General features: G+C 64.3%; 58 protein-coding genes and 1 pseudogene (2 of these 59 cut by a window edge). 27 read left to right on the top strand and 32 right to left on the bottom strand.

What is annotated here, in order from left to right; all coding sequences use genetic code 11:
- On the bottom strand, positions 1–678 hold the 5' portion of the coding sequence (locus AC07SZ_RS21325) for a LysR substrate-binding domain-containing protein (protein WP_172372314.1). The gene continues 177 nt to the left of window position 1, outside the view; 678 of the gene's 855 nt are visible here — the first part of the coding sequence; the start codon lies at positions 676–678; its stop codon lies beyond the left edge, outside the window.
- A 97-nt stretch (positions 679–775) separates the two neighbouring features.
- On the opposite strand from AC07SZ_RS21325, the gene AC07SZ_RS21320 reads away from it, so the two are divergent.
- Complete coding sequence (locus AC07SZ_RS21320; protein ID WP_494915703.1) at positions 776–1,672, top strand: DMT family transporter; 897 nt, start codon at positions 776–778, stop codon at positions 1,670–1,672.
- Between the two features lie 21 nt (positions 1,673–1,693).
- Here AC07SZ_RS21320 and AC07SZ_RS21315 read toward each other — a convergent pair whose 3' ends face one another.
- On the bottom strand, positions 1,694–2,305 hold the full coding sequence (locus tag AC07SZ_RS21315; protein ID WP_494915702.1) for a thymidine kinase: 612 nt from the start codon (positions 2,303–2,305) through the stop codon (positions 1,694–1,696).
- Positions 2,306–2,592: 287 nt separating this feature from the next.
- Between AC07SZ_RS21315 and AC07SZ_RS21310 the strand changes: the two genes are divergently transcribed.
- The 3 genes from AC07SZ_RS21310 to choV all read left to right on the top strand — a co-directional run bounded on the left by AC07SZ_RS21310 (position 2,593) and on the right by choV (position 5,692).
- Positions 2,593–3,528 carry a choline ABC transporter substrate-binding protein gene (locus tag AC07SZ_RS21310; RefSeq protein WP_494915701.1) on the top strand — a complete coding sequence of 312 codons (936 nt, stop codon included), beginning with the start codon at positions 2,593–2,595 and terminating at the stop codon, positions 3,526–3,528.
- Between the two features lie 131 nt (positions 3,529–3,659).
- Entirely contained in the window at positions 3,660–4,514 is an 855-nt protein-coding gene (gene choW, locus AC07SZ_RS21305; RefSeq protein ID WP_056578045.1) for a choline ABC transporter permease subunit, read from the top strand.
- The gene (gene choV, locus AC07SZ_RS21300) at positions 4,511–5,692 is read left to right on the top strand and encodes a choline ABC transporter ATP-binding protein (RefSeq protein ID WP_056578043.1); all 1,182 of its coding nucleotides are present in this window, start codon (positions 4,511–4,513) and stop codon (positions 5,690–5,692) included. Before choW ends, choV begins: the two co-directional genes overlap by 4 nt.
- A 37-nt stretch (positions 5,693–5,729) precedes the next feature.
- Here choV and AC07SZ_RS21295 read toward each other — a convergent pair whose 3' ends face one another.
- Both AC07SZ_RS21295 and AC07SZ_RS21290 read right to left on the bottom strand, forming a co-directional pair.
- Positions 5,730–7,139 (bottom strand): ATP-binding protein, encoded by a 1,410-nt coding sequence (locus AC07SZ_RS21295; protein ID WP_056578041.1) that lies wholly within the window; start codon positions 7,137–7,139, stop codon positions 5,730–5,732.
- Positions 7,136–7,852 carry a response regulator gene (locus AC07SZ_RS21290; protein ID WP_056578039.1) on the bottom strand — a complete coding sequence of 239 codons (717 nt, stop codon included), beginning with the start codon at positions 7,850–7,852 and terminating at the stop codon, positions 7,136–7,138. Before AC07SZ_RS21290 ends, AC07SZ_RS21295 begins: the two co-directional genes overlap by 4 nt.
- 270 nt (positions 7,853–8,122) lie before the next feature.
- On the opposite strand from AC07SZ_RS21290, the gene AC07SZ_RS21285 reads away from it, so the two are divergent.
- The 4 genes from AC07SZ_RS21285 (at position 8,123) to clpS (ending at position 9,629) form a co-directional block, all read left to right on the top strand.
- Positions 8,123–8,422, top strand: a complete 300-nt coding sequence (locus AC07SZ_RS21285; protein ID WP_056578037.1) for a hypothetical protein — start codon at positions 8,123–8,125, stop codon at positions 8,420–8,422.
- A gap of 37 nt (positions 8,423–8,459) precedes the next feature.
- Positions 8,460–8,711, top strand: coding sequence for a hypothetical protein (locus AC07SZ_RS21280; RefSeq protein WP_056578035.1), 252 nt, complete (start codon positions 8,460–8,462; stop codon positions 8,709–8,711).
- A gap of 158 nt (positions 8,712–8,869) precedes the next feature.
- Positions 8,870–9,184: a hypothetical protein gene (locus AC07SZ_RS21275; RefSeq protein ID WP_056578033.1), complete on the top strand. Its 315-nt coding sequence runs from the start codon at positions 8,870–8,872 to the stop codon at positions 9,182–9,184.
- Positions 9,185–9,323: 139 nt separating this feature from the next.
- A complete protein-coding gene (gene clpS / locus AC07SZ_RS21270) occupies positions 9,324–9,629 on the top strand; it encodes an ATP-dependent Clp protease adapter ClpS (RefSeq protein WP_056578031.1) in 306 nt (101 codons plus the stop codon).
- A 175-nt stretch (positions 9,630–9,804) separates the two neighbouring features.
- Here clpS and AC07SZ_RS21265 read toward each other — a convergent pair whose 3' ends face one another.
- From AC07SZ_RS21265 to AC07SZ_RS21250, 4 genes are read right to left on the bottom strand one after another with little or no spacing between them, the layout of a single operon-like run.
- Positions 9,805–11,883: a hypothetical protein gene (locus AC07SZ_RS21265; RefSeq protein WP_172372317.1), complete on the bottom strand. Its 2,079-nt coding sequence runs from the start codon at positions 11,881–11,883 to the stop codon at positions 9,805–9,807.
- A gap of 3 nt (positions 11,884–11,886) precedes the next feature.
- Positions 11,887–14,709 (bottom strand): DUF4159 domain-containing protein, encoded by a 2,823-nt coding sequence (locus AC07SZ_RS21260; protein ID WP_494915700.1) that lies wholly within the window; start codon positions 14,707–14,709, stop codon positions 11,887–11,889.
- Complete coding sequence (locus tag AC07SZ_RS21255) at positions 14,706–15,647, bottom strand: DUF58 domain-containing protein (protein ID WP_494915699.1); 942 nt, start codon at positions 15,645–15,647, stop codon at positions 14,706–14,708. Before AC07SZ_RS21255 ends, AC07SZ_RS21260 begins: the two co-directional genes overlap by 4 nt.
- Complete coding sequence (locus tag AC07SZ_RS21250; RefSeq protein ID WP_494915698.1) at positions 15,647–16,651, bottom strand: AAA family ATPase; 1,005 nt, start codon at positions 16,649–16,651, stop codon at positions 15,647–15,649. The genes AC07SZ_RS21255 and AC07SZ_RS21250 overlap by 1 nt, the downstream gene beginning before the upstream one ends.
- Before the next feature lie 142 nt (positions 16,652–16,793).
- Between AC07SZ_RS21250 and AC07SZ_RS21245 the strand changes: the two genes are divergently transcribed.
- The 3 genes from AC07SZ_RS21245 to AC07SZ_RS21235 are packed head-to-tail and all read left to right on the top strand — an operon-like array spanning position 16,794 to position 19,317.
- Positions 16,794–17,423 carry a DUF1285 domain-containing protein gene (locus AC07SZ_RS21245; RefSeq protein ID WP_494915780.1) on the top strand — a complete coding sequence of 210 codons (630 nt, stop codon included), beginning with the start codon at positions 16,794–16,796 and terminating at the stop codon, positions 17,421–17,423.
- On the top strand, positions 17,423–18,055 hold the full coding sequence (locus AC07SZ_RS21240) for a CoA pyrophosphatase (protein WP_056578361.1): 633 nt from the start codon (positions 17,423–17,425) through the stop codon (positions 18,053–18,055). Before AC07SZ_RS21245 ends, AC07SZ_RS21240 begins: the two co-directional genes overlap by 1 nt.
- The gene (locus AC07SZ_RS21235) at positions 18,052–19,317 is read left to right on the top strand and encodes a CCA tRNA nucleotidyltransferase (protein ID WP_494915697.1); all 1,266 of its coding nucleotides are present in this window, start codon (positions 18,052–18,054) and stop codon (positions 19,315–19,317) included. Before AC07SZ_RS21240 ends, AC07SZ_RS21235 begins: the two co-directional genes overlap by 4 nt.
- 160 nt (positions 19,318–19,477) lie before the next feature.
- Here AC07SZ_RS21235 and AC07SZ_RS21230 read toward each other — a convergent pair whose 3' ends face one another.
- The gene (locus AC07SZ_RS21230; RefSeq protein WP_056578017.1) at positions 19,478–19,663 is read right to left on the bottom strand and encodes a DUF1059 domain-containing protein; all 186 of its coding nucleotides are present in this window, start codon (positions 19,661–19,663) and stop codon (positions 19,478–19,480) included.
- Between the two features lie 160 nt (positions 19,664–19,823).
- Positions 19,824–20,738, bottom strand: a complete 915-nt coding sequence (gene hemF, locus AC07SZ_RS21225) for an oxygen-dependent coproporphyrinogen oxidase (RefSeq protein ID WP_494915696.1) — start codon at positions 20,736–20,738, stop codon at positions 19,824–19,826.
- A gap of 209 nt (positions 20,739–20,947) precedes the next feature.
- Here hemF and AC07SZ_RS21220 point away from each other — a divergent pair, with 209 nt between their 5' ends.
- Positions 20,948–21,205, top strand: coding sequence for a hypothetical protein (locus AC07SZ_RS21220; RefSeq protein ID WP_027030665.1), 258 nt, complete (start codon positions 20,948–20,950; stop codon positions 21,203–21,205).
- Here AC07SZ_RS21220 and soxR read toward each other — a convergent pair.
- A complete protein-coding gene (gene soxR / locus AC07SZ_RS21215; protein ID WP_494915695.1) occupies positions 21,202–21,648 on the bottom strand; it encodes a redox-sensitive transcriptional activator SoxR in 447 nt (148 codons plus the stop codon). The genes AC07SZ_RS21220 and soxR overlap by 4 nt on opposite strands.
- Before the next feature lie 159 nt (positions 21,649–21,807).
- Positions 21,808–22,266, bottom strand: coding sequence for a tRNA (cytidine(34)-2'-O)-methyltransferase (locus tag AC07SZ_RS21210; protein ID WP_056578010.1), 459 nt, complete (start codon positions 22,264–22,266; stop codon positions 21,808–21,810).
- 446 nt (positions 22,267–22,712) lie between these two features.
- Here AC07SZ_RS21210 and AC07SZ_RS21205 point away from each other — a divergent pair, with 446 nt between their 5' ends.
- From AC07SZ_RS21205 to AC07SZ_RS21185, 5 genes are read left to right on the top strand one after another with little or no spacing between them, the layout of a single operon-like run.
- Positions 22,713–23,108: a hypothetical protein gene (locus AC07SZ_RS21205; RefSeq protein ID WP_494915694.1), complete on the top strand. Its 396-nt coding sequence runs from the start codon at positions 22,713–22,715 to the stop codon at positions 23,106–23,108.
- 29 nt (positions 23,109–23,137) lie between these two features.
- Entirely contained in the window at positions 23,138–25,024 is a 1,887-nt protein-coding gene (locus AC07SZ_RS21200; RefSeq protein ID WP_056578006.1) for an ABC transporter ATP-binding protein, read from the top strand.
- Positions 25,021–26,904 carry an ABC transporter ATP-binding protein gene (locus AC07SZ_RS21195; protein ID WP_172372320.1) on the top strand — a complete coding sequence of 628 codons (1,884 nt, stop codon included), beginning with the start codon at positions 25,021–25,023 and terminating at the stop codon, positions 26,902–26,904. The genes AC07SZ_RS21200 and AC07SZ_RS21195 overlap by 4 nt, the downstream gene beginning before the upstream one ends.
- 4 nt (positions 26,905–26,908) lie before the next feature.
- Positions 26,909–27,388, top strand: a complete 480-nt coding sequence (locus AC07SZ_RS21190; protein WP_494915693.1) for a GNAT family N-acetyltransferase — start codon at positions 26,909–26,911, stop codon at positions 27,386–27,388.
- Between the two features lies 1 nt (position 27,389).
- Positions 27,390–27,701, top strand: coding sequence for a DUF6665 family protein (locus tag AC07SZ_RS21185; protein ID WP_494915692.1), 312 nt, complete (start codon positions 27,390–27,392; stop codon positions 27,699–27,701).
- Positions 27,702–27,761: 60 nt separating this feature from the next.
- On the opposite strand, the gene AC07SZ_RS21180 is transcribed toward AC07SZ_RS21185, so the two are convergent.
- A complete protein-coding gene (locus AC07SZ_RS21180) occupies positions 27,762–28,106 on the bottom strand; it encodes a cupin domain-containing protein (protein ID WP_494915690.1) in 345 nt (114 codons plus the stop codon).
- Positions 28,107–28,421: 315 nt separating this feature from the next.
- Here AC07SZ_RS21180 and petA point away from each other — a divergent pair, with 315 nt between their 5' ends.
- The 4 genes from petA to AC07SZ_RS21160 all read left to right on the top strand — a co-directional run bounded on the left by petA (position 28,422) and on the right by AC07SZ_RS21160 (position 31,828).
- Positions 28,422–28,982 carry a ubiquinol-cytochrome c reductase iron-sulfur subunit gene (gene petA / locus AC07SZ_RS21175; protein WP_010911121.1) on the top strand — a complete coding sequence of 187 codons (561 nt, stop codon included), beginning with the start codon at positions 28,422–28,424 and terminating at the stop codon, positions 28,980–28,982.
- A gap of 16 nt (positions 28,983–28,998) precedes the next feature.
- Entirely contained in the window at positions 28,999–30,300 is a 1,302-nt protein-coding gene (locus tag AC07SZ_RS21170; RefSeq protein WP_056577996.1) for a cytochrome b, read from the top strand.
- A 27-nt stretch (positions 30,301–30,327) separates the two neighbouring features.
- On the top strand, positions 30,328–31,185 hold the full coding sequence (locus tag AC07SZ_RS21165) for a cytochrome c1 (RefSeq protein ID WP_056577994.1): 858 nt from the start codon (positions 30,328–30,330) through the stop codon (positions 31,183–31,185).
- Positions 31,186–31,282: 97 nt separating this feature from the next.
- Complete coding sequence (locus tag AC07SZ_RS21160; RefSeq protein ID WP_056577992.1) at positions 31,283–31,828, top strand: adenine phosphoribosyltransferase; 546 nt, start codon at positions 31,283–31,285, stop codon at positions 31,826–31,828.
- Positions 31,829–31,987: 159 nt separating this feature from the next.
- Here AC07SZ_RS21160 and AC07SZ_RS21155 read toward each other — a convergent pair whose 3' ends face one another.
- The 5 genes and pseudogenes from AC07SZ_RS21155 to AC07SZ_RS21135 all read right to left on the bottom strand — a co-directional run bounded on the left by AC07SZ_RS21155 (position 31,988) and on the right by AC07SZ_RS21135 (position 36,355).
- Positions 31,988–32,449, bottom strand: coding sequence for a MaoC family dehydratase (locus AC07SZ_RS21155; RefSeq protein ID WP_172372327.1), 462 nt, complete (start codon positions 32,447–32,449; stop codon positions 31,988–31,990).
- Entirely contained in the window at positions 32,446–32,916 is a 471-nt protein-coding gene (locus tag AC07SZ_RS21150) for a MaoC family dehydratase (RefSeq protein WP_172372330.1), read from the bottom strand. The genes AC07SZ_RS21155 and AC07SZ_RS21150 overlap by 4 nt, the downstream gene beginning before the upstream one ends.
- Positions 32,917–33,039: 123 nt before the next feature.
- A pseudogene (corA, locus tag AC07SZ_RS21145) lies at positions 33,040–34,013 on the bottom strand (magnesium/cobalt transporter CorA).
- Between the two features lie 152 nt (positions 34,014–34,165).
- Positions 34,166–34,954, bottom strand: coding sequence for an APH(3')-II family aminoglycoside O-phosphotransferase (locus AC07SZ_RS21140; RefSeq protein ID WP_056577984.1), 789 nt, complete (start codon positions 34,952–34,954; stop codon positions 34,166–34,168).
- Between the two features lie 63 nt (positions 34,955–35,017).
- Positions 35,018–36,355, bottom strand: coding sequence for a uracil-xanthine permease family protein (locus tag AC07SZ_RS21135; RefSeq protein ID WP_494915689.1), 1,338 nt, complete (start codon positions 36,353–36,355; stop codon positions 35,018–35,020).
- Positions 36,356–36,489: 134 nt separating this feature from the next.
- On the opposite strand from AC07SZ_RS21135, the gene guaD reads away from it, so the two are divergent.
- Entirely contained in the window at positions 36,490–37,854 is a 1,365-nt protein-coding gene (gene guaD, locus AC07SZ_RS21130) for a guanine deaminase (RefSeq protein ID WP_494915688.1), read from the top strand.
- A 154-nt stretch (positions 37,855–38,008) separates the two neighbouring features.
- Here guaD and yddG read toward each other — a convergent pair whose 3' ends face one another.
- The 5 genes from yddG to AC07SZ_RS21105 all read right to left on the bottom strand — a co-directional run bounded on the left by yddG (position 38,009) and on the right by AC07SZ_RS21105 (position 42,254).
- Positions 38,009–38,911: an aromatic amino acid exporter YddG gene (gene yddG, locus AC07SZ_RS21125; RefSeq protein ID WP_056577978.1), complete on the bottom strand. Its 903-nt coding sequence runs from the start codon at positions 38,909–38,911 to the stop codon at positions 38,009–38,011.
- Positions 38,912–39,005: 94 nt separating this feature from the next.
- The gene (ychF, locus tag AC07SZ_RS21120; RefSeq protein WP_172348948.1) at positions 39,006–40,109 is read right to left on the bottom strand and encodes a redox-regulated ATPase YchF; all 1,104 of its coding nucleotides are present in this window, start codon (positions 40,107–40,109) and stop codon (positions 39,006–39,008) included.
- A 94-nt stretch (positions 40,110–40,203) separates the two neighbouring features.
- The gene (pth, locus tag AC07SZ_RS21115) at positions 40,204–40,926 is read right to left on the bottom strand and encodes an aminoacyl-tRNA hydrolase (protein WP_494915687.1); all 723 of its coding nucleotides are present in this window, start codon (positions 40,924–40,926) and stop codon (positions 40,204–40,206) included.
- Between the two features lie 23 nt (positions 40,927–40,949).
- Positions 40,950–41,588 carry a 50S ribosomal protein L25/general stress protein Ctc gene (locus tag AC07SZ_RS21110; RefSeq protein ID WP_056577972.1) on the bottom strand — a complete coding sequence of 213 codons (639 nt, stop codon included), beginning with the start codon at positions 41,586–41,588 and terminating at the stop codon, positions 40,950–40,952.
- Positions 41,589–41,825: 237 nt separating this feature from the next.
- A complete protein-coding gene (locus AC07SZ_RS21105) occupies positions 41,826–42,254 on the bottom strand; it encodes a MarR family winged helix-turn-helix transcriptional regulator (protein WP_056578359.1) in 429 nt (142 codons plus the stop codon).
- Between the two features lie 150 nt (positions 42,255–42,404).
- Between AC07SZ_RS21105 and AC07SZ_RS21100 the strand changes: the two genes are divergently transcribed.
- Positions 42,405–43,262, top strand: a complete 858-nt coding sequence (locus AC07SZ_RS21100) for an alpha/beta fold hydrolase (RefSeq protein WP_056577970.1) — start codon at positions 42,405–42,407, stop codon at positions 43,260–43,262.
- A 72-nt stretch (positions 43,263–43,334) separates the two neighbouring features.
- Here the strand turns inward: AC07SZ_RS21100 and AC07SZ_RS21095 are convergent, their stop codons facing one another.
- The gene (locus AC07SZ_RS21095) at positions 43,335–44,576 is read right to left on the bottom strand and encodes an MFS transporter (protein ID WP_056578357.1); all 1,242 of its coding nucleotides are present in this window, start codon (positions 44,574–44,576) and stop codon (positions 43,335–43,337) included.
- A 150-nt stretch (positions 44,577–44,726) separates the two neighbouring features.
- On the opposite strand from AC07SZ_RS21095, the gene AC07SZ_RS21090 reads away from it, so the two are divergent.
- Positions 44,727–45,611: an AraC family transcriptional regulator gene (locus tag AC07SZ_RS21090; protein ID WP_056577968.1), complete on the top strand. Its 885-nt coding sequence runs from the start codon at positions 44,727–44,729 to the stop codon at positions 45,609–45,611.
- Positions 45,612–45,837: 226 nt separating this feature from the next.
- Here the strand turns inward: AC07SZ_RS21090 and AC07SZ_RS21085 are convergent, their stop codons facing one another.
- The 7 genes from AC07SZ_RS21085 to AC07SZ_RS21055 form a co-directional block, all read right to left on the bottom strand.
- Positions 45,838–46,773, bottom strand: a complete 936-nt coding sequence (locus AC07SZ_RS21085; RefSeq protein WP_019860650.1) for a ribose-phosphate pyrophosphokinase — start codon at positions 46,771–46,773, stop codon at positions 45,838–45,840.
- 168 nt (positions 46,774–46,941) lie between these two features.
- Positions 46,942–47,583 (bottom strand): hypothetical protein, encoded by a 642-nt coding sequence (locus AC07SZ_RS21080; protein ID WP_056578956.1) that lies wholly within the window; start codon positions 47,581–47,583, stop codon positions 46,942–46,944.
- A 43-nt stretch (positions 47,584–47,626) separates the two neighbouring features.
- Complete coding sequence (locus AC07SZ_RS21075; protein WP_494915686.1) at positions 47,627–48,778, bottom strand: M24 family metallopeptidase; 1,152 nt, start codon at positions 48,776–48,778, stop codon at positions 47,627–47,629.
- Positions 48,778–49,572, bottom strand: a complete 795-nt coding sequence (pgeF, locus tag AC07SZ_RS21070) for a peptidoglycan editing factor PgeF (protein ID WP_494915685.1) — start codon at positions 49,570–49,572, stop codon at positions 48,778–48,780. The genes AC07SZ_RS21075 and pgeF overlap by 1 nt, the downstream gene beginning before the upstream one ends.
- 114 nt (positions 49,573–49,686) lie before the next feature.
- Positions 49,687–50,775, bottom strand: coding sequence for a class I SAM-dependent methyltransferase (locus AC07SZ_RS21065; protein WP_056578946.1), 1,089 nt, complete (start codon positions 50,773–50,775; stop codon positions 49,687–49,689).
- Positions 50,772–51,632: a prolipoprotein diacylglyceryl transferase gene (lgt, locus tag AC07SZ_RS21060; protein WP_081295140.1), complete on the bottom strand. Its 861-nt coding sequence runs from the start codon at positions 51,630–51,632 to the stop codon at positions 50,772–50,774. Before lgt ends, AC07SZ_RS21065 begins: the two co-directional genes overlap by 4 nt.
- Before the next feature lie 134 nt (positions 51,633–51,766).
- Positions 51,767–52,000 (bottom strand): BrnA antitoxin family protein, encoded by a 234-nt coding sequence (locus tag AC07SZ_RS21055; RefSeq protein ID WP_056578943.1) that lies wholly within the window; start codon positions 51,998–52,000, stop codon positions 51,767–51,769.
- A 215-nt stretch (positions 52,001–52,215) separates the two neighbouring features.
- Between AC07SZ_RS21055 and AC07SZ_RS21050 the strand changes: the two genes are divergently transcribed.
- The 3 genes from AC07SZ_RS21050 to AC07SZ_RS21040 all read left to right on the top strand — a co-directional run bounded on the left by AC07SZ_RS21050 (position 52,216) and on the right by AC07SZ_RS21040 (position 53,740).
- Positions 52,216–52,518: an accessory factor UbiK family protein gene (locus AC07SZ_RS21050; protein WP_056579043.1), complete on the top strand. Its 303-nt coding sequence runs from the start codon at positions 52,216–52,218 to the stop codon at positions 52,516–52,518.
- A gap of 344 nt (positions 52,519–52,862) precedes the next feature.
- Positions 52,863–53,363, top strand: a complete 501-nt coding sequence (locus AC07SZ_RS21045; RefSeq protein ID WP_013893499.1) for a type III secretion system chaperone family protein — start codon at positions 52,863–52,865, stop codon at positions 53,361–53,363.
- A gap of 17 nt (positions 53,364–53,380) precedes the next feature.
- Positions 53,381–53,740: a tRNA-binding protein gene (locus AC07SZ_RS21040; RefSeq protein ID WP_056578940.1), complete on the top strand. Its 360-nt coding sequence runs from the start codon at positions 53,381–53,383 to the stop codon at positions 53,738–53,740.
- A gap of 91 nt (positions 53,741–53,831) precedes the next feature.
- Here the strand turns inward: AC07SZ_RS21040 and AC07SZ_RS21035 are convergent, their stop codons facing one another.
- A protein-coding gene (locus tag AC07SZ_RS21035; RefSeq protein ID WP_494915684.1) for a glycosyltransferase family 4 protein crosses the window boundary here: on the bottom strand, positions 53,832–54,626 show its 3' portion. The gene runs 228 nt beyond the window's last position; only the last 795 of its 1,023 coding nucleotides appear in the window; its start codon lies off the right edge, out of view; it ends in the stop codon at positions 53,832–53,834.

Here is a 54,626-nt window from a genome sequence, read left to right as displayed (position 1 = left end):
CAGGCCGGCCTGCACGACCGCGACCAGGCCCAGCAGCGAGGCGCTGGAATAGGTGCAACGGTAGGCGCGATCGGCATCGCCAAGCGCCTGCAGGACACTCATCCTGGCGGCGCAGCCCGGCTCGAACAAAGCGACGGGCAAGGGATCGGTCTGCCAGGCGACGTGGTTGGGCGAGGCGACCCAGACGAAGCGTTCCAGCCGGATCACGTCAAGCGGCTGCTCCGGCAGCCGGGTGACGATCGCCAGATCGAGCCGCCCCTCCGCCAGGGTCTTCACCAGTGCGGTCGACTGTTCGCAGATCAGTTCCACCGTCACCAGCGGGTGATCCTCGGCGAAGCGTGACAGGACGGGCGGCAGCAGGAATGCGGCATAGTCGTCCGGCACGCCAAGGCGCACGCTGCCTGTCTCCTTTGGCCGGGTGACGCTCGCCCATGCCTCGTCCGACAATTTCAGCAGCCGGCGCGCATAGATCACGAAATCCTCGCCGATCGCGTTCGGCGTGACGGTTCGGGGACCGCGAACCAGAAGCTGGTTGCCGACCATCTCCTCCAGCCGCTGCATCTGCATGCTGACGGCTGACTGGCTGCGGCCAACACGCGGCGCGGCACTGGACAGGCTGCCGCTCTCGACGACGGCGACGAAGGTTTTCAAGAGGTTGAGGTCAAGTGGAGCGGCCATAGTGCTATCAGCATATCGAATAGCTTGCTCCAAATCTATTCGCTTGTTTGAAAGCTGTATTGCTGGCCAGATAGGGCGTGCGCTTGAGGAAACGTCGATGAAGGACCTGCCAACTTCCCGTTTTCCAGCTGCGAGCCTCGCCTTTGCGATGACGATCGCCGGCACGGTCGGCGCCTTCGTCACGGAATCGGGATTGCACCCCGTCACCGTCGTCTTCTGGCGATGCGTGTTCGGCGCCGCGTTCCTCGGCACTTGGTGCCTTCTGCGTGGCTATCTGCCGGACCGCACCCTGTCCTTGTCCCGCCTCGCGCTGGCAGCGCTTGCCGGGGCCTGCATGGTGCTGAGCTGGACGGCCTTCTTCGCCGGCTTCGCCATGACGTCGATCGCCACGACGACGATCGTCTATCACGTCCAGCCCTTCTTCGTGGTTATCATCGGGGTGGTCTTCCTGAAGGAGCGTATCTCGCTCGACCAGATGCTGTGGATGCTCGGCGCGTTCCTTGGCGTCGTGCTGGCCAGCGGGCTGGTGGTTTCCCATGCGCAAGCCAGCACGGGATGGGCGCTGGGCATCGCATTGACGCTGGTCGCCGCGCTGCTCTATGCGGTGGCGACGATCCTCGCCAAGGGTCTGGGCCAGCAGCGCGCCGAGGTCACCGTGCTTTGCCAGACAATCGTCGGAATTGTCATGCTCGCCCCCTTCGCCGGGATCGGCCAGCATGTTCCCGCGCATTCATGGGGCTGGCTGGTCAGCATTGGCGTGCTGCACACCGGTATTGCCTATGTGCTGATGAACTCGGCCTTTCCGCGCCTGACGACGCCGGTGATGGGCATCATCACCTTCATCTATCCGGTCGTTGCCATCATCATCGACTGGGCGATCTACGGGCATCCCCTTGGGCCGGCACAGGCCGCCGGCATGGTACTGATCGCAGTGGCGACGCTTGGTGTCCGGTTGGGCTGGCGGTTCCCGCGACGGCGTGTCTCGGCGGCCTGACGCGGATCGCAGGAAGCATGTTCAGGGTTCCATGAAGCCGATGAAATCGTCGGGCATGGCGCGGCCCATTTCTTCCTCCCAGTGACGACGGCAGAGCGAGACATAGACGTCCTTGCCGATCGCCACCTGGTCGCCCTGGCGGGCAACCTTGCCGTCGGCGCCGAGGCGCACGACCATCGTTGCCTTGCGGCCGCAACGACAGATGGTGCGCACCTCGCGCAGGTCGTCGGCTATCGCCAGCAGCGCACGCGAGCCGGAAAACAGCTTGCCCTGGAAATCGGTGCGCAGGCCGTAGCACATCACAGGGATGTTCAGCCGGTCGGCAATGCGGGCCAATTGCCAGACCTGCTCCTCCTCAAGGAATTGCGCCTCGTCGACGAAGACGCAATGCACCGTCGTGTGGTCGTGGTGCTCGGCGACGCGGGCGAACAGGTCGTCGCCATCGCGAAACATCTCGGCTTCCGTCTCCAGTCCGATGCGCGACGAGATCAGGCCACTGTCGCCCTTGCGGTAATGACCGGCGACGAACAACATCGTGGTCATGCCGCGCTCGCGATAATTGTACGACGCCTGCAGCAACATCGTTGTCTTGCCGGCATTCATCGTTGCGTAGTTGAAGTAGAGCTTGGCCATGCCGCTCTTTTAAGCCGAGTTGCCGCCGCGCGGGGAGGGGCCGCCGCCGCATTCCCCTGAAAAAGCCGGCTCGCCTCCGAAAAGGATGCCGAGCCTCTAAAAAAATACTCGGCACCATATTGGCACCATAAAAGCGTCAGCCGTGTCGCTGATTGGCCAGTCCGCGCCGTTGATCGTGATTGCCTTGACGCTTGAATCCTAAACAGAATGGTGTTTGGCTGACGAAACAAGGCGGGCAGAGAAACCGTGACCACGCTTCGCCAAAGAATCACAATGGGAGACTGTCTATGTCGCGTATGAATTCCTTCGCCGCCGGCCTCGGCCTTGCGGCTCTGTTGTCCACGAGCGCTGCCTTTGCCGGCGATCCGGCGAGCTGCAAGGCGGTGCGTCTCTCCGATGTCGGTTGGACCGACATCCAGGCGACCACTGGCGTCGCATCGGTGCTGCTTACCGCGCTCGGCTATGCGCCACAAACGATCCAGCTGTCGGTGCCGGTGACCATGGCGTCGCTGAAGAACAAGGACCTCGATGTGTTCCTCGGCAACTGGATGCCGTCGATGACCAACGACATCAAGGACTACACCGCCGACGGTTCGGTCGAAACGATCAGCACCAACCTGACCGGTGCCGGCTACGGCATCGTCGTGCCGACCTATGTCGCCGATGCCGGCGTGAAGTCGCTGACCGACATCGGCAAGTTCAAGGACAAGTTCAACGGCAAGATCTACGGCATCGAGGCCGGCAATGACGGCAACCGCATCATCCTCGACATGATCAAGAACCCGAAGGACAATCTCGAAGGTTTCGAGCTGGTCGAGTCCTCGGAGGCCGGCATGCTGACGCAAGCCGAGCAGTCGATGAAGAACAATGAGTGGATCGCCTTCCTCGGCTGGACGCCGCATCCGGTGATGGGCGCCATGAAGATCACCTACCTCGACGGCATGGGCGACAGCGGCTTCGGCGCGGCGACCGTCTACACCGTTGCGCGCAAGGGCTATACCACCGAATGCCCGAATGCCGGCAAGTTCATCGCCAACCTGAAGTTCAATCTGGACATGGAAGGCCAGATGATGGACGCGATCCTGAAAGGCGGCGACGCCAACACGGTGGCGGCCGACTGGCTGAAGAAGAATCCGGATGCCGTCAAGCCATGGATCGCGGGCGTTACCACGTTCGACGGTGGCGATGCCGCCGCAGCGATCAAGACCGCGCTCGGAAGCTGAGCCGACTGCATTCGACAAGTCCGAAACAGGAAGGGCAGCCATCTTAGAAAAGGCTGCCCTTTTCCATATCCTGTGACAAGATGACGTTGCGCGAGCCGAGAGCAGGGCGGCTCATGACGAAGAGGGGTAAGATGGATCCGATTTCGCAATTCATGGTCGATCACAAAATCCCGATCGGTGCCTGGGGAAAGGCGTTCTTCGGCTTCCTCACCGACAATTTCGACACCATCTTCAGAGCCTTCTCGAACGGTTTGAATTTCTTGCTCGACGGGCTGGTCGAGCTCCTGCTGATGGTGCCGCCGGTGCTGCTGGCGCTGGTCATCGCCGTCATCGCCTGGCTGCTGCAGCGCTCGCGGCCGCTTGCCATCGGCGTCTTCCTCGGCCTGATCTTCATCATCAACCAGAACCTCTGGAAGCAGACGGTGCAGACACTGGTGCTGGTCGTCGCCGCCGCCGCCATGGCCATGGCCATCGGCGTGCCGCTCGGCATCTGGGCGGCGCACAAGCCAAAGGTCTACCGCGTCATGCTGCCGGTGCTCGATCTGATGCAGACGCTGCCGACCTTCGTCTACCTGATCCCGGTGCTGACCCTGTTCGGTCTCGGCAACGCGCCTGGTCTCATCGTCACCATCATCTTCGTCATCCCGACCGCGGTCCGGCTCACGCATCTCGGCGTCGTCTCGGTACCGAAGTCGATCATCGAGGCCGGCGAGGCGTTCGGCGCGACCAAAAGCCAGCTTCTGTGGAAGGTGGAACTGCCTTCGGCGCTGCCGACGATCATGGCGGGATTGACGCAGTCGATCATGCTGTCGCTGTCGATGGTGGTGTTCGCGGCCCTGATCGGCGCCGGCGGCCTGGGTACCGAAATCAACCGCGCGCTCGGTTCGCGCCGCATCGACCTCGGGCTTGAAGCAGGGCTGGCGATCGTCGTGCTCGCCATCGTGCTCGACCGAATGACCCGCATTGGCGTTGGAGGCAAGAAATGACCGTCGCCGTCGATTTCAAGAACGTCGATATCGTCTTCGGCGCCGACCAGGCCGGTTCGCTGGCGATGATCGACAAGGGCGCCACGCGCGCTGAAATCCTCGAAAAGACCGGCAATGTGCTGGGCTGCGCCGACGCCAGCTTGACGGTGCATGAGGGCGAAATCTCGGTGCTGATGGGCCTGTCGGGCTCCGGCAAGTCGACGCTGCTCAGAGCCGTCAACCGGCTCAACGTGGTGTCGCGCGGCCAGGTTCTGGTCAAGGACGGCGACAAGATTGTCGACGTGGTCACTTGCGACGAGCCGACCTTGCGGCGCTTGCGCCAGAAGCAGGTGGCGATGGTCTTCCAGCAGTTCGGCCTGCTGCCATGGCGCACGGTCGAGGAGAATGTCGGGCTTGGCCTCGAACTTGCCGGCGTGCCAGAAGCCGAACGCAAGGAACGCGTGCACAAGCAGCTCAAGCTGGTCAATCTCGACCAGTGGTCGAAGAAATACGCGCATGAACTGTCGGGCGGCATGCAGCAGCGCGTCGGTCTCGCCCGCGCCTTCGCCACCGAGGCGCCGATCCTGTTGATGGACGAGCCGTTCTCGGCGCTCGACCCGCTGATCCGCACCAAGCTGCAGGACGAATTGCTGCAGCTCCAGGCGGAGCTGAAGAAGACCATCATCTTCGTCAGCCATGACCTCGAGGAGGCGCTCAAGATCGGCAGCCACATCACCATCATGGAGGGCGGGCGCATCGTCCAGACCGGCGCGCCGGAGGACATCGTGCTGCGGCCCGCCAATGACTATGTCCGCGACTTCATCGCCAATGTGAACCCGCTCTCGGTGCTCACCGCCTGGAACGTGATGCGCGACCGCCGCGACCTCGAAGAGGGCAAGGACGGCTGGGTGTGGCTCGACCGGCGCAAGACGACACGCTTCAAGATCGACGAGCACGGGCTGGTGGCGGCGGCCGAGCGCGACGGCAAGCCGGCGGTGTGGGTATCTTGCGCCGATGTCGAGGCCCAGTCGGAGGAAGCGGCGCAAGTCTTCTGGGCCACTCCCGGCACGTCGCTGAAAACCGTGATGCTGGCCATGCACCGCTCGCAGACGGCGCCCGTGGCGCTGTTCGACGACCAGTCGCGCTTCGTCGGCGCCATCGGCATCCGCGACGTGCTGAGCGCGGTGTTGCGTCGGTAGGCGCCTCGCAATCTACCCGTCTGACGCAATTCCCGCGTCAGGCCGCCAGTGGCAGGCGCAGCTCCGTCAGCAATCCGCCATCCGGATGATTGGACAGGCGGATCTCGCCGCCGGCGGCGCGCGCGATGTTGCGGGCAATGGTGAGGCCCAGCCCAAGGCCGCCGGTCTGGCGGTTGCGGGACTGTTCGAGGCGCACGAAGGAGCCGAACACGGCATCGATCTGGGCCTGTGGTATACCAGGTCCTTCATCGCGGATGGTGAGCGTGATCGTGCCGTCCGAGCGGTGCAGGCTGAGATGCGCCTTCTTGCCGTAGGTGACGGCATTCTGCACCAGATTGGTGACGCAGCGTCTGAGCGCGACCGGCCGCGCGATGCAGATCAGGCCGCGCGAACGGGTGTCGTCATTGTCGAATGAGACCTCCGGATAAGGGTCGGCGATCGATTCCACGAGCGACCAGAAGTCGATGCGCTCGGTCTTTTCCTCGTTCACCTCGAAGGTGGCGAAGTCGATCACCGAACTGGCGATGCTCTCTACATCGGCAAGATCATGCGCCAGCGCCTCGCGAACCGCCGATTTGCGCAACAATTCCAGCCGCAGCCGCATGCGCGTCATCGGCGTGCGCAGGTCGTGCGCCAGCGCGGCGGCAAGATGCTCGCGGTCCTCGACATATTCGCGCAGCCTGGCCTGCATGGCGTTGATTGCCCTCGCCGCGGCCTTAACCTCGCGGCTGCCGCTCTCGGCGATCGGCGGGCTCTTCAGGTCCTTGCCGATCCTGTTCACGGCGGTTTCCATCATCCGGTAGGGCGCCGTCAGCCGGCGCAGCGACCAGATCGACATGATCACCACCAGCCCGGCGATCAGCGCATAGAGCGGCAGGCTGTCGAAGCTCAGGATCGGGCCAATCGGCGTGATCGGCTCGGTGAAATTCAGCCACTGGCCGTCGGCGAAGCGCAAGGAGGCCGTCAGCTTGTCGCTCTGGGCGAAATCGGCTGCGAGCACCAGAAGGTCGCGCTCCACCTGGCCGATATCGGGGCCGGATGCGGTGCCGCTGGCGTCGTCGGCCTCGCGCGTCGCCGGATCGCGCCGCACGCGCGCGTCGGTGACGCCGAACTTCGACAGCCGGCCAACGAGGATGTCTTCGAGTTCGGCCAGTTCGTCGTCGCCGGCGATCGAGGAGGTGACGGCGGGCGTGTCCGAGACGGTAAGGGCGTAGGTCGAGTTGAACAGGCCTGCCGCGGTCGCCTTGCGCTCCTCGGGCGTGGCGCCGCTCATCAGCTGCACCAGCGAGAAGGCGCGGTCGTTGAGGCGATAGAGGTCGACCACGTCGTTGGAGGCGGCGCGGTCGCGCGACACGATATAGAGGGTCGCGACCTGGCTGATCAAAAGGCCGGCAATGACAATCAGCAGCACCCAGGCAGGCAAGGTCTGCGGCAGGAGACGTCTCATTCGGAGGTCGTCTCGGGCAGGAACTGGTAGCCGCCGCTGCGCACCGTGAGGATCAGCTTGGGCGTTTTGGGGTCATCTTCCATCTTGCGCCGCAACCTGCTGACGAGGATGTCGATGCTGCGATCGAAGGAATAGTCGCTGTCGCCACCGGACAGCTCGATGAGCTGGTCGCGGGTCAGCACGCGCTGGGCGCTCTTGACGAAGGTTTGCAGCAGGTTGAATTCGGCCATGGTCAGCTCGACCCTGACATCGTCGGGCGCGGTCAGCCGTCGCCGCGCACAGTCCATCGTCCAGCCGGCGAAACGATAGATCTGCTTGGTCGCGGCGCGTTTCGGCTCGGCGGCACCATTGCGCCGCAGCACGGCACGGATCCGGGCCAGGAGTTCGCGCGGATCGAAGGGCTTGGGGACATAGTCGTCGGCGCCCATCTCCAGGCCGACCACGCGGTCGGTTGTCTCGGTGACGGCGGTCAGCATGATGATCGGCGTCGTGTACTGGGCGCGCAGGTCGCGGCACAATTCCAGCCCGCTCTTGCCGGGCAGCATCACGTCGAGGACGATGAGGTCCACCTGCGAGCGGCGCAGGATGGTCTCCATCTCGGTGCCGTCGGCGGCAACCGAAGTGTGCAGGCCTCGCTTCTGGAAGAACTCCTGAAGCAGGTCGCGGATGCCCTTGTCGTCGTCGACGATCAGTATGTGTGCGTCGGATTTCACGAGGTACCCTGTCCCGGTTGCCGGCCAAGCCATTCCTGGCAGGTGAGCCACACGATAGAATTCGGGCCATATGTTGGCCAGTGCCTTGGATTTCAAGGGAGAACGAATTCCGCCTTCTCCACATGGAAAGCGGCGGGGTCCTGGCAGACACAATCCAGAAACAAAATTCTACAATCGGGAAAAACTCCTGAAAAGGTAAGGCGGCATAACGGTGCCGTGGCGGTCAGATTACCGGCTGCGACGCAAAGTCTCCGGGTCACGGAAAAACCGATGCCAAGCTTGTCGATCAGTTTGTTGGGTGCGTTGCTGGGCCTTGGCCTGGTCACTGCCGCTGTTGGACAATCGGATGCAAAGGCGCCGCTCACCCGGAGCGAACGGTGCGCCAATCTCAGCCACCAATTTGATGAAGCCCTCGAAACCCACGCCACGGCAACGCAGGTCACCGCGGCAAAGGCACTTCAGAGAAAGGGCAACCGGTACTGCGCCGCCAAGAAACAGGCACAGGGAATTCGGATGCTCGCCAATGCTTTGAAGCTGCTTGGAGTGGCACCGAACGACCCGGTCCAGTGACACTCAAAATCGACCCGCATAAAAAGGAAATGAAGCCATGAAAAAGTCCATCCTGTCCGCCACCGGTCTCGCCGTTGCCCTGGCTTTCGCGATGCCCGCTCTCGGCAACGCCGCTGCCACCACGACCGCTGCTCCGGCTGCCTCGACCACGACGACCACCACCGCTCCGGCTGCTGACGCCACCGCCAAGCCCCCGGTGAAGAAGGTCGTCAAGAAGGTCAAGCACAAGAAGGCTCCCGCCAAGAAGACCGTGAAGAAGGCCAAGGCCAAGGATGCTCCGAAGGCCTGATCCAGGTCCGACGATTTTCATCAAGGCCGCTCCAGCCGCACTGGCTGGGGCGGCCTTCTGCCAGGTACCCGATCGAGCGGCTGAGCACCGGCGCCCACAGCCTGTAATCTCGATCTGACTTAACCCGTTTTCAACGCCGGCCGTGTAGGACAATCCGCATGAAGAAGCGGCTTTCGTCCATTTTGCGTTCGATGGTGATCGGCGGCCTGGTTGCCACCGGTGTCGCCAGGGCGCTGATTCTGCTCACCGCGAGCCCCGTGCCCGATCCTGCCAGTGGCCGCACCGAACCCTCGCTGTTCGCGCCGATAATTTCCAGCAACTGGGACTACATCACGCCTGTCCAGGCGTGGCTGCTGATCGTGCTTCTTGCCGTGACGCTGGTCTGCGTTGCCGGATGGCCGATCGCGGCCTGGATGGAACGCCGGGCGGACGCCGGAGCAAACCGCCGCGTCTTCGGCCGCCAGGGCCGTTGAATCGCGACCGACAATCTCCCACATGGTTGTGAATGACCGGGCCCGCCCGCCGGCGGTCCGCACGCCAATCAAAATGGACGATCGCCGCCGCCCGTGGCAAAATACACGGTGAAGCCCGATCGCGAAACTGTCGGTTCCGATGCCTGAAACCACCACGAAACCCCGCACCAAGGTCAAGCCGCAGACCGAGCGGCCGAAGCTCTACAAGGTCATCCTCATCAATGATGATTTCACGCCGCGCGAATTCGTGGTGACGGTGCTGAAGGGTGAATTCAAGCTGAGCGAGGACCAGGCGCACCGGATCATGATCACCGCGCACCGGCGCGGCGCCTGTGTGGTCGCGGTCTTCACAAGGGATGTCGCCGAGACCAAGGCGACGCGGGCCACCGATGCCGGCAAGGCCAAGGGCTATCCCTTGCTGTTCACGACGGAACCGGAAGAGTGAGGAGGGGTTCTTCCCTTCTCCCCTTGTGGGAGAAGGTGGCCTCGCGAAGCGAGGTCGGATGAGGGGTGTTCCAGGGAACACCGGCGCCTCACTCCGCTGGAACACCCCTCAACCGTCTCGGCGCTGCGCGCCGATCCACCTTCTCCCACAAGGGGAGAAGGAAAACGGCGCCGCGCTACCTTCCCTCGCGGTACCACATCGAACCCATCGCCAGGAGCAGCAGGCCGAGGCCGAGGAAGCCGCCGAACAGGGGCACGCGCGAGACGGCCTTCAGGACGCTGTCATCGGTGGTGCGCAGGCCGATCCAGTCGCTGCCGGAGGCATCGCCGGCCGAGCGCACCGGCACGATGGAGGGCAGGGTCACGTCGCCGCCAGTGGCCGTGGACGAGGCCAGCCGGCGCACGCTGCCGCCGGTGGCTTCGGCCGGCGCTTTCAGCCGATCCTCGGTTGAGATGACGTCGGCGAATTCCGGGGCGTTGACCGGCCCGACATGGGCAAGCGCGGTGAGATCGCCATTGGCAACCTGGAACAGGCCGATCTCATTGGTTTGCACGCTGCCAAGGAAGACGCCGGGCTCGGTTTTGTCGAGCTTGACGGTCACGGTCTTGCCGGAGGGCGTGATGATCTGTGCGGGGCCGGGATCGTCGGCCATGGTCTGGCGGCGGATATCAAGCACCATGCCGCGTCCCTCGGCGGTCAACCGCTCTTCCTCGAGTTCGGGTTCCTTCATCAGCCAGTGGGCGATGCGCCGGTAGAGCTGGACATGCGGGCCGCCGCCCTCGAAGCCGCGCGCCCACAGCCAGCCCTGGTCGGACAGAAGCATGCCGACACGGCCTTCACCCTTGCGGTCGAGCAGGAGCAGGGGCCGGTTGTCGGCGCCCTTCATCACCACTTCGCCTTGCGGGTTCTGCACGCCGATGGTGCGGAACCAGCGGCTCCAATGCGGCGGCTCGGTGGCCGAACCGTCGAGGCCGCGCGTCACCGGATGACGCTGGCCAAGGTCGGTCAGGCGCGGATAGAACGCCTTTTCGACCACCTCGCCGGTCGGCATTGCGGGCAGGGCCGACATCAGCGGGGTGCGCGCGATCGAAGCCTCGCCGGCATATTCGGGGCCGGCGGCGATCAGCAGGGCGCCGCCCTTTTCGACATATTCGGAGATGTAGTCGTAATAGAGGATCGGCAGCACGTCGCGGTGCTGGTAGCGGTCGAAGATGATGAGGTCGAAATCCTTGATCTTCTCGACGAACAGCTCGCGGGTCGGGAAGGCGATCAGCGACAATTCGTTGATCGGCGTGCCGTCCTGCTTCTCCGGCGGCCGCAGAATGGTGAAGTGGACGAGATCGACAGAGGCGTCGGATTTCAACAGATTGCGCCAGGTGCGCTCGCCGGCATGCGGCTCGCCGGAAACCAGCAGCACGCGCAAATTCTCGCGGATGCCGTCGACCAGCGCGATGGCGCGGTTGTTGGTGTCGGTGAGTTCGCCCGGCTCGCGGTCGATGGCGAGTTCGATGATGTTGCGGCCGGCGCCCGGAATGGTCACCTGCAACGGCATGGCCTGGCCGACGGTGGCATGCTCGACCGAGACCTGCTCGCCATTGACCGAAACACGCACATCGACCGGGCCGGCCTCGTTTTCCGTCGAGATGACGCGGTAGGTCATGTCTAGCGGCTTGCCGACAAGGCCGAAGCGCGGCGCGTTCTCGAAGCGGATGCGGCGGTCCTTTTCGTGGTCGTTGCCGGTGATGAGCGCATGCAGCGGGGCGTTGAAGTCGGGCGCGCCCGAAGGCGTGTCATGCACCTCGCCATCGGTGATCATGATGGCGCCGCCGATGCGCGAGGGCGGCACGTCGCGGAAGGCGCCTTCCAGCGCGCCGAACAGCCGCGTTGCGGTGCGCTCCTCGGCGGCATCGGACTTGCCGGCCTCGACGACGCGGACGTCGAACTGCTTGAAGCGGCCAAGACGCTGCTGCAGCCCGGCCAGCGCTTCATCGGTCTGCCTGGTGCGGTCGCCGATGTCCTGGCTCTGGCTGCGGTCGACGATCAGCGCGACGACGCTCTTCAGCGGCTCGCGCTCCTCATTGAGGAACACCGGGTTGAACAGCGCGGCAGCGAGCGCCAGCAGGGCGACGAAGCGCAGGACACCACCACGCTGGCGAAACCACAGGCCGACGAGCGCAAGCAGCGCCAGCGGCACCAGCACCACAGCGAGCAGCGGCCAGGAGATCAGCGGTTCGAGGGAGATTGACCAGTTCATCCGCTACTGCCCCAATCGTTCGAGCAGTATGGGCACGTGCACCTGGTCGGATTTGTAGTTGCCGGTCAGCATGTACATCATGATGTTGACGCCGGCGCGCAGCGCATAGATGCGCTGCATCGGGTCGGCCGGCACGGTCGGCAGCAGCGGATCGCCATTCTCGTCGACCGCCCATGCGCCGGCGAAATCATTGGCGGTGATCATGATTGGCGAGACGCCGTCGCCGGTGCGTACCGGCCGGTTGTCGGCGTTGCTTGCATCGAGCGATGCCTCGACCCAGAGTGGGCTGCCGGCGAAACGGCCGGGAAATTCGGGCAGGATGAAGAAGGACTTGGTCAGCACGTGGTCCGACGGCACCGGCTCCAGCGGTGGCACGTTGAGGTTGCCGAGGATGTCGCGCAGCCGCTCGGTCGCCGGGCTGGTGGCATCGGCGCCGATGCCGTTGGCGAACTGGTCGCGCGTGTCGAACAATACGGTGCCACCCTGCTGCATATAGGCATCGATGCGGGCGATCGCGGCCTGGCTCGGCATGGGTGCCGCCGGATCGATCGGCCAGTAGATCAGCGGATAGAAGGATAGCTCGTCCTTCGAAATATCGACGCCGGCCGGCGCGCCCGGTTCGAGCGCTGTCTTCTCGATCAGGAAGCGCGTCAGGCCCTCGAGCCCGGCGCGGCTGATCGAATCGACGCCCGGCACGCCAGTCAGCACATAGGCGATGCGGGTCTTGGAGATCGCCGCGATCGCCGCCTCGTCGCCCGGCTTGGCATCGTCGGCGCGGGCGTAATCGGCATTGGCGAACAGTGCGCCCAGGGCAATCAGGACTGCCGCGGCCGTGGCCACGGCACCGGCACGGCGCGGCCGGCGTGAAAACAGGCCGCCCATCCAGAATACCGCCAGCGTGTCGAGCAGCATCAGCACCAGCGCCGCGGCGACCAGCGCGCCCTTCAGGTTGCGGGATTCGTCGAAAGCATACTGGATCGTGGTGACCGGAACGGCGACCTGCGGGCGCGCCAGCGGCTCGAACTTGGTTGAGGCATCGAGCAGATTATGGGCGAAGACGCCGGTCTCGGAACCATAGAGGCCCGGCGGGTTCTCGAAGGTCACCGGCAAAGCGCCGGCGCCCGGCACCAGCGGCCGCGCATCCGGCGTCGGCGGCCCCAGCGAGCCGTCGGCCGCGATCATCCGGTAGGGGGCCAGCGAGGTGGCGGCGGCCTCGGCATTGGCGACCGCCGCGCCCTGGTTGCGCGACAGCTGGACGATGCGGCGCAGCATCTCGACAAAGCTGCCCGAGATCGGCAGGTTCGACCATGTCGCCTCGGGCGTGACGTGGAACAGCACCAGCGTGCCCTTGCCTTTCTTCAGCCCGGTGACCAGCGGGGTGCCATCGGCCAGCGCCGCCCAGGTGCGCTCGACGATATCGGGTGTCGGCTCGGCCAGCACCTGCCTGCTCACGGTGACCTCGGTGGGCGGCGCCAGATCGGCGAACGGGCCGGCCTTGGGGAATTCGGTGACCGGCTGCGGCGACGTCCATGACAGGGCGCCGCCGAGCGAACGCTCGCCGATGCGCAGGCGGACCGGCAGCAAATCGTCATCATTGCCGGCGGCGGCCAGCCGCGAGCCGGCGAAACGCACCAGCGTGCCGCCATTGTCGACCCAGTCGACCAGCCTTTGCCGGACCTGTGCGGGAATGGTGCCGATGTCGGCCATGATGATCATCGCCGGCTTCTGGTCGAGGATCTGTGGGATGGCGTCGGCGAGATCGGCGCTGGAGGGTTCGACCAAGTCGGCGAAGGGCTGCAGCGCGCGCCTGATGTAGTAGAGCGGCGACAGAAGCGGCTGCGCCTGGTCTGCCTCGGCCTGTGACAGCAGCCCGACACGGCGGCGCTTGGAGCTTTCGTCGAGCACACGCACCGCGCCCGCCTGGCGCTCGCCGTCGAGCGCGATCGAGGCGAAATCATTGCGCAGCTCGAACGGCACCGCCATGGTGCCGGTGGCGGTGGCTTCGCCGGGCGCGAAGGTCAGCGTCGCATCGGCGATGCGGCGGCCCTTGTCGTCGAAGGCGCCGGCGGTGACCTGCGCGGGCGCGGGGTCGCCCGGCGCGCGGATGGCGGTGAGGGCAAAGCCGTCGACCTGGTTGTCGGCGGCGGTCAGGCCGGTCAGGGAAAGCCGGTCGGCGGTTGCCCAGACGATGCGGGCGGCATTTTTCGACAAAAGCGTGTTGAAGGCGGCTTCATCGCCCTTGGCCGCCAGTCCGTCGGCCAGCACGGCGACGCTGGCGCCGGGCAGGCTCTCCAGAACGCCGGCGACGCGGGCATAGACGGCGGGCCGGTCGGTCGGGATTGGCCGCGGCTTGGCGGCGCGCAGCCGGTCGAGCGCGGCGGCGGCATCGAAGGGGCCGATCTCCGCATTGGCCTTTTCAGCGGTGAAGGCGATGATGACCGGCACGCCGTTCGAGCCGGCGTCGGCGATCAGCCGTTCGGCGGTGGCGACGCGCTTGTTCCAGTCGGCCGCACTGGCCCAGTCATTGTCGATGACCAGCGCAAGGGCAGGACCCTCGGCCGGCAGCTTTTCGCGCGGGTTGAAGACCGGTTCGGCCAATGCCGCGACGATGAGCGCCGCCATCAGCAGCCTGAGCAGCGTCAGCCACCATGGGCTCTGCTGCGGCGTCTCCTCGCGCTTCAGCACCCGCGCCAGGATTTTCAGCGGCGGGAAGATCTCGCTCTGCGGCTTGGGCGGCGTCAGCCTGAGCAGCCACCATATCACCGGCAATGCCAGCAGGCCCCACAGCACCATGGGCGCGCCAAAGGAGAGCGGCAGCCAACTCATGCGACAGCCTTCCCCGGCTGACGACTGCCTGCGTTCAGCCCGGCATATCCGCCATCGGCGGTCATCGCCATGTGCAGGCGCACCAGTGCGTCGGACGCCAGCCGATCGGTGTGGTTGACGGTAAAACTCCAGCCGAGCCGCTTGCACCAGCCGGCCAATTCCGCGCGGCGGGCGGTGTAGAGCAGGCGATACTCGTCGCCGAGCATTTCGGCACGGCCGGCGGTCAGCTTTTCGCCGGTTTCGGGATCGGTGAACTCGGTGCGGCCGGCATAGGGGAAGGTTTCCTCGGCCGGGTCGGCGACTTCGATCAGATGCGCGCGCACGCCGTGGCGAGCAAGCACGTCGAGCCATTCCATCGTCTCTTCGACCGGATCGAGGAAATCGCTGGCGATGACGATGTCGCAGAACCGCCTGATGTCCGACAGATCAGGCTTGGCCGGCAGGTCGCCGGCATGCATCAGCTGGGTGGCGATGCGCTCGGCGCCGTTGCGGGCCGTGAACGGATCGGTCAGTCCCGGCCAGGCGATGCGCTCGCCGCTGCGCGACAACAATTCGGCCATGGCCAGCGCCAGCACCAACGCGCGCGATTGCTTGGAAACGCTGGCGCCGGTTGACTTGTAGAGCATGGACGGCGAAGGGTCTGCCCACAGCCATACCGTATGGGCGGCCTCCCATTCGCGGTCGCGCACATAGGTGTGGTCGTCGCGCGCCGAGCGGCGCCAGTCGATGCGCGAGGAATCGCCTTCGACATAGGGCCGGAACTGCCAGAAATTCTCGCCGATGCCGCGCTTGCGGCGGCCATGCCAGCCGGCGATCACGGTGTTGACGATGCGGCGCGCCTCGACCAGCAGGTCAGGCACAAGCGAAGCCCGCAACCGGCCACGGGCGAGCGCATCGCGCGTCGCTGCCGGAGACTGGACCTCGCCGATACGCGTCATCAAATCCCTTTCACAAGCTTCGCCACCACATCGCGCACGCTGGTGCCCTCGGCGCGGGCGGCGAAGGTAAGTGCCATACGATGCTGCAGCACCGGCTCGGCCAGGGCCCGCACATCGTCGATCGAAGGCGCCAGCCGCCCATCGTAGAGCGCGCGGGCGCGCGCGCACAACATCAGTGCCTGGCTGGCGCGCGGGCCAGGGCCCCAGGCGACATGCTTGTCGGTCTCGGCATTGCCCTGGCCCGGCCGCGCAGAGCGCACCAGGGTCAGGATCGCCTCGACGACGCTTTCGGGCACCGGCATGCGGCGGATCAACGTCTGGATCTCCTTCAGCCGTGCCGGCTGCAGCACGTTCTGGGCCTTCGCATCCTCGATGCCGGTGGTTTCCAGGAGGATGCGGCGTTCGGCCTCGATTTCGGGATAGAGGATGTCGACCTGCATCAGGAAGCGGTCGAGCTGGGCTTCGGGCAGCGGATAGGTGCCTTCCTGCTCCAGCGGATTCTGCGTCGCCAGCACGTGGAAGGGCGCCGGCAGATCGTAGCGGGCGCCGGCGATGGTAACGTGATACTCCTGCATGGCCTGAAGCAGCGCCGACTGCGTGCGCGGCGAAGCGCGGTTGATCTCATCGGCCATCAGCAACTGGGCGAAGATCGGCCCGGAGATGAAGCGGAAGGAGCGCTTGCCGGTCTCGTCCTGCTCCATCACCTCGGAGCCGAGAATGTCCGATGGCATCAGGTCGGGCGTGAACTGGATGCGGCGCGAATCGAGGCCGAGCACGACGCCCAGCGTCTCGACCAGCTTGGTCTTGGCAAGGCCCGGCACGCCGACCAGCAGCGCATGGCCGCCGGCCAGCAGCGCCACCAAAGTGCGCTCGACGACATTCTCTTGGCCGAAGATCACCCGGCCGACCCCGTCGCGGATCCTGGAAATGTCAGCCAGCGCCTTCTCGGCCTCAGCGATCATGTCCGTTTCGCTGATCGGGCTTTCCTTGACCATCACGCTCATGTCGTATCGATCCCTTTGGTTGGAAATACCGGCCCGCACCATATCATAGGTTGCCGCGATTCGGCCTCGCGTAGCGCCTATGGTCGAACTTAAATCACAGACTTAGGCTGACAAGCGGAACAACAGTGACTATTTCGTGACGATGACGGAACACGACGAACATTGCCAACAAAGCCTTACGCAGGCGACCGAGGCACGCGGCCTCGAGGCGCTGATCTCGCGCGCGGCCCGGGCCGGCAAGGGCGCGGCCCCCGTCGAGCGCTGGAATCCCGACTTTTGCGGCGATCTCGACATGGAGATCAAGGCCGACGGCACCTGGTTTTACCTGGGAACGCCGATCGGCCGCATGCCGCTGGTGCAGCTTTTCTCCTCGGTGCTGCGCAAGGACGCGGATGGCAGGACCTATCTGGTGACGCCGGTGGAGAAAGTCGGCATCCGCGTCGCCGACGCGCCGTTCATCGCCGTCGAACTGGATGTTTCGGGCAGCGGCGAGGAACAGATCATCACCTTTCGCACCAATGTCGGCGACGTGGTCGAGGCCGGACCGGAGCGGCCGCTGCGCTTCGTCGACGAGAACGAGACCGGCGGCCTGAAGCCCTATGTGCTGGTACGCGGCCGGCTGGAAGCGCTGGTGGCGCGGCCCGTCATGTACGAACTGGTTGGACATGGCGAGGAGATCGAGGTCGGCGGCGAGACCATGTTCGCGGTCCGCTCGAAGGGCGCTGTGTTTCCAATCATGCCGGCTGGCCAACTTAAGCGGCTGAGCGCATGATGGACCAGGTGTCACCGGCGCCGTTTTCATCGGCGGATTTTCGCGCGCGCTTTGCCGCGCAGCCGCAAGCGCATGCCGGCGACGATTATGGCGACCATCGCTTCAATCCAGGCCATCCGCGCCTCAACCAGGGCAAGGCGCTGCGCGACGCGGCGGTGCTGATCCCGGTGGTCGATCATGATGGTGAGGCCACGGTTCTCCTGACCAAACGGGCCGAAAAGCTGCGCAGCCATTCGGGGCAGGTGGCCTTTCCCGGCGGCACCATCGACCCGACCGACGCAAGCCCGGAAGCGGCGGCGCTGCGCGAGACCTTCGAGGAGATCGGGCTTGGCCGGGATCGCATCGAGATCATCGGCCGCATGCCGGACTATGTCGCCGGCAGCGGCTACAGGATCGCGCCGGTGCTCGGCATCGTTCGGCCCGGCTTCCAGCTGACCTTGAACGCCGACGAGGTCGATGCCGCCTTCGAGGTGCCGTTGCACTTCCTGATGGACCCGTTGAACCACAAGCGCGACAGCCGCATGTGGAACGATCTCGAATGGTTCTTCTACGACATGCCCTATGGCGACCGGCGCATCTGGGGCGTCACCGCCGGCATCATCCGTACGCTCTATGAAAGGCTTTATGCGTGAGTGTTTCGATCGCGGGCAGGGCCGACTGGCTCACCGAAAAGCATTTGCAGCGCCTGCTTGCCGCCTTGGCCGAAGGCGGCGAAGAGGCGCGTGTCGCCGGTGGCGCGGTGCGCAACACGCTGATGGGCCAATCGGTCGCCGACGTCGACATCGCCACCACCTGTTTGCCCGAGGAAACCATCCGCCGCGCCGGGGCGGAAGGCTTCAAGCCGGTGCCAACCGGCATCGAGCACGGCACGATCACCGTCGTCGCCGGCGGCAAGCCCTATGAAGTCACCACCTTGCGCGCCGATGTCGAGACCGACGGCCGCCGCGCCAAGGTGGCGTTCGGACGCGACTGGAAGCTGGACGCCGAGCGGCGCGACTTCACCATAAACGCGCTCTATGCCGACGCCGACGGCACCGTCGTCGACCTGGTCGGCGGCATCGCCGACATCGAGGCGCGCCAGCTGCGCTTCATCGGCGATCCGGAGGCGCGCATCCGCGAGGATTATCTGCGGATCCTGCGCTTCTTCCGCTTCTTCGCCTGGTATGGCGAGGGCCGGCCGGACGCCGAAGGGCTGAAGGCCTGCGCCCGGCTGAAGGAGGGCTTGGCCCAGCTTTCGGCGGAGCGCGTCTGGTCCGAACTGAAGAAGCTCTTGTCGGCACCTGACCCGTCGCGGGCGCTGCTGTGGATGCGGCAGGCGAGTGTGCTGACCACCGCGCTGCCGGAAAGCGAGAAATGGGGCATCGATGCCATCCATGGGCTGACCAAGGCCGAAAAGGATCTCGGCTGGGCGGCGGATCCGCTGCTGCGGCTGGAGGCGCTTGTGCCGCCGGATGCCGCGCGCATGCAAACGCTTGCCGAGCGGCTCCGGTTTTCGACCGATGAAGCACACCGCCTGCGCCATTGGGCACTCACGACCGCCGTCGAGCCGAAGATCACCGAGGGCGAACTGGCCAAACGACTCTATCGCGGCGACCGGAAAGGCTTTGTCGATCGCCTGCGGCTGTCGCTTGCGGCGGCGCGGGTGCGCGCTGTCGAGAACAATGACGCGCTGCTGGAGGCCGGCGGCTTTTCGCGCCTGCTGGCCTTCGCACGCAAATGGGAAAAGCCGGTGTTTCCGCTGAAGGGCGCCGATCTGACGGCGCTCGGCGCGACGCCAGGGCCGAAGCTGGGTGAGATCCTCAAGAACCTCGAGGCGGAATGGATCGACGCCGGGTTTGCGCCGGACCGCGGCGCGCTGCTCGAACGCGCCGCGCAAGCCCTGAACGCCGGATAGGGTATTAGAGCACGTCACCGTTTCACGGAAACGGCGAACCGCTCTAACTCCTTGTTTAGACGCAATTCCCAAGGGCAAGCGCTACGCGCTTGTCCCGGGAAAACCGCTCACACTTTTCCTGGAATTGCTCTAGCAGCGATTCCTCAGGGAATGCTTCAAGTCAGGCTGCGTCGCGGACTTTTTCGATGCGCGAGCGGATCGCCTCGATCATCGTTTCGCGGATGACGGTCTCACCATGCGTCTCGCGCATATGCTCGACGGCACGGCGCATCACTTCGGCTTCCTCGTCGGCACGGGTGTGCCAGTCACAGCCGGGAACGAGCGACCCGCAGTGGAATTGCTTCATCGGATTTCTCCTTTTCCTCCATGGAGCCAGTCAAGGCTCCCTTTGGCCCACGGTCGATTACAGGTGAGGGCTTCGGACCATGAGCAGGGGTAGAGACGATAACACGGAAGGGGCTGTCTGGTTGCATCAAAGCGCCGTGCGCCTTGCGCTTACCTGACATTTACGGCCAGCGTACCTCTGGCGGCAGGCTGGACAGGATCGAGGCGACATTGCCGCCGGTTTTCAGGCCGAAGATGGTTCCGCGGTCGTAAAGCAGGTTGAATTCGACGTAGCGGCCACGGCGGATAAGCTGTTCGTCGCGGTCGCCGTCGGTCCAGTTCTCGTTGAAGTTGGCGCGCACGAGGTGGCCGTAGACGACAAGAAAGGAGCGCCCGACATCCTGGACGAAGTTGAAGTCGGCATTCCAGCCGCCTTTCTCCTCGCCCGAATGCAGCCAGTCGAAGAAGATGCCGCCGGTGCCGCGCGGCTCGTTGCGGTGGGCCAGGAAGAAGTACTCGTCGCACCAGGTCTTGAATTTCGGGTAGTCGGCGACGCCGGCGTTCTTCTCGCAGGCGAACTGCATGGCGCGGTGGAAGGCGACGGTGTCGGGATCGTCCTGGGTGCGGCGGCGGTCGAGCACCGGGGTCAGGTCGGCGCCGCCGCCGAACCATTGGCGCGAGGTCACCACCATGCGCGTGTTCATGTGCACGGCCGGCACGTTGGGATTCCAGGGGTGCGCGATCAGCGAAATGCCGGATGCCCAGAAGCGCGGGTCTTCCTCGGCGCCGGGCATCTGCTTCCTGAACTCAGGCGAGAACTCGCCGTAAACGGTCGAGGTGTGCACACCGACCTTCTCGAAGACGCGGCCATGCATCATCGACATGGTGCCGCCGCCGCCCTTGCCCTGGTCACGCTCCCAAGGCGTCTTCTCGAAACGGCCAGGGGACCAGGAGGCCAGTGGGCCCTGGAGATCCTGCTCGATCTGCTCGAAGGCGCCGCAAATGCGTTCGCGCAGCGCCTCGAACCACAGGCGGGCCTTCATCTTCTTCTCTTCGATGTCGGCGGGCAGGCCGGCGGGTATTTCGGGTCGTTCCAAGTGCCGTCTCCGATTGCGGGGCGGCGAGTCGACAAAAGACTCGTCTTTTCCGGGCGCGATCCCTAATCTCTTGAGGAACAGGGTCAAGTCCCGCTGCAGGGCCGCGCGTCTATTGGACGCGCAGGGAACGCCGCAGGACTTTGGTTTTGCGCGTGATCCTCCCCGAAACCCGGTTTCGGATCATGCGCTGCGGTGCAAGGAGTTTTTTCGTGCGCACCCCGGCAAGACCGCCGCTGGATGGCTTGAAGAAAAGGCTCGATCAAAGCCGGGCCGAGCGCGCACGCATGCCGCGCGACGGTTTCCTGCGCGAAACCTTCGTCCTGCCGCGCTCCGATGCGCGGCTCAAGGCCAAGGAATGGTTCGAGCGCTTTCCCAAGCAAGCCTACTGGACCGAGATCGAAAGCTGGTTCGAGCGCCCCGGCGACCTGATCGAGTTCACGATAAGGCGGTTGCCGGTGGCGGATTAGGATCCTACCATCAGGCGCCTCGCCCCCTTGCCTTGCCTTGCCAGCCGGTCTCCCTTGTTCCTGAGCGGGCATTTGTCGATAGACATGCAGCCGCAGCCGATACAGTCGGTCAGCCCGTCGCGCAGTTTCTTCAATTGAGCGATCTTGTGGTCGAGCCCATCGCGCCACGCCGTTGAAAGCAGGCTCCAGTCGTCGCGCGTCGGCGTGCGGCCTTCCGGCAGGGATGCCAGTGCCTCGCCGATCTCGGCGAGCGAGATGCCGACCTCCTGGGCGATCCGGATGATCGCCACCCGCCGCAGCACGTCGCGGCCGTAGCGCCGCTGGTTGCCCGACGTGCGATGGCTGCGGATCAGCCCGCGCGCCTCATAGAAATGCAGCGCCGACACCGCGACGCCGCTGCGCATGGCCACCTGGCCGACCGTCAATTCCGTTACTGGAGCCATTTCCGATTTTTCCGCTTGACCTCAAGTTAAGTTGAGCTTGTAGCGAAGAAATGCTGATCGGGCAAATGACAGGAGAAGGCGATGTGCGCCTGGGTGAGAATGACCGGAGAAACCACTGTCGTCGGCGACGGCAAGAGCGCTGTCGACGGGCCGCCGATCCTATCCGAGCTGCCGGATGGCTTCGCCCGCCACCATGGCGACCGACAACGCGACGTTTATGCTGCGCGCGGCGCCCTGCATGGGGATGGTCAGCCGCGCGTCCGCCGCCTGATGGACAGGATCCGGCACGCCTGCGGATTCGCGGCCAAACAAGAGGATGTCGCCGTCGGCGAAGGTGAAGCCGGTGTAGGCGGCCGTGGCCTTGGTCGACAAGAGCACCAGCCGGTGCGCGCCGGCCTTGCGCCAATCCTCGAAGGCCTGCCAGTCGACATGGCGGGTCAGGGCAGCCATTTCGAGATAGTCCATGCCGGAGCGCCTGAGCGCCTTGTCGGAGAGCGGAAAGCCGGCCGGCTCGATGATGTCGACGCCAAGCCCGAGGCACGCGGCGAAGCGCAGGATTGTCCCGGTATTGCCGGCAATGTCAGGCTGGTAGAGCGCGATGCGGAGACGACCGTTCATTTCCGCGTCCTTCTAATAAGTGGCAGATCGGCCACAGGGACCTCCCGGTTTTGGAAATTGCTGGACCTGCGGGTGGCCATTTTTTGCGAAGTCGGGTATACGGCCAGCATTGTCAACCCGAACCGATGGAGGGGTAATTCATGATGACCATGCACATCCAGCGCCCCTCTCGTGGGCTTACCTGCCTGCCGGCGGTTTCGGTACGACGATTCTCCTGACTCTCTAAGACTTGATCGCACCGATTCCCGCCGAAACACCTTTTCGGCTCTCGAAGGAATCCTGCGATGTTTTTCAAAAAGTCAAAAGGGCTGAACGCCCAATCTGAACATGTCCAGACCGACGCCTGGCGTCGTGTCCGGACCGACGCAACCCACGCCTCCGGCCGAATGCCGGCGGAGGATGTTGCTTCGCCTTTTTATCTCTATTTTCACACGGAGGACGGACCGATGTTCGATCCCTACAGAATACCGGGCTCCAGGAGCCTGCATATCCACCGCCTGCCGACCTGGGCGCTGCTGATCGGCGACACTTATTCGTCGGCGGTTCACGCCGAAGTCCGCCGCCGCCCGCATCGCGGCATGCTGCCGGATGTCGATTTCTCGCGCGCCGTTCCCGATCCGAGCCGGCCGTCTTTGGTGCGCCGGATCATCCGGCTGATCCGGCCGGGCGCGAAAAACCGGGCTGCCGGCACGGTGTCGGCAGGATCGGCAAACGCGCCTGTCGGCGAAAAGCCCGCGAACTCCTATATAGCGCGAAGCAGGGCCGACGGTCCGGGTGATTCCGGACCGTCGGCCCTCGGCGCCATGCGGGCCGGGGACCTCGTACGTCGCCAAGCCGCATAAGCGGAAAACAGATTTTACAGGCATGACTCATGTTGTTGTTTAGCTGGTTTGAAAGAAGGCTCGATCCGTTCCCCGCAGCGGAACCGGTCGAGCCGCCCAAGACCCTGGTGGCCTTCTGCCTGCATTATACGCGCGGGGCATGGCCCTATATCCTCATCGATGCGGTGCTGGTGACGGCGATCGCCATCGCGGAAGTGTGGATGTTCGGCTTCCTTGGCCGCATCGTCGACTGGCTGTCGGGGCAGAATCGCGAAACCTTCCTGCAGACGGAGGGCTGGAAGCTCGCCGGCATGGCCTTCATCGTGCTGTTCGCGCTGCCCGGCACGGTGTGGCTGCATTCGCTGCTCAACCAGCAGACGCTGATGGGCAACTATCCCATGCGCATCCGCTGGCAGGTGCACCGCTATCTGCTCAAGCAGTCGATGAGCTTCTACCAGGACGAGTTCGCCGGCCGCATCGCCACCAAGCTGATGCAGACGGCGCTCGCCGTGCGCGAATGCGTCATCAAGGTGATCGACGTCCTGAACTACGTCATCGTCTACTTCCTCGGCATGCTGTTCATCGTCGGTTCGGCGGACTGGCGGCTGGCCGCGCCGCTGGGCGTCTGGCTGGTCGGCTACGTACTGTTGCTGCGCTTCTTCATTCCCCGACTGGGCAAGGTCGGCGAGGAGCAGGCCAATGCGCGCTCGATCATGACCGGCCGCGTTGTCGACAGCTACTCCAACATCCAGACGGTCAAGCTGTTTTCCCATGCGCGCCGCGAGGCCACTTTCGCCAGGGAAGGCATGATGGGCTTCCTCGACACGGTCTACCGGTCGATGCGGCTGGTGACGGTGCTTTTCGGCACGCTCTACATATTGAACGCGCTGCTCCTGTTCTCGGTCACCGTCATCTCGCTGTGGCTGTGGATGGGGCAAGTGGTGACGATCGGCGCGGTCGCCGTGGTCATCGGCCTGGTGCTCAGGATGTGGGGCATGTCGCAATGGATCATGTGGGAGATGTCGGGTCTGTTCGAGAACATCGGCACGGTGCATGACGGCATCGCCTCGATCTCGCTGCCGCGCCTTGTCGAGGACAGGCCGGATGCGAAGGAGATCGCCGTCTCCAAGGGCGAGATCCGTTTCGAGGACATCCGCTTCCACTACGGCAAGCAGAAGGGCGTCATCGAAAACCTGTCGCTGGCGGTGAAGTCTGGCGAGAAGGTCGGCATTGTCGGCCGCTCGGGCGCCGGCAAGTCGACGCTGGTCAATCTCTTGCTGCGCTTTTACGATCTGGAGGGCGGCCGGATCCTGATCGACGGCCAGGAGATCGCCGGTGTGAAACAGGATTCGCTGCGGGCCCAGATCGGCATGGTCACGCAAGACACCTCGCTTTTGCATCGTTCGGTGCGCGAGAACATCCTCTATGGCCGCCCCGACGCCACCGAGGAGATGCTCGTCGAGGCGGCGCGGCGGGCCGAGGCTTTGGACTTCATAGGCGGACTTTCGGACCACAACGGCCGCAAGGGGTTTGACGCCTATGTCGGCGACCGCGGCGTCAAATTGTCCGGCGGCCAGCGGCAACGCATCGCCATCGCTCGCGTTATGTTGAAGGATGCACCGATACTTATCCTTGACGAGGCGACGTCGGCGCTGGATTCCGAGGCCGAGGCGGCCATCCAGGAGAATCTCTACAAGCTCATGCAGGGCAAGACCGTCATAGCCATCGCGCATCGGCTTTCGACCATCGCGGCGATGGACAGGCTCGTGGTGATGGATCAGGGGCGTGTCATCGAGGAAGGTTCGCACGACGAACTGGTCGCCAAGGGCGGGCTCTACGCGCAGCTCTGGCAACGCCAGTCGGGCGGGTTCCTGCTAGAGGACATACCGACCGAAGTCGCCAACGACGCAATTGCAAAGGGCCAAGCTGCCGAATGATGACAGCCGTCTATCGCTGGTTCGAGAACTGGGTCTATCCGTTCAGGGAGCCGGCGAATCTTCGGCCACCGGCGAGCGTCGGCGGTTTTCTCTGGCATTATGTCGGCCAGGCGAAATTCGCCTTCTTCGCCATGCTGGTCATAGGCGGCATCGCGCCGCTGGTCGAAGCCGGCCTGTTCTACTTCGTCGGGCGGCTGGTCGATATTCTCGACCAGCTTCCCGGCGAGCGCAGCTGGCATGCGCTGTGGACCGCCGCCGGCCCCGAACTGGTGTTCATGGTCGCGGTTGTGCTGGTCGTCCGCACCATCGTCGTCGGCCTGTCGGCGCTGGTCGACGAGCAGACGATCACGCCCGGCTTCTACAATCTGGTCCGCTGGCAGGCGCATCGCCACGTGTCGCGCCAGTCCTACGCATTCTTCCAGAACGATTTCGCCGGCCGCATCGCCACCAAGGTCTGGCAGGCGGGCCAGGCCACCGGCGACCTGATGGAGAGCTTCATCGAGGTCGTCTGGTTCATGCTCGTCTATACGGTCACGACGCTGGCGCTGGTCGCGGGGCTCGATCTCAGGCTGGCGGCGCTGGTGGTGATCTGGATCGTGGCCTTTGGCTGGCTGGCCAGGCTCTATTTGCCGGCGATCCGCAAACATGCCGAGGCGACCGCCGAGGCGGGCTCGATGATCAACGGCCGCATCGTCGATTCCTATTCCAACGTGCAGACGCTGAAGCTGTTCGCGGCCGATGGCGACGACCGCTATATCAGGAACGGCTTCGACATCTATCTCGACGCGCTGCGGCCTTTCACCCGCAGGCTGACCGGCGTGCGCATGGCGCTGACGACCTTGTCGGGCATCATGATCACGGCGATCGGCTGTTTTGCCGTCTATCTCTGGGTCGAGGGCTCGATCACCGTCGGCGCGGTCGCCTTCACGCTTTCGCTGGTGCTCAGGCTCAACATGCTGCTCGGCCGGCTGATGATGCAGCTCAACAGCATTCTGCGGAATCTCGGCGTGCTGGAGAATTCCAAGGCGCTGATCTCGCAGCCGCTCGGACTCACCGACGCACCCGATGCGAAGGAGCTCGTCGTCGCCGGCGGGCGCATCGACGTGAAGAATGTCGAGTTCCATTACGGCAAGGGGTTCGGTGTGCTGAACGGCATCGACCTTGTCGTGCGGCCGGGCGAGAAGGTCGGGCTGGTCGGGCCGTCGGGTGCGGGCAAAACGACACTCGCCAATCTGATCCTGCGGCTCTACGAGCTGGAAAGCGGCTCCATCGCCATCGATGGCCAGAATGTTTCCCGGGTGACACAGAACTCGTTGCGCGCCAATATCGGCGTCGTCAGCCAGGACACCGCCCTGTTCCACCGCTCGCTGCGCGACAACATCAAGCTCGGCATGCCCGACGCGACCGATGCCGAGGTGATCGCGGCGGCGAGGAAGGCCGAGGCGCATGATTTCATCCTGGGCCTGCGGGACAACAGGGATCGCGCCGGCTACGAGGCCTTTGTCGGTGAGCGCGGCGTGAAACTGTCGGGCGGCCAGCGCCAGCGCGTGGCGATCGCGCGTGTCTTCCTCAAGGACGCGCCGATCCTGATCCTCGACGAGGCGACCTCGGCGCTCGATTCCGACATCGAGGCGGCGATCCAGGAGAACCTCACCCGGCTGATGGAGAACAAGACGGTCATCGCCATCGCCCACCGGCTGTCGACGATCGCCGCCCTCGACCGCCTCGTCGTGCTGGATGGCGGCCGCATCGTCGAACAAGGCACGCATGACGAACTGGTGGCGCTCGACGGGCTCTATGCGCGGCTGTGGAAGCGGCAGTCCGGCGGCTTCCTCTATCACGAGGAAAGCGTGCTCGAAGAGACGCGGCCGGCGGAGTAGGCGCATGGGTGGATCGCTCAGGGCCAATCCAGGGATCGGTTACGAGCTCAAGCGGCTCCGGCCAACCACGCCGGCCTTCGACAGGCTGAAGGACGAGAGCCGGCTGGAGGGCTACTGGATGCTGGTGCGCCTGGCGGATGGCTGGTCAAGTGGCCGTAACAAGTTCCTGAAGCGAGGCGAGGCGCTTTACGGGGCATGGCATGGCCGCGACCTCGCCGGTGTCTGCGGGCTGAACATCGATCCTTATGTCGAGGGCAGGAGCCATGGCCGGGTCCGGCACCTGTTCGTCGGCACGCCTCACCGTCGCGCCGGCCTTGGCCGCATGCTGGTCGAGGCCGTCATCGATCGGGCACGCCGCTATTTCACCGTGTTGAACACCCGCGCGCCGCGGGAAGCCTTCATTTTCTATGAACGGCTTGGCTTTCAGCGCGTGGAAGGCGAAGAATTCGTCACCCATCGCATGGTGTTCGGAAAGGGGAACTGAAATGTCCTTGCGTCCGCCATCTCATCTTGCCGGCACCTCGGCCGCTGAAGCGGCCTTCGATGCGCTTGGCCATGAGGTCCTGGCCGAGAAGGCGGCCGCGCTCGGCCGTGCCGGACAGCGCGTGGAAGAAACCCTGGCCAGGCTGCGCGACAATGGCGACGAGCAGTCGCGCCCCCTTCTGCTCAAGGAGGCGGCCGCCGCGGTGCATGGCTATTTCATCCAGCGAGAACTGTGCGGCCTGCGAAGGCACGACGCCGTGATCCGCGAATACGACATCCCCAAAGCCGTCCTGGTCAGGCTTGGCGCCATGTAGGGGACTTTTTGTCGACCATAATCTTTTCCGAAAACCGGGTCCCACTTTTCGGGATCATGGTCACTCCAGCCATTTCGTGATGAAGCTGCCGTTCTCGTGGATGTCGGTGGTCTCCAGCGGCCCCGGACCGAGATTGGTGAATTTGTGCGGCGTGTGAGGCGGCACGATGACGATCTGGCCGGCGAAGGCCTCGATTTCCCTGTCGCCGATGGTGAACAGGCCGTAGCCCTGGCGGATGATGAAAATCTCCGCGTAGGGATGGGAGTGCAGCCGCGGGCCGCCGCCGACATCGGGCAGGTAGTTGAAGATCAGGCAGGAGTTGGAGCCGTAGGCACCGCATTGCAGCTCGCCCTTCCAGCGGTCGGGACGAACGGCCCATTCCTCACGGTCGATGACGTGCGCCATGCCAGGGAAGATAGATCACACCGGTGTCCTGAGTCGAGGTAAACAAGGACGCCCGATTTTGCTGATATTTCCCGGTTGTTTAGCGTCCTTTCGCGGCCGTTCCCCGCCTTGCCGCGCAATAGGGGATTTTGTCCCCGCGACAATCTGCCCTTGTGCCTTGACCCGTCTGGACAAAAACGGGCTTCACGCATAAACCGAAGTCCAAATGCCGGAGGAATTCGCTAGCCTGTTCGCCATGCGCTGTCGGGTTGGCGTGATTGAGCGGGGAACAAGGCTCGGCCACCGGCGCGGAAGAGGCGAAAGGATCAGGCACCCGTGAGCGCAACCGACATCCACGATCCCAATCGTCGAGATTTTCTTTACGTCGCCACCGGCATGGCGGCCGTGGTCGGAGCCGGTGCCGTCGCCTGGCCGTTCATCGACCAGATGCGCCCCGATGCCTCGACGCTGGCGCTCGCCTCGGTTGAAGTCGACGTCGCCTCGCTGACGCCGGGCATGTCCTTGATCGTCAAGTGGCGCGGAAAGCCGGTGGTGGTGCGCAACCGCACCGAAAAGGAAATGAAGGACGGCGAGGCCGTCAACCTTTCCGATCTCAAGGATCCGATCGCCCGCAACGCCAATCTGCCGGCCGACGCACCGGCGACCGACGCCAACCGCACCACGCCCGGCAAGGAAGCCTGGATGGTGATGGTTCAGGTCTGCACGCATCTGGGCTGCATCCCGCTCGGCCAGGAAGGCGATTTCGGCGGCTGGTTCTGCCCATGCCACGGTTCGCAATACGATACCGCCGGCCGCATCCGCAAAGGCCCGGCGCCAGAGAACATGGCTGTGCCGGTATTCAAGTTCATTTCCGATACCAAGATCCTTATCGGTTGAGGCAGGGGATATTTCGATGAGCGAGGGACACTCGACCTATACGCCCAAAACCGGTCTCGGACGCTGGTTCGACGCCCGCATGCCGCTGCCGCGGCTGGTTTATGACAGCTTCATCGCCTATCCGGTGCCGCGCAACCTCAACTATGCGTGGACCTTCGGCGGCATCCTGTCGATCATGCTGGTGGCGCAGATCCTGACCGGCATCGTGCTGGCCATGCACTACTCGAACGACACCACGCTCGCCTTCGATTCGGTCGAGAAGATCATGCGCGACGTGAATTCCGGCTGGCTGTTGCGCTACATGCATGCCAACGGCGCCTCGTTCTTCTTCGTCGCCGTCTATATCCACATTTTCCGAGGCCTCTATTACGGCTCCTACAAGACACCGCGCGAACTGCTGTGGATCCTGGGCTGCATCATCTACCTCCTGATGATGGCGACCGGCTTCATGGGCTACGTGCTGCCGTGGGGGCAGATGAGCTTCTGGGGCGCCACCGTCATCACCGGCTTCTTCAGCGCCATACCGCTGGTCGGCGAGTGGATCCAGCAATTGCTGCTTGGCGGCTTCGCCGTCGACAATCCGACGCTCAACCGCTTCTTCGCGCTGCACTATCTGCTGCCGTTCATGATCGCAGGCGTTGTCGTGCTGCACGTCTGGGCGCTGCATGTCGTGGGCCAGTCGAACCCGACCGGCATCGAGGTCAAGTCGAAGACCGACACCGTCGCCTTCACGCCCTACGCGACGATCAAGGACGCGTTCGGCATGATCGTGTTCCTGTTCTTCTTCGCCTATTTCGTCTTCTACCTGCCGAACTATCTCGGCCATCCGGACAACTACACGGTCGCCAACCCGCTGAAGACCCCGGCCCACATCGTCCCTGAATGGTACTTCCTGCCGTTCTACGCGATCCTGCGCGCCATCACGTTCAACATCGGGCCGATCAACTCCAAGCTCGGCGGCGTGCTGTGCATGTTCGGCGCCATCGCCATGCTGTTCCTGGTGCCGTGGCTCGACACTTCCAAGGTGCGCTCGGCCGTCTACCGGCCCTGGTACAAGCTGTTCTTCTGGCTGTTCGTGGCCGATGCCATCCTGCTTGGCTGGCTGGGCTCGCAGCCGGCGGAAGGCAGCTATGTGTTCATGGCGCAGATGGCAACGCTGTTCTACTTCGCCTTCTTCCTGATCATCATGCCGGTCCTCGGCCTGATCGAGACGCCGCGCAGGCTGCCGAACTCGATTACCGAGGCGGTTCTGGAGAAGAACAAGGGTGGCAGCGGGCATCCGGCGGGCGCCACGGCCGCACCACAGACCAAGGGCTGAGCGGTAGAGAATCTAAGGGGATTTGGCATGAAAAAGATTCTCACCTCGCTTGCGCTGATCGGCCTTGTGGCCGCCGGCACCGCGGCGTTCGCGGCCGAAGAGGCGCACAATGCGGCGGCTCCGACGCATTTCCCGATCAACGAGCCGAAGGAGATGGGCTGGAGCTTCACCGGCCCGTTCGGCACCTATGACAAGGCGCAGCTGCAGCGCGGCCTGAAGGTCTACAAGGAAGTCTGCTCGGCCTGCCATTCGATGAACCTGGTGGCGTTCCGCACGCTGTCGGACCTCGGCTACAACGACGCGCAGATCAAGACGCTGGCGGCCGAATACACCATCCATGACGGCCCCAACGATGCCGGCGACATGTTCGACCGTCCCGGCAAGCCGTCGGACCATTTCCCGGCGCCGTTCGCCAATGAGCAAGCCGCTGCTGCCTCCAATGGCGGCGCTGCCCCGCCCGACATGTCGCTGCTGGCCAAGGCGCGCGGCGTCGAGCGCGGCTTTCCGCAGTTCGTCTTCGACATCTTCACCCAGTATGACGCCGGCGGTCCCGACTACATCCATTCGCTGCTGACCGGCTACGACCAGACGCCGCCGGCCGGAATGGTCATCCCGGAAGGCACGCACTACAACCCGTACTTCATGTCGGGCGTGTCGCTGAAGATGCCCAAGCCGCTCTCCGACGGCCAGGTGACCTATGACGACGGCTCGCCACAGACCGTCGACCAGTATTCCCGCGATGTGGCTGCCTTCCTGACATGGGCAGCCGAGCCGCACATGGAGGCCCGCAAGAAGATGGGCTTCCGCGTGCTGGTGTTCCTGCTTCTGTTCGGCGCGCTCGTCTACCTGACCAAGCGCAAGGTGTGGGAAGGCGTGGCGCACTAAGGCCGCGCCGGCACCTGAAAATGCAAGGGCGCCGAAAGGCGCCCTTTTCTTTTCGGCCGCTTACCGGCAAAACTGTAAGGCAACGGAACAATTGCCCATGAAATCCTCCCTGGAAGAGACCCTGCTGTCGGCCATCCGCACCATCCCCGATTACCCCAAGCCAGGCATCCTGTTTCGCGACATCACCACGCTGCTTGGCAATGCGCGCGCCTTTCGCCGCGCCATCGACGAGCTGGTGCATCCCTATGCCGGGCAGAAGGTCGACAAGATAGCCGGCATCGAGGCACGCGGCTTCATCCTGGGTGGCGCCGTCGCCCATCAGCTCTCGGCCGGCTTCGTGCCGATCCGCAAGAAGGGCAAGCTGCCCTATGAGACGGTGCGCGTCGCCTACAGCCTGGAATACGGGCTGGACGAGATGGAGATGCACAAGGACGGCGTTTCACCGGGCGAGAAGGTGATCCTGGTCGACGATCTGATCGCCACCGGCGGCACGGCGGAAGCGGCGGTCAGGCTTCTGCGCCAGATCGGCGCCGATATACTGGCGGCATGCTTCGTCATCGACCTGCCGGATCTGGGTGGCCGCGCCAAGCTCGAGGCGCTCGGTGTTCCGGTAAGGACGCTGATCGGGTTCGAGGGACATTAGATCTTTCCCTCGCCCGGTTTGCGAGGAGGGAGGCGAGCAACGCGAGCGGAGCAGGGGGAGGGGTATAGTACGACCGTCGAGTGCAAGACACCACGGCTGGCGCCGCCCCTCATCCGCCCTTCGGGCACCTTCTCCCCGTAAACGGGGCGAAGGAAGAAATCACTCAACTTTCACCAGCACGGCGCTCTCAAACTCCAGCACCTTGTCGCCGGTCGAATCGAAAGCTTCCGAGCGCAGCGACAAAAGCCGCCAGCCGGGGCGTGACGAGATCGGGCGGTGGGACAGCGCGGTGCGGGTGAAGGTGACGGTCTCGCCGGCGAAGACCGGTTTCAGCCATTTCAGGTTCTTGAAGCCGGGCGAAGGGCCGAATTCGGGCGCCGGGCCAGGACCGGTCCACTCGGCGCCCATCCGGCTTTCGAGGTTGAGCTTCATCCAGGTGGCGGCGGTGTGCCAGCCGGAGGCGCAGAGCCCGCCGAGCAGGCTTTTCCTGGCCGCCTCCTCGTCGATGTGGAAGATCTGAGGGTCGTATTTGCGGGCAAACGCCTTGATCGCCTCGGCTTCGAACTTGTGTGAGCCGAGCGTCATCGTAGTGCCGATGCGGAAGAATTCGTCCAGGGTCATGCCGCTTTCCCCGCCGCGTCACGCGTCAGGAACATGACGGAGTTCTCAAGCTCGAAGACGCTTTCGCCACGCTGGTTGACCAGCTCGCTGCGCAAGGTGACGAAACCGAGATCCGGCTTCGACTTCGACAGGCGCTTGGCAAGCACGACCATGGTGCCGACCAGCCTGTCGCCAGCCAGGACCGGCTTCTTCCACCTGACCTGGTCGACGCCGGGCGCACCCTGGCAGGTGGAGTCCAAGAGGAACGCGTCGCACCACATGCGCATGAACATGGCGCAGGTGTGCCAGCCGGAGGCCGAGAGGCCGCCCAGGATGCTGGCCTTGCCGGCTTCCTCGTCGAGATGCATGGGCTGGGCATCGAACTCGCTGGCGAATTCGATGATCTCGGCGGCGGTTACCTGTTTGGTGCCGAGGTCGAACGAGGCACCCTCGACGAAATCCTCATAGGCCCATGTCTTTCCGGTCATGGTCTGGAATCCCTGCGGAACGCGCGACCCGCATGGATCGGCAAACCCGGATGCAGGCCAGGGGCGATTTGGTCAAGTCCTTTCTGGTGAGCCAGCGTAGGCAGCGGGCACCCGCGGCAGCGGTCAGAGCCAGCCGCGGCGGCGGAAATACCAGAAGGGCAGGATCGCCGACAGGATCATCAGGCCGATGGCGAAGGGATAGCCAAGCTCCCATTTCAGCTCGGGAATGATATCGAAATTCATGCCGTAGATCGAGGCGACCAGCGTCGGCGGCAGGAAGATGACGGCGGCGACCGAGAATATCTTGATGATGGCGTTCTGCTCGATCGAGATCATGCCGAGCGTGGCGTCGAGCAGGAAGGATATCTTCTGCGACAGGAAAGTGGCGTGGTCGGCGAGCGACAGCACGTCGCGCGACAAGGTCTTGATGCGGGCGCGGACATCCTTGCTCATCTTGGTCTGGGTGGCAACATGGGCGAGGAAGCCGGCGAGGCGCTGCAGCGAGATCAGGCTGTCGCGGACGGAAGAGGTGATGTCCTCCTTGCGGCCGATGGCTTTGAGCAATTCCTGAAAGTCGCGGTTGCGCTTCGACACCTTGGTCGAGCGTGCCTCGAAAATGTCGCGCGAAATCCCCTCGATGTCGCGGCCGGCGCGCTCAAGGATGTCGGCGAGACGGTCGACGATCGCCTCCAGCAGGCCGATCAGGATGGTGTCGCCGCTGGTGCAGCCGGTCGCCACCTTCTCGGCGCGCAGCGGGAAGGTCTTGAAGGCCTTGGGTTCATGATAGCGAATGGTGATCAGCCTGTTGCCGGCGAGCGCGAAGGTGACCGGCGACATCAGTGGATCGTCGACCTCGGTCTGCGCGGGCAAGGTGGCGGTCATGAAGTAGGCGCCGTCCTCGATGTAGAGGCGGCTGGAAATCTCGATCTCCTCCATCTCCTCGCGGGTCGGGATGGCGACCCCGAGCCAGCTTTCGATGGTGGCCTCTTCCTCCTTGGTCGGATTGACCAGATCGGCCAGACGACCCTGTCGCCATCCGCCAGCAGGTCGTCGACGACGCGCAGGCGATCATTGTCCACGACAAATGCCTTGATCATCGCCAGATCTCCCCTGCGAAGGTGCGTTCGGATTGCGCGTCGTGTCGGATTGCACGGCTCTTCGTCGTGTGCGCGACCGTGTGCCTGCCGCTTAGACCCGTGGCATGACAAAATCAAGACAAGCCCCACCGGGACAGGCCGCCATCGGCCGCTCAGAAAAACTCGTCGAGGAGCCGATACCAGGAAAGCTTCGCCGGCTCTGCTTGCGGTGGTCCGTAGCGTTCGAGAAAGGGCTCTATCCAGGTTTCGCCGATGTTATAGCGGATGCTCCAGCAGGCGAGCGCCAGATCCTGGTGGCGATCGGCGACGCCCAGCCGGCCGCAATCGATGAAACCGCTGAAACGGCCCCGGGCAGCCATGACATTCGGCAGGCAGGCATCGCCATGGGTGACGACAAGATCCTCGCTTGCTGGCCTCAGCGCCTCAAGCTCGGCGAAGGCTTTTGCAGGGCTCCAGCCCTGCCTCTCATCGTCGAAATCGTCTTCGTCGACGACGCCGGCCTCCATGCGCGATCGCGCGGCCGCGATGCGCCTGAAGAGGCGATGGTCGAAGGGGCAGGAGCCGATATCCAGCGCGTGCAGGTCGCGAAGCGCGCTGGCCATGATCTCGATGACATCAGCCGGATCGATCGGCGCCGACGCCAAATCCTCGCCGGCGACGGCCGACATCAGCAGCCAGTCGTGACCGGCATGGCTTTCCATGGCGATCACATCGGGGCAGGCGATGCCTTGTCCGGCAAGCCAGCGCAACCGCGCGGCTTCATCGGCGAGTTCGGCAAACGGACCGTTCCGCTCGCATTTCAGGAACAGGGCCGGCTTGTCGTCGGCCACCAGTCGGAACACGCCGGCCTGTGATCTGCCGATGGTTTGCCGGTGCCAGCGATAGCCGGAGAGCCTGTTCTTCAGCTCCCGCGGCAGTTCATTTTCGGAGACGAAGTTCATCGACAGGGATCGGCAGGCCGGGGATTGGGAGACCGGGCTCTGGTGTCCGGCCTCCCGATATCCCTATCTGGCGTTCGGCAGGATCTGGTGCAGCACGATGGCCCAGACGGCGCCGAAGGCGATGGACGAGCCGAGAATGTACTGCACGATATCCGGAAGCGTCTTGACGAAATCCGGCGGCGCCAGCGTGGCAAACAGTGCCATCAGGATCGGCAGGCCGATGACCAGCATGTTCCTCTCGGTCAGCGGCGTGCCGCGCACCACGCGAAAGCCGTTCATGGCGATGACGACGCACAGCACGCCGAAGACGCCGCCGATGACCGGCCCCGGGATCGAGGCGATGACGGCCGACAGCTTGCCGATCAGACCGAACAGCACCAGGAAGATGCCGGCCGCGGCAAAGGCGGCGCGACTGGCGATGCCGGTGATGGCGATGATGCCGGCATTGGAAGAGTAGCCGGTGACCGGCGTGCTGCACAGCAGGGCGCTGACCAGGCAGCCGAGGCCTTCGCCGGTGGCGCCCCGGTCGAGCTGTTCATCCGACAACGGCTTGTCGATGACGGCGCCGACCGCGAACCAGGTGCCGGTGGTTTCGGCCAGGACGACGATATAGACGATCAGCATCGTCAGCGTCGCCGACAGCGAGAAGGTCACGTCGAGGTTGAGGAACGCAATGCGCGGCATGGAAAACCAGGTCGCGGCGGAAACGCCCGTCATGTCCAGCTGGCCCATGAAGGCGGCCGCGACGCTGCCGGCCACAAGCGCGATGATGACGGAAAGCAGGCGCAGCCACGCGCCTTTCGCGCCAAGCGCCATGCCGGTCAGCATGCAGCCGACAAGCACCGCCGCCGCGATGAAGGCGAGGATGATGTTGCCGCCGACGGTGGCGGTGCCGCCGTGGACGGCGAACACGCTTTCCTTGAGTGCCACCGGCATCAAGGCGACGCCGACCACGATGATGATGGCGCCGCCGACGATGGGCGGCACGAAACGGTTGACGAGGCGATGGAAGATCCTTGTCGGCGACCCGAGCAGCATGACCAGTATGGCGCCGGGAATGAGCGCGCCGATCACCGCCGACAGCCCGCCAACGCCGCCGCCGGCGCCGAAGGCGATCGCCAGCACCGCGCCGATCGGGACGAAGGACGGTCCTTGCACCACAGGCAGCCGCATCAGGAGCTGCGACTGGATCAGCGTCGCGATGCCCGCCGCCACGAAGGCCGACTGGATGAAGGCGCCGGCATCGCCGACGCTGAAGGCGAGCACCGATGCGATGATGAACGGCACGATGTAGACGTCCATCGCCAGCACATGCTGGAGGCCGAGCAGGGCGGCCTTGCCCAGGGGCAACGGATCGTCCGGCTGGGCGATCAAAGTGATTTCTGGCGCAACGCGTTCCATGATGTCCCCTCTGGAAATCTCAACACGATCATGTGATCAGTCGCCGGCAAAGGACAGCGGCGCAAAGGTTTGCCAACTGTTTTTAGTGGGCCACGCAGTGACGGTCTCACGCGCCAGCGCAACCGGAGCGACAGATGACAAGAGAACCTTTCACGCTGCTCGGCACCGCCTTCCACACGCCGGAGCGCGGCAGGCTGGAAGTGCTGGAAGATCATCTGTTCAGCATCGATGCGCAGGGGCGGATCGCCGAGATCCTGGCGCCCGGCCATCCGGACCATGCGGCGCGGGTAAGCGATGCCAGCCTGTCCGGTACGCTGGTGCGGCTTGCCGACGGCCAGTTCCTGCTGCCCGGCCTGGTCGACCTGCACATCCATGCGCCGCAATGGCCGCAGATGGGCAAGGCGCTCGATGTGCCGCTCGAGGTCTGGCTGCAGAAATATACATTTCCGCTCGAGGCCCGCTACGCGGACGTCGACTATGCCCGCGAGGTCTATGCCGATCTGGTCGACAATCTTCTGGCCAACGGCACCACCACGGCGCTCTATTTCGCCACCGTCCATGTCGAGGCGAGCCTGGCGCTTGCCGGGATTTGCCTGGAAAAGGGTCAGCGCGCCCTGGTCGGCAAGGTGGCGATGGACGATGCCCAGCAGTGCCCGCCCTTCTACCGCGATGCCGATGCGGCGAGTGCCGTTTCGGACACCAAGCGGTTCATCGTGGCGGTCCAGTCACTGGATTCGGGCGAGAGGCCGCTGGTCCAGCCGGTGATCACGCCGCGCTTCATCCCGAGTTGCACGGATGCGGCCTTGCGGGGACTGGGTGAACTCGCGACGGAATTCGGCTGCCATGTGCAGACGCATTGCTCGGAGAGTGACTGGGCAAAGCAATTCGTGGAGGAGCGCTTCGGTCAGACCGATGCGGCCAGCCTGGACGGCTTCGGCCTGCTCACCCGCCACACCATCCTGGCGCATTCGAATTTCATCGACGGGCAGGACATGGACCTCATCAGGGAGAAGGGTGCTGGCGTCGCCCATTGCCCGCTCTCAAATGTCTACTTCGCCAATGCGGCGTTCCCGCTGCGCGTGGCACTCGACCGGCAGATGCATGTCGGACTGGGAACGGATGTTTCGGGGGGCTACAGCCCCTCTCTGTTCGACGGCTGCCGGCACGCTCTGTCGGCGTCGAGGACGCTGCATAGCGGCGTGCATGCCGGCCTGCCGCCCGAGCAGCGCGGCGCCCCCGGCGAGCCGATCACGCATCAGGAGGCGTTCTGGCTGGCGACCGCCGGCGGCGCCGAAGCGCTCGACCTGCCGACAGGCAGCTTTCGCGTCGGGCACGAATTCGACGCGCTGTTGATCGACACCAAGGCAAGTGCCTCGAACATCCGCATCAACGCCGCCGACGACACGCTTGACGAGGTCTTCCAGAAGATCGTGCTCAACGCGGCGCGGGCGAATATCGCCAGGGTCTGGGTGAGCGGCCGGAAGGTGGCGGGGCAATAGAAGGGCGGCGTCCCGCCAATCGACCTGGACGAGAACAATTCCAGGAAAAGTGTGAGCGGTTTTCCCGGGACAAGCGCGTAGCGCTTGCCCTTGGGAATTGCGTCAAAACAAAGAGCTAGAGCGGTTCGCCGTTTCCGCGAAACGGTGAAATGCTCTAGGCGCGCGCTGTTTCCGCAGCGGCCTCGCTTTTCGGCTTGAGCAGCATGTCCTTGGCGGCAATCAGCGCGCCAACCGTGATCAGCGCGCAAGCGAGCGCCACGGACCAATGGAAGACGCCGAAGCCCGCCAGCAGCAGCACGATCACCGAGAACAGCGGCGCGGCATACGAGATCGCGCCCAGGATCATGATGTCTCCGTGCTTGCAGCCATAGTCCCATGCGTAAAAGCCGGCGCCGAGAGGGATCACGCCCAGAACGGCGATGGCGCTCCATTGCGTCGGTGTTTGCGGCCAGACCGTGGTCTCAAGCGTGAGGTGCAGCGTGAAGGCGACCGCTGCGGTGATGAGGCAGTAAACGGCGACCACATCGGTCGGAACCTGGCCAAAGCGGCGCGACAGGACGGAATAACCGGACCAGACGAAAGCACAGAACAGCGCGATGACGTGGCCCGGTTTCACCCCGTCGGCGAGCCCGACGCTTCCGCCCTTCGTGATGACGACGATGGCGCCTGCCAGGCCGAGGACCACACCGGCAATATGGTGAGGTTTAAGCCGTTCTCCCGGCAGGAAGGCGGCGAAGACAACGATCAGCAATGGCCAGAGATAGGCGATCAGGCTCACTTCAACGGGCGGGGCCGACTGGATCGCGAAAAAGTAGGCACAATGGTAGATGCACAGCCCTGCCGTGCCGATTGCCCAGACCTGCCATGGCTGCCGCAGCGACCTGATCGCCGAGGGCCGAACGATCCAACTGGCCGCTCCGACGGAGCCGCCGAGCAGAAATGTCATGGCGGCGAGTTGAAAGGGCGGAATCGGTCCGGCCGCGGTCGAAAGCAGCGCGAGGAACGACCAGGTCAGAATGGCCGAGAAACCGACCAGGGTTGGGATCGTCCTGTTCATGTTCGCCCTTCCGCTTCATTGACGGGATAGCGGAAAGGACCGGCCGATGGCAGCCGCGTACGGCCTCACCCTGTCGGGAATGCGACGCGGCTGTTCACGTGTTGAACTTGAACAGCATGATGTCGCCGTCCTGGACGACATATTCCTTGCCTTCGTCGCGCGCCTTGCCGGCTTCCTTGGCCGCCACTTCGCCGCCCAGCGTGACGAAGTCGTTGTAGGCGATGGTCTGGGCGCGGATGAAACCGCGCTCGAAATCGGTGTGGATGACGCCGGCGGCCTGCGGGGCCTTGTCGCCCTTGTGGATGGTCCAGGCGCGCGTCTCCTTCGGCCCGACGGTGAAATAGGTGATGAGATGCAAAAGCTCATAGCCGGCGCGGATCACCTTGTTGAGGCCCGGCTCGTCGAGGCCGAGCGAGGACAGGAATTCCATCTCTTCCTCGTCGGAGAGCTGGGCGACCTCGGCCTCGATCGCGGCCGAGATCACCACCGTGCCGGCGCCCTGCGCGGCTGCCATCTTCTCCACGGCCCGGGTGTGCTCGTTGCCGGTGGCGGCATCGGCCTCGGCGACGTTGCAGACATAGAGCACGGGGTGCGACGTCAGGAGGTTCAAGCCCTGCAGGATGCGCAAGTCTTCGGCCGAGATGCCTTTGAGCAGCACGCGGGTCGGTTTGCCCGCCTGCAGCAGCTCGAGCGCGGCCTCCATCATCGGCAGCACGGTCACCGCTTCCTTGTCCTTGCTGCCGGCGCGCTTGCGGATCTGGACGATGCGGCGCTCCAGGCTGTCGAGGTCGGCGAGCATCAGCTCGGTCTCGACCGTCTCGGCGTCGGCGACGGGGTCGATGCGGCCCTCGACATGGGTGATGTCGTCATCCTCGAAGCAGCGCAGGACGTGCACGATGGCGTCGACCTCGCGGATGTTGGCGAGGAACTGGTTGCCCAGCCCTTCGCCCTTGGAGGCGCCGCGCACGAGGCCGGCAATGTCGACGAAGGAGATGCGGGTCGGAATGATCTCCTTCGACTTGCCGATGGCCGCGATCTTCTGCAGGCGCGGATCGGGCACCGCCACCTCGCCGGTGTTCGGTTCGATGGTGCAGAACGGATAGTTGGCGGCCTGCGCCGCCGCCGTCCTGGTCAACGCATTGAAGAGCGTCGACTTGCCGACGTTGGGCAAGCCAACGATGCCGCATTTGAAACCCATTGTGTCCGGTCCTATCGGGAAAACGAAATTTGATGAGGGCTATGGGCGATAGGGGTGATCAACGTCAAGCCCTGTAAGGCCGCATGCGTGGCGCTCAGTCCTTGTTGCCGAAGAGTTTCTTCAGCATGGCGGCCATCGGGCCGGATTCCGGCAATTTGACCGCCGGCTGCTGCGGACGCGCCTGACGGACGTGACTTTGCTGCTTGGGTTCCTGCTTGCGCGCCGGCTTTTCCGGCTCGGCCGCGGCCTTGCCCTGGACGGCGAGGGCGGCCTTGTTCATGAAGCCGGATTCGTCGCCCTTGACGATCATGGCGGCGTTGTCGGCGATCGCTTCGAGCAAGGGATCGAGCCATTCGCGGTCGCCCTTGGCGAAGTCGCCGAGCACATGGTGCTGGACCATTTCCTTGACGCCGGGATGGCCGACACCGATGCGCACGCGGCGATAGGCGTTGCCAACATGGCCGTCGATCGAGCGGATGCCGTTGTGGCCGCCGGCGCCGCCGCCGGTCTTGATGCGCAGCTTGCCTTCGGCAAGGTCGATCTCGTCATAGAAGACGGTGAGCGCGGAAACATCGAGCTTGTAGAAGCGCAAGGCTTCGCCGACCGACTGGCCGGACAGGTTCATGAAGGTCTGCGGCTTGATCAGGATGATCTTTTCGCCGCCGAGCGTGCCCTCGGCGATCAGGCCCTGGAATTTCTTCGACCAGGGCGAAAAGGAATGGCGGCGGGCGATAGCGTCCGCCGCCATGAAGCCGACATTGTGCCGGTTATCAGCATATTTCGCGCCCGGATTGCCGAGGCCTGCAAAGACAAGCATCGTCTGCTCCGGGCGGGAAAGAGTTACTTCTCTTCGGCGGCGGGAGCCGCCTCAGGTGCGGCCTCGACCGTCTCTTCCGCCTCCGGCTTCATCGCCGACGAACCGGCAATGGTCGCGATGGTGAAATCGCGATCGGAGATCACCGGCTTGACGCCGGCCGGCAGCTTGACCGCCGAGATGTGGATCGAGTCGCCGATATTGGTGCCGGTGAGATCGACGGTGATGAATTCCGGGATCGCATTGGCCGGGCAGTGGAACTCGACTTCGTGACGCACGATGTTGAGCACGCCGCCGCGCTTGATGCCTGGCGACTTGTCCTCATTGATGAAGTGGACAGGCACGTCGACATTGACCTCGGTGTCCTTGCCGATGCGCAGGAAGTCGACATGGACGGGGAAATCCTTGACCGGGTCGAGCTGGAAGTCCTTCGGCAGGACCTGGATCTTCTTGCCGTCGACATCGATCGTGGCGACCGTGGTCAGGAACCCGCCGCCATGGATCTTGTAGTAGATGTCCTTGTAGGTGAGAGCGATCGCCAGGGGAGGCTGCTTGTCACCATAGATTACTGCAGGCACTTTACCGTTGCGGCGAACTGCACGGGCGGACCCCTTACCGACCTGTTCGCGCGCTTCGGCCTTGAGCTCGTAAGTATCGTGGCTCATGGCTTTTCCTTTCGCGTGTTATGGAGCGTTCGCGGTGGGCAATGTGCCCGAGCCGTAAACGTCGAAAGCCGACGGTCCTGGATTTCCGAATGAAGGCTACCGCTTCGAGACGGACCTTTTGTTCGGGATCACAAGGGAAGGCAGCCTTCCGCCGCGTTGCCTCCAAGGGTGTCTACGCGGGTGGCGGCTCTATAGCGGAAGGCAGCGACAGGCGCAAGCGGCGGCGGGAAGGGCTGACTACCGGTCGCCGCTCAACGCGTCGCGCAGCGCCTGGACCTGCCGGTTCAGTGTATCGAGCCCGGCCAGCGTCATGCCCGAACGCTCGATCAGTGTCTCGTTCAGGCAGTTGCACTGGACGAGCAGCGCGCGCCCGGCTGCCGTCAGGTCGACCTGGACCTGGCGCTCGTCGGTCTGGCTGCGCTGGCGGGTGACAAGGCCGGCCTGTTCCATGCGCTTGACCAGCGGCGTGACGGTGCTCGATTCCAAGGCCAGCCGGTGGGCGATCCCGCCGACCGACATGCCATCGGCCTCGCCCAGTGCGTTCAGCACGAGATATTGCGGATAGGTTATCCCCATCTCGTCCAGCATCGGCTTGTAGGTGCGGTTGATCGCCATGCTGGTGGCATAGAGCGTGAAGCAGAGCTGGTTGTCCAACGGGAGAGGCACGACGCGTTCCTTGTTTGCCGACGCAGGAAATCCGGTACCACGAAAAATGATATCGCGATACATGTTTTTGGTGGACAGGGGTTCAAGGCTGCGCTAGCCATATAGATATCGCGATATTGTTTATCGCGAAAACAATCAAAGGAGATTGAGATGGCTTCGCAGACAAAATCCGGTTCCGGCAGCGGCACGATCACCACCAAGGACGGCACGCAGATCTTCTACAAGGATTGGGGAACCGGCCAGCCCATCGTCTTCCATCATGGCTGGCCGCTGAGCAGCGACGACTGGGACGCCCAGATGCTGTTCTTCCTGGCACAAGGCTACCGCGTCATCGCCCACGACCGGCGCGGCCATGGCCGCTCGACGCAGACGGATATCGGCAACGAGATGGACACCTACGCCGCCGATGTCGCCGAACTCGCGGCGCATCTCGACCTCAAGAACGCCATCCATGTCGGCCATTCGACCGGCGGCGGCGAAGTGGCGCGCTATGTGGCGCGGTACGGCTCGGGCGGCCGCGTTGCCAAGGCGGTGCTGATCGGCGCTGTGCCGCCGATCATGCTCAAGACGGCGGCCAATCCAGGCGGCCTGCCGATCGAGGTCTTCGACGGGTTCCGCGCTGCCCAGGCGGCCAATCGCGCCCAGTTCTTCCGCGACGTTCCGGCCGGTCCGTTCTATGGCTTCAACCGCCCGGGTGCCGAGGTCTCGCAGGGCGTCGTCGACAATTGGTGGCGTCAGGGAATGATGGGCGGCACCAAGGCGCATTATGATTGCATCAAGGCGTTCTCGGAAACCGACTTCACCGAGGATCTGAAGGCAATCGGCGTGCCGGTGCTGGTCATGCATGGCGATGACGACCAGATCGTTCCGATCGCCGACTCGGCGCTGCTGTCGATCAAGCTGCTCAAGAAGGGCGAGCTCAAGGTCTACAAGGGTTTTCCGCACGGCATGGCGACAACCCACGCGGATGTCATCAATGCCGACCTGTTGGCCTTCTTCAAGGCGTAGTGCCTTCTGATCGATAGACAGAACACCCGCCCATCCGGGCGGGTGCTCTCATCTGAATTCGGATCCGCCGGGTCAGGCCGCCGCCTGCGCCTTCCGGGCTTCCTTCATGTTGGGCAGGAACACCGTCAGCAGGCCCAGGAACGGCAAATACGAGCAGACCTGGAAGACGAAATCGATGCCCTTCATGTCGGCGACGACGCCGAGCACGGCCGCCGCGATGCCGCCCATGCCGAAGGCGAAGCCGAAGAAGATGCCGGCGATCATGCCGACGCGGCCCGGCACCAGTTCCTGCGCGAAGACGACAATGTTGGAGAAGGCCGACGACAGGATCAGTCCGATCAGCACGGTCAGCACCATCGTCCATTCCAGATTGGCGTAGGGGAGCGCCAGCGTGAAGGGCAGGACGCCGACGATCGAGAACCAGATCATCGCCTTCTGTCCGTAGCGGTCGCCGAATGGGCCGCCGAGCAGGATGCCGAGCGCCGAGGCGCCGAGGAACAGGAACAGCATCACCTGGCTCATCTGCACCGACACCCCGAACTTATGGATGGAATAGAAGGTGTAGTAGCTGGCGAGGCTGGCGATGTAGGCGTTCTTGCTCAGCACCAGCAAGGTCAGCACGATCAATGCCGACATCACCTTGCGGCGCGGGAAGGGCGAGACGAAGCTTGCCGCCTTGCGGTTGCCTTGCGCGGCGCGCAGACGGCTGTACCAGCCGCCGACCTGCCACAGGATGACAATGCCGATCAGCGAGCCGACGGCAAACCAGGCGATGCTGGTCTGGCCGAACGGCACGACGATGAAGGCGGCCAGCAAGGGGCCCATGGACTGGCCGAAATTGCCGCCGACCTGGAACAGCGACTGTGCCAGGCCGAACCGGCCGCCAGACGCGAAACGGGCGATGCGCGAGGATTCCGGATGGAAGATCGCCGAGCCGATGCCGATCAGCGAGGCGCCGATCAGGAGCAGGTAGTAGTGGCCGGCATAGGCCAGCACGACCAGCCCGATCAGCGACGCCGCCATGCCGTAAGGCAGGGAATAGGGCATCGGCCGCTTGTCGGTGATCATGCCGATGATCGGCTGCAGCAGGGACGCCGTGACCTGGAAGGTGAAGGTCAAAAGGCCGATCTGCCAGAAGTCGAGGCCGTAATTGTCTTTCAGGAGCGGGTAGATGGCCGATAGCAGCGACTGCATGATGTCGTTGATGCAATGGCACAGGCTCACCGCCAGGATGACTGTGAAGGCCGTCGCCTGGGCTGAAGCGTGACTGGCGCTCGTGGACGGCGCGACGCTGGCGGCTGTCGTATCGGTCAAGGTAGGCTCCGTGGTCTTTTTGGCGGGCACGCCCGCGGGCAATCTGGCGGCCGCTCCTGCGGCTGCCTTAGGACGGTTGCCTTATAAGCTGCTTGCAGGGCGACTTCTTTCGTGGTTTGGTCCAATAGTTTCGCGAGTGGGCCATAGCCGATGCCACATGGCAGGGAAATCTTCCACGCCGGTAACGCCGATCTCGGCAAGTTGCACGAGAGCCGCTGGCAGTGGCTGGAACAAGTGGCCGGGCCGGCGGTCGCGTTGCCGACCGAATATCCTGACGGCTACCATGTGCCGCAACATCGACACAGCCGCAGCCAACTGCTGCACGCGTTGGTCGGCGTCGTGCTGGTGACGACGCGGCACGGGCGCTGGATGGTGCCGCCCGACCATGCGATGTGGATTCCGGCCGGCATCGAACATTCCGTCGAGATGCTGGGCGACGTGTCGATGCGCTCGGTCTATGTCATGCCTGGTGCGATCCCCGGGCTGCCCGAAGGCTTGCGCGTCGTCGGCGTCACCGAGCTGATGCACAGCCTGATCGTGGAATCGGAGAAACTGCCGCAAGGCGGCGAGTTGGAAGGACGCGGCGGGCTGATCATGAACCTGCTGCTGCATGAAATCCCGACCTTGCCGGAACGGCCGCTCGGGCTCCCATTCCCGTCCGATCCGAGGCTGGCGGCGCTGTGCCGGCGCTTCGTCGCAGCGCCCTCGCCGCACGCAACGATCGACGAATGGGCCGATGCCGCCGGGATGAGCCGCCGGTCCTTCACGCGCGCCTTCCAGCGCCAGACCGGCCTGTCCTTGTCGACATGGCGGCAGCAGGCGTGCCTGTTCGCCGCGCTGCCGAGGCTCGCCGATGGCGAGCCCATCACCAGGGTGGCGCTCGACCTGGGCTATGACAGCGTGCCGGCCTTCATCACCATGTTCAAGCGCATGCTGGGCTCCTCGCCGCGCGGGTATATGCGCGGCGCGCGCGACAATGGCGAAAGTGTTCGCCGGCCAAACGTGCCGGCGCGGCTGGAAGGCCCTGTAGCCTAGAGCAATTCCAGGACAAGTGTGGGCGGTCCCGGGACAAGCGCGTAGCGCTTGCCCTTGGGAATTGCGTCAAAACGAAGAGTTGGAGCGGTCCGCTGTTTCCATGAAATGGTGGAAACGCTCCAGACTAGAGCATTTCACCGTTTCACGGAAACGGCGAACTGCTCTAACTCATTGTTTTAACGCAACTCCGGACGGAAAACCGTTTCACACTTTTCCTGGAATTGCTCTAGTCGAACAGGCTCGACACCGATTCCTCGGTCGCCGTGCGCGAGATCGCCTCGCCCATCAGGTCGGCGATCGAGATGACGCGGATGTTGGGGGCGTCGAGCACGCCTTGCGTCGGCTGGATGGAATCGGTGATCACCAGTTCCTGCAGCTTCGAGCCGCTGATGCGGGCGACAGCGCCGCCCGACAGCACGCCGTGGGTGATATAGGCGGTGACGCTGGTGGCGCCGTTTGCCAAGAGCGCATCGGCGGCGTTGCACAGCGTACCGCCGGAATCGACGATATCGTCGATCAGCAGGCAATCCTTGCCGGCCACCGCGCCGATGATGTTCATCACTTCCGATTCGCCCGGGCGCTCACGGCGCTTGTCGACGATGGCCAGTTGCGCATCGAAGCGCTTGGCCAGCGCCCGCGCCCGCACCACGCCGCCAATGTCGGGCGACACCACCACGACGTTGCCGAGCTGCTTGTATTTCGCCTTCACGTCGCGGGCCATCACCGGCACCGAGAACAGATTGTCGGTCGGGATGTCGAAGAAGCCCTGGATCTGGCCGGCATGCAGGTCGAGCGTCAGAACGCGGTCGACGCCGGCGCGGGTGATCATGTTGGCGACCAGCTTGGCCGAGATCGGCGTACGGCCCGAGGCCCGGCGATCCTGCCTGGCATAGCCGAAATAGGGAATCACCGCCGTGATGCGCTTGGCCGATGAGCGCATGAAGGCGTCGATCATGATGAGCAGTTCCATCAGATGATCGTTGGTCGGGAACGAGGTCGACTGCAGGATGAAGACATCCTCACCGCGCACGTTTTCCTGGATTTCGACGAAGATTTCCTGATCGGCGAAGCGCCTGACGCTGGCCTTGCCCAGCGGGATGTTGAGATAGCGGGCGACCGCTTCGGCCAGCACCCTGTTGGAATTGCCCGCGAAGAGTTTCATGCACCGTTCCTGGTGGGGGATGGGAAGGCCTGACAGACTCTCCCGCACCTTTTAATCGGGCTTTTAGCGGCCCGCGCTGGTATTGCAAGCGCCGAGATCGGGAATCCGCCGGCTAAGCTGAAGAAAGGTTCGTGCCATCGCCGAGAGGCAACACTCGAGCAGGCCTTGTCAGCCAGCCTTGCCGCCCAGAAATGCCGCGAACTGATCGATGGTCTGGTCGGCGATCGCCTGCATGGTGGCCGGCGAGACGCCCTTCCAGCTGTCGGCGCCCGCGCTGGCGCCGGAACTGGCCGAAGGCGCCTTCATCTGGCCGTTGATGCGGTGCAGGCGGTTGCCGGCCGGGTCGTAGACGTCCCAGACATAGATGACGGTGGTGTCCTTGCCCTCCGAAATCGCCGAGAAATAACCCTTCAGCACATGGGTCGCGGTCTGGTCGGCGCTGCCCGCGAGCGTGATGCCGCGCTGCCTGGCGCGCGTCTGCAGTTCCGCCGTCAGCGGGGTCGCGGCCTCCACCGAAGCGCCGACGATCGGCGCGATCTGCAGCCGGGTCTTCGACAGGATGGCGGCACTCTGGGCTGAGGTGAGCGGCGTGGTGGTGGTCGCGGACGCCCCCGCCGTGGAGGTCGCAGGCGCGGCTGTCGATGGGGCCGGAACGGTGGCCGCCGCGCTGCCCTGGACTCCCGGCGCGGGCTGCGCCGAGGCGGCCGGCGGGGTGATGGCGGAAGGTTCGAGAACGTCCTTTGCGTTGGTGCAGGAGGCAAGAGCCAATGCCACAAGCAATGACACGGTCGTCACATGCGATCGTCTCATTTGCCTTCTAACTCCTTGGCGAAGAACGCCTCCCATTATGGATTCACTGTACGATCAAGTCGAGATCATGGCGGGACAGCGGCTTCGGCTGGGATTCGGTGGTCAGGTAGGTGCGGCCAAGCGTCATTGCCGTCTCGGTCTCGGAATCCATGATGATCATATGGGCGAACAGCGTCATGTGCGGCGCGATCGGCTCGGGGTTGCCCTGGTAGAACATCGGCATGTCCATCCAGGACGGCGTGAAGCGGGCGCCGACGGAGTAGCCGCAGGCGTTCAGCCGGTGCTTGGTCAGGCCGTGTGCCTCCATGGTGCGGGCATGCGCGTCGAAGACGTCGCCGAATGTATTGCCCGGCGTCATCGCCTTTTCGACGGCGAGAAGGGCAGCGCGCGCCGCGTCGAACAGCTCCTGGTGGCGCTTCGACACCTTGCCGGTCAGCACCGTGCACATCATCGGCGCATGGTAATGGTGGAACACGCCGGCCCATTCGAGCGTCAGCTGGTCGTTCTTGGTCAGCTTGCGGCGGCCCGCCTTGTAGCGGCAGAGCAGCGCATCGACGCCGGAGCCGATGATGAATTCATTGGCCGGATAGTCGCCACCCCCGGCAAAGACCGCGCCCTGCATGGCAGCCAGAATCAGCGCTTCGTCGCCGCCCTGCTTGATCAGGGGCAACGCCGCGTCCAGCGCATCGTCGGAGAGGTTGGCGGCCTTCTCGGCCTTGGCGATTTCAGCCGGGCTCTTGAACAGCCGCAGTCGCCCGACGATGCCGGACGCGTCGGCAATCTGGCCGAAGGTCTGCAACTGCTCGTCCAGCCGGCGGCCATTATAGGCCGTCAAGCCATGGGTGTCGTATTCGACGCCGATGCGGGCGCCGAGCAAATTGAGATCGTTGAGCAAATTGCGCAGGTCGACCGCCGGGTTGGCGCCGTTGCGGTCGGTCCAAAGCACGATGTTGTCGATGATGGAGGTGTGGCGCGCCTGGCGCAGGTCGGCCGAGCGGGTCAATAGCACCATCGAGCCGTCGGCCTTCACCACCAGGCACTGGAAGAAACAGAAGCCGAACGTGTCGTAGCCGGTCAGCCAGTACATGCTTTCCTGCGCGAACAGCAGGATGGCGTCGAGCTTCTTCTCGGCCATCTCGATCATCAGCCGGTCGCGCCGCGCGTCAAATTCCGACCGTTCAAAATGCAGCGCCATTATTCATTCTCCAAAACGATGGCCGAAACCTGCCGGCCGTAATCGGGCTCCTTGCGGTGCGTGGTGCGCCGGTAGGAGTAGAACAGATCTTCCTCGGCATAGGTGCAGCGGCCAAGGCCCTCGGCGGTCACGCCGGCCCTTACCAGCCGGTCGACCGTATAGCGATTGAGATCGAACATGGCATGGCCTGATGTGGCGGAGGGCGCGAAGTAGCCGATGTTTTCGGCGTCGGCCTCGACGAAGCGGGCAATGAATTCCGGCCCGACCTCGTAATTGTCAGGGCCGATCGAGGGGCCGAGCACGGCGACGATGTTTTCGCGCCGGGCGCCGAGGCCTTCCATGGCGGCAATGGTGTTTTCCAGCACGCCGGTGAAGGCGCCTTTCCAGCCGGCATGCGCCGCGCCGATGATGCGCGCCCCGGCATCCGCGAACAGCACCGGGCCGCAGTCGGCGGTCGAGGCGCCGATGGCGATGCCAGGGCGATCGGTGACGATGGCATCGGCCTTGGGCCGTTCTCCGGCAAAGGGTTCCCTGGCGACGATGACGTCGGGGGAATGGATCTGCCAGGCGGTCAACAGATGGTTCGTCGGCACGCCCATCCAGGCGGCGACACGGGCGCGGTTCTCGGCCACCAGCGTCTGGTCATCATCCGATCCGGTGCCGATGTTGAGGCCCCGGTAGATGCCGGTCGATACGCCACCTGCGCGGGTGAAATAGCCGTGGCGGATGCCTTGTGCCTGCGCCTTGTCCAGCAGCGGGGACCGAACGGGATCCGGTTTGGTCTGATTCAGCATGCGGGCGTTGTTGTCCGTATGGGCGGTTTCGTCAAGAAAAAGCAGAAGCGGGGCGGCCGGCGGTTCGGCCGCTCTCTTGCCGGACGGGAGATTGGAAGGGGCAGCGGCGAAAAGTCAATCCGCTGTCGCAAAGGGCCGGACGGCGGCGCCGCGCGGCACGACGGCAAGCACCTTGAACAGTTCGCCCATCGCCCGCGGCCCGGCGAGGCGCTCGACGTCTTCGGTGATCTTGTCGCGGGCGGCCTGGCCGGCGTCGGCGCCAAGCCGGCCGGCACGCTCGAGTATGCCCATGCCGAGCAGGAAACTGCCCTGTGTCGACAGATGGGCGTCGAGACCATGCGCACGCACGATCGCTGCAAGGGCGGAGAAATCGACATGCGAGGTGAGGTCGGCCTCGCCTGGATTGGCCAGCACATCTTCGTGATTGTGCTTGCGCAAGGCCTGCAGCGTGTCGCCGACACCCGGCTGCAGGTGGCCGTAGTCGAGGAACAGCCCGGCGCCGCCGTTTCGGGCCACGCGTTCGGCGATGGCCGCCATCAGGGCGGTGCGGGCGGGCGCGATCTCGATGATCGCCCCTTGCGGCGCTTCAGCCGCGTCGACGGGCAGCAGCGTCGGGTCGACCGAGCCGGCGCCGGCGAAGAAACAAAGGGTGTTCTCGTCGTCCAGGCTCACCATGCGCTCGCGCCAGCTGGTGCCGGCGCGGACGAACTGGCGGATCGGTATGGCGTCGAACAGTTCGTTGCCGACGATGAGCAGCGGCTGATGGGGCAAGGTGTCGATGGTCTCGTGCCAGCGAACCGCGAAAGGCGTCGCGCCGAGCGTCTGTTTCTGGACTTCGGTCAGGCGTGGACTGGTCTCGATCATGGCGAAGGCGGCGCCATTGGCCAGGGTCGGATCAAGCCGCGACAGCGTGCGCAGCATGTCCTTCATCAGCGTGCCGCGACCGGGGCCGATCTCGGCGATGGTGACCGGCATCGGCCGGCCGATCGCTGCCCAAGCCTGGTAAAGCCACACGGCAACGAGTTCGCCGAACATCTGGCTGATCTCCGGCGCGGTGATGAAGTCGCCGGCGACGCCGAACGGTTCGCGCGTCGTGTAGTAGCCGTCCGCGGGGTCGAACAGGCATAGCGCCATGTATTCGTTGACGGGAAGGGGCCCCAGCGCCTCGATCAGGTCGACGATACGGGTCTTCAGCCGCGTCATGTCGCCTGCGGCTGCGCTTGCGTCACCGGCTTGGCTGTCGCCATCGCCCAGATGCCGATCAGCACCATCGGGGTCGACAGGATCATGCCCATGGTCAGCCAGTTGGTGCCAAGGAGGTAGCCGAGCTGCTGGTCGGGCTCGCGGAAGAATTCGACGAAGACGCGCGACAGGCCGTAGCCGCAGATGAAGGCGCCGCCGACGAAGCGCGGCGTCTTCAGCTTGAGGCGCGAATGGGTGAGGATGCGCAGGACCAGGAACAGCACCAGGCCTTCGAGCAGGGCCTCGTAGAGCTGGCTCGGATGGCGGGTGAACGGCCCGCCATTGGGGAATTCCATCGCCCAGGGCACGTCCGTCGGCCGGCCCCAGAGCTCGGAATTGATGAAGTTGGCGACGCGCACCAGGCCAAGCCCAACCGGCACGCCGGCGGCCACGACATCGAACAGCGACCAGGTGCGGATGCCGCGCTTGATGGAGAACAGCGTCATGGCGAGGATGACGCCGAGCAGGCCGCCATGGAAGGACATGCCGCCTTGCCAGACCGCGAAGATGTCGAGCGGGTGCGCGATGTAGCGCGGCAGGTCATAGAACAGGACATAACCGGTGCGGCCGCCGAGCACGACGCCGATCGCCGCCCAGACGATGAAATCGTCGAGGTCCTCGGGCTTCATCGGCAGCACGCCGTCCGGCCACAGTTTCGGGTTGGCGGCAAGACGCTTGGCGTACCACCAGGCAAACAGGATGCCGACGATGTAGCCGACGCCGTACCAGTGCACCGCCAGCGGCCCGATCTGGATGAGGATCGGGTTGATGTTGGGGAAAGGCAACGAGGCCAGCGGCAGCAGGAAATATTCGTTCAACGGGAAGCTCTCGGTTGCGGTCGTGTTCGGGCGCGGACCATGCGGCAGGGTTTTGGCAGGGTCAAGGCAAGCCGGTCGCCGTCAAGTGTCGCGACGGATCACCATTGCGAGCCATCGTGCCGTGCGTGGTCAACTCACCCCTTGGCGGCCACCCACTGCCGCAATGCGTCGTTGATCCTGTCCTGCCAGCCGGGGCCATCCTCCTGGAAATGGTCGAGCACGGCCCGATCGATCCGGATCGAGACAAGCTCGCGCACATTGGGAGCAGCCGAGGGTTCGCGAATAGGGGCTGCCGGTTTCTTGACCGGCTTGAAGGCCGCTTCGGCGGCTGCGAACGGATTTGTCGGTCGGCGCGGAGGCGTTGCCATTGGTTGACCCTGATTGGAGCGTTCTGACGCAATAGAAGACGACAACACCATAGGCGATTTGGTGTTCTCAAGTATAGCTTGAGGCGGTTAGAGAGCTTCCCTCCGGCATGGCAGCGCCCATGCGCCATAGCAACGCAGAGGCCGTACTGGGCCTCAACGTTCTTGCATTCGGCGCTCAGCGCCACTACGTCATTTCGAGCAAGCGAGGATTTGCCATGTCGACCGGACCGAACCGCATTCTCGATGAATTCGCCAAGCTGATGACCGACGCCGCCGGTGCCGCGCAAGGCGTTCGGCGCGAGGTGGAGACCGCCTTCAAGGGCCAGGCGGAGCGTATCCTCAATTCGATGGACGTGGTGCAGCGAGAGGAATTCGAGGCCGCGCGCGAGATGGCCGCCAAGGCCCGGGACGAGAATACCCGCCTTGCCGCCCGCGTCGAGGCGCTCGAGGCCAGGCTCGCCGAACTGGCCGGCGATGCCGCACCAGCGGCGGCGGCGAAGCCCCGCGCAAAAAAATAATCGTTAAACTTTTCCACATAGTCCGAGCTTGAAAAGCGCTTTGCCGTGAATCGCTTAACGGCATTGCATGAATCTTTGTGGCAGCGCCTTTCCACATGCGAATGACGCAGTGCGAAAAATTGGGCTGTTCACGCGACTCCCGATCAATAGACTGAATTTGTTGCATGATTCGGAGCAGGGTCATGCGGCCGGGCGGTGGGGTCCGGTCTGGGGTCTTTGCGTCGAGAAGTAGTGTTTAGCGCGAAGAAAGTCCTGGCCGTCCGAGTTCTAGATCAGATTGTTCGTTGTGTGTGCCCTCCCGCGGAGCGTGTGGCGGCGCTCCTCAGAACGACAGGAAGCATTCCATGGAACTTCTCGAACTCGAATTCTCCCGCGAAATCCATCCGGTGGATGTTATCGAGCAGGTGGCCCACAACAATGACTGGTCCTTCGAAAGGGCCGGCGATGATGAAATTTCGATCTCGGTCGCTGGCAGCTGGACCGACTATCACGTCTCCTTCTCCTGGATGGAGGATTTCGAGGCGCTGCACCTAGCCTGCGCCTTCGACATCAAGGTGCCGGAGACCCGTGCGCTGGAAGTGATGCGGCTGTTGTCGCTGATCAACGAACAGATGCTGTTCGGCCATTTCGACCTGTGGGAGCAGGAGGGCGCGATCATGTTCCGCCAGTCGCTGCTGCTGGCCGGTGGGGTCGAGCCGTCGAGCCAGCAGGTCGAGGTGCTGTTGTCCTCGGCGCTGGAAGCCTGCGAATGCTATTTCCAGGCCTTCCAGTTCGTCGTCTGGTCGGGAACCTCGGCCAAGGATGCGCTTGCCGGCGTGCTGTTCGAGACCTACGGCAACGCCTGAGCCAGTAGGGCAGAGACATGAGTTCGAGCAGCGAGCGTAAACCCGAGATCAGTTTTGCCGATTTCGATCGTGTCGACATCCGCGCCGGCACGATCGTCGAGGCCGAACCGTTTCCCGAGGCACGTAAGCCTGCCTTCAAGCTGAAGATCGATTTCGGACCTGACATCGGGGTGAAGAAATCGTCGGCGCAGATCACCAAATATTATACGCCTGAAACGCTGGTCGGCCGGCAGGTGTTCGCGGTGGTCAATTTCCCGCCACGCCAGATCGGGCCGTTCATGTCGGAAGTGCTGACGCTCGGTTTTCCCGACGAGGAGGGCGCCGTGGTGCTGGGCGCCATCGAACGCAAGGTACCGGACGGCGGGCGGCTGTTCTAACCTTCGTCATCCTCGGGTCTACGCATCCGCTTCGCTCCCGCTCCGCAGTGGATGACGAAGGAGGGAGGCTCGCCGTCCTGCGCGAGATCCATCACGCCGCCAGCTTGCGCGTCCTGCCGAGCGCCTCTTCAACCGTATCCATGAACATCTCGGCGCAGGCTTTCCAGCTGTAGCGCATGGCGCGTTCGCGGGCCTGATCGCGGCTGACGTTGAGCGCTGCAAGCGAGGCCTCGCGCAGATCGTTGGAGACCGCGCCGCCGATGCCGTCACCGACAATGTCGATTGGGCCTGTGACCGGATAGGCGGCGACCGGCGTGCCGCTGGCCAGCGCCTCGATGATGACATTGCCGAACGTGTCGGTGCGGCTGGGGAAAACGAAGACGTCGGCGGAGGCGTAGATCTCCGCCAGTTCGTCATTGGGGCGGTGGCCAAGGAAATGCGCGTTGGGGTAGCGCGCCTTGAGCCTGGCAAGCTCCGGACCCTCTCCGACCACCACCTTGCTGCCGGGCAGGTCGAGGTCGAGGAAGGCAGGCAGGTTCTTTTCGATGGCGACGCGTCCGACGCAGAGAAACACCGGACCGGGGAAGCCGAGATCCTTCCTCTTGTCCGGACGGAAATGGTCGGTGTCGACGCCGCGCGTCCATGGCCTCAGCTTGTTGAAGCCGCGCGCCGAAAGGTCGTCGGCGAGCGACTGGGTGGCCACCAGCGTGCCCTGGCCGGAATTGTGGAAATCGCGCAGCCAGCGATAGGCCCAGCTCTCAGGCACCGGCAGGCGTGCGCTCAGATATTCGGGGAAGCGTGTGTGATAGCTGGTGGTGAACGGCCGGCCGGCATTGCGGCAATAGCGCCGCGCCATGATGCCGAGCGGCCCCTCGGTGACGATGTG

This window comes from Mesorhizobium sp. GW821-FHT07A06 (genome assembly GCF_059419085.1).
This window is presented reverse-complemented; position numbering and strand designations above follow the sequence as displayed.

Bases quoted from the DNA above. Each gene is read 5' to 3' on its own strand.
- AC07SZ_RS21135 (WP_494915689.1), bottom strand. From the start codon at position 36,355: ATGGAACGCGTTGCGCCAGAAATCACTTTGATCGCCCAGCCGGACGAT.
- AC07SZ_RS21045 (WP_013893499.1), top strand. From the start codon at position 52,863: ATGGAACTTCTCGAACTCGAATTCTCCCGCGAAATCCATCCGGTGGAT.
- AC07SZ_RS21260 (WP_494915700.1), bottom strand. From the start codon at position 14,709: ATGAGTTGGCTGCCGCTCTCCTTTGGCGCGCCCATGGTGCTGTGGGGC.
- AC07SZ_RS21310 (WP_494915701.1), top strand. From the start codon at position 2,593: ATGTCGCGTATGAATTCCTTCGCCGCCGGCCTCGGCCTTGCGGCTCTG.
- guaD (WP_494915688.1), top strand. From the start codon at position 36,490: ATGACAAGAGAACCTTTCACGCTGCTCGGCACCGCCTTCCACACGCCG.
- AC07SZ_RS21275 (WP_056578033.1), top strand. From the start codon at position 8,870: ATGAAGAAGCGGCTTTCGTCCATTTTGCGTTCGATGGTGATCGGCGGC.
- AC07SZ_RS21245 (WP_494915780.1), top strand. From the start codon at position 16,794: ATGACGGAACACGACGAACATTGCCAACAAAGCCTTACGCAGGCGACC.
- AC07SZ_RS21280 (WP_056578035.1), top strand. From the start codon at position 8,460: ATGAAAAAGTCCATCCTGTCCGCCACCGGTCTCGCCGTTGCCCTGGCT.
- AC07SZ_RS21255 (WP_494915699.1), bottom strand. From the start codon at position 15,647: ATGACGCGTATCGGCGAGGTCCAGTCTCCGGCAGCGACGCGCGATGCG.
- AC07SZ_RS21320 (WP_494915703.1), top strand. From the start codon at position 776: ATGAAGGACCTGCCAACTTCCCGTTTTCCAGCTGCGAGCCTCGCCTTT.
- pgeF (WP_494915685.1), bottom strand. From the start codon at position 49,572: ATGCTGAATCAGACCAAACCGGATCCCGTTCGGTCCCCGCTGCTGGAC.
- AC07SZ_RS21200 (WP_056578006.1), top strand. From the start codon at position 23,138: ATGTTGTTGTTTAGCTGGTTTGAAAGAAGGCTCGATCCGTTCCCCGCA.
- AC07SZ_RS21075 (WP_494915686.1), bottom strand. From the start codon at position 48,778: ATGGCGCTGCATTTTGAACGGTCGGAATTTGACGCGCGGCGCGACCGG.
- AC07SZ_RS21230 (WP_056578017.1), bottom strand. From the start codon at position 19,663: ATGAAGCAATTCCACTGCGGGTCGCTCGTTCCCGGCTGTGACTGGCAC.
- yddG (WP_056577978.1), bottom strand. From the start codon at position 38,911: ATGAACAGGACGATCCCAACCCTGGTCGGTTTCTCGGCCATTCTGACC.
- AC07SZ_RS21055 (WP_056578943.1), bottom strand. From the start codon at position 52,000: ATGGCAACGCCTCCGCGCCGACCGACAAATCCGTTCGCAGCCGCCGAA.
- AC07SZ_RS21315 (WP_494915702.1), bottom strand. From the start codon at position 2,305: ATGGCCAAGCTCTACTTCAACTACGCAACGATGAATGCCGGCAAGACA.
- choV (WP_056578043.1), top strand. From the start codon at position 4,511: ATGACCGTCGCCGTCGATTTCAAGAACGTCGATATCGTCTTCGGCGCC.
- choW (WP_056578045.1), top strand. From the start codon at position 3,660: ATGGATCCGATTTCGCAATTCATGGTCGATCACAAAATCCCGATCGGT.
- ychF (WP_172348948.1), bottom strand. From the start codon at position 40,109: ATGGGTTTCAAATGCGGCATCGTTGGCTTGCCCAACGTCGGCAAGTCG.
- AC07SZ_RS21185 (WP_494915692.1), top strand. From the start codon at position 27,390: ATGTCCTTGCGTCCGCCATCTCATCTTGCCGGCACCTCGGCCGCTGAA.
- AC07SZ_RS21190 (WP_494915693.1), top strand. From the start codon at position 26,909: ATGGGTGGATCGCTCAGGGCCAATCCAGGGATCGGTTACGAGCTCAAG.
- AC07SZ_RS21170 (WP_056577996.1), top strand. From the start codon at position 28,999: ATGAGCGAGGGACACTCGACCTATACGCCCAAAACCGGTCTCGGACGC.
- AC07SZ_RS21085 (WP_019860650.1), bottom strand. From the start codon at position 46,773: ATGAAACTCTTCGCGGGCAATTCCAACAGGGTGCTGGCCGAAGCGGTC.
- AC07SZ_RS21140 (WP_056577984.1), bottom strand. From the start codon at position 34,954: ATGAACTTCGTCTCCGAAAATGAACTGCCGCGGGAGCTGAAGAACAGG.
- AC07SZ_RS21285 (WP_056578037.1), top strand. From the start codon at position 8,123: ATGCCAAGCTTGTCGATCAGTTTGTTGGGTGCGTTGCTGGGCCTTGGC.
- AC07SZ_RS21090 (WP_056577968.1), top strand. From the start codon at position 44,727: ATGCCACATGGCAGGGAAATCTTCCACGCCGGTAACGCCGATCTCGGC.
- AC07SZ_RS21240 (WP_056578361.1), top strand. From the start codon at position 17,423: ATGGACCAGGTGTCACCGGCGCCGTTTTCATCGGCGGATTTTCGCGCG.
- AC07SZ_RS21110 (WP_056577972.1), bottom strand. From the start codon at position 41,588: ATGAGCCACGATACTTACGAGCTCAAGGCCGAAGCGCGCGAACAGGTC.
- AC07SZ_RS21210 (WP_056578010.1), bottom strand. From the start codon at position 22,266: ATGAACGGTCGTCTCCGCATCGCGCTCTACCAGCCTGACATTGCCGGC.
- clpS (WP_056578031.1), top strand. From the start codon at position 9,324: ATGCCTGAAACCACCACGAAACCCCGCACCAAGGTCAAGCCGCAGACC.
- AC07SZ_RS21080 (WP_056578956.1), bottom strand. From the start codon at position 47,583: ATGAGACGATCGCATGTGACGACCGTGTCATTGCTTGTGGCATTGGCT.
- AC07SZ_RS21205 (WP_494915694.1), top strand. From the start codon at position 22,713: ATGTTCGATCCCTACAGAATACCGGGCTCCAGGAGCCTGCATATCCAC.
- soxR (WP_494915695.1), bottom strand. From the start codon at position 21,648: ATGGCTCCAGTAACGGAATTGACGGTCGGCCAGGTGGCCATGCGCAGC.
- AC07SZ_RS21155 (WP_172372327.1), bottom strand. From the start codon at position 32,449: ATGACCCTGGACGAATTCTTCCGCATCGGCACTACGATGACGCTCGGC.
- AC07SZ_RS21160 (WP_056577992.1), top strand. From the start codon at position 31,283: ATGAAATCCTCCCTGGAAGAGACCCTGCTGTCGGCCATCCGCACCATC.
- pth (WP_494915687.1), bottom strand. From the start codon at position 40,926: ATGCTTGTCTTTGCAGGCCTCGGCAATCCGGGCGCGAAATATGCTGAT.
- AC07SZ_RS21040 (WP_056578940.1), top strand. From the start codon at position 53,381: ATGAGTTCGAGCAGCGAGCGTAAACCCGAGATCAGTTTTGCCGATTTC.
- AC07SZ_RS21050 (WP_056579043.1), top strand. From the start codon at position 52,216: ATGTCGACCGGACCGAACCGCATTCTCGATGAATTCGCCAAGCTGATG.
- AC07SZ_RS21065 (WP_056578946.1), bottom strand. From the start codon at position 50,775: ATGACGCGGCTGAAGACCCGTATCGTCGACCTGATCGAGGCGCTGGGG.
- AC07SZ_RS21100 (WP_056577970.1), top strand. From the start codon at position 42,405: ATGGCTTCGCAGACAAAATCCGGTTCCGGCAGCGGCACGATCACCACC.
- AC07SZ_RS21165 (WP_056577994.1), top strand. From the start codon at position 30,328: ATGAAAAAGATTCTCACCTCGCTTGCGCTGATCGGCCTTGTGGCCGCC.
- AC07SZ_RS21195 (WP_172372320.1), top strand. From the start codon at position 25,021: ATGATGACAGCCGTCTATCGCTGGTTCGAGAACTGGGTCTATCCGTTC.
- AC07SZ_RS21150 (WP_172372330.1), bottom strand. From the start codon at position 32,916: ATGACCGGAAAGACATGGGCCTATGAGGATTTCGTCGAGGGTGCCTCG.
- AC07SZ_RS21295 (WP_056578041.1), bottom strand. From the start codon at position 7,139: ATGAGACGTCTCCTGCCGCAGACCTTGCCTGCCTGGGTGCTGCTGATT.
- AC07SZ_RS21180 (WP_494915690.1), bottom strand. From the start codon at position 28,106: ATGGCGCACGTCATCGACCGTGAGGAATGGGCCGTTCGTCCCGACCGC.
- AC07SZ_RS21265 (WP_172372317.1), bottom strand. From the start codon at position 11,883: ATGAACTGGTCAATCTCCCTCGAACCGCTGATCTCCTGGCCGCTGCTC.
- AC07SZ_RS21250 (WP_494915698.1), bottom strand. From the start codon at position 16,651: ATGAGCGTGATGGTCAAGGAAAGCCCGATCAGCGAAACGGACATGATC.